Source organism: Luteimonas panaciterrae (assembly GCF_020511115.1).
Classification (GTDB): Bacteria; Pseudomonadota; Gammaproteobacteria; order Xanthomonadales; family Xanthomonadaceae; genus Luteimonas; species Luteimonas panaciterrae.
In genome coordinates, this window is the sequence record NZ_JAJAVH010000008.1 from 286,559 (window position 1) to 344,229 (window position 57,671).

The 57,671-nt window shown below is 65.5% G+C and carries 45 protein-coding genes and 1 pseudogene (2 of these 46 running past the window's edge); 24 read left to right on the forward strand and 22 right to left on the reverse strand.

What is annotated here, in order from left to right; all coding sequences use genetic code 11:
* Positions 1 to 215, forward strand: the 3' portion of a protein-coding gene (locus LG367_RS12185; protein ID WP_226469521.1) for a DUF1579 domain-containing protein. Its footprint begins 409 nt before the window's first position; the window shows 215 of its 624 coding nt (coding positions 410-624); its start codon lies beyond the left edge, outside the window; it ends in the stop codon at positions 213 to 215.
* Positions 216 to 286: 71 nt separating this feature from the next.
* Here LG367_RS12185 and LG367_RS12190 read toward each other — a convergent pair whose 3' ends face one another.
* Both LG367_RS12190 and LG367_RS12195 read right to left on the reverse strand, forming a co-directional pair.
* Entirely contained in the window at positions 287 to 1,165 is an 879-nt protein-coding gene (locus tag LG367_RS12190) for a PhzF family phenazine biosynthesis protein (RefSeq protein WP_226469522.1), read from the reverse strand.
* Between the two features lie 271 nt (positions 1,166 to 1,436).
* Complete coding sequence (locus LG367_RS12195; protein WP_226469523.1) at positions 1,437 to 1,745, reverse strand: hypothetical protein; 309 nt, start codon at positions 1,743 to 1,745, stop codon at positions 1,437 to 1,439.
* Between the two features lie 484 nt (positions 1,746 to 2,229).
* Between LG367_RS12195 and gltB the strand changes: the two genes are divergently transcribed.
* From gltB to LG367_RS12215, 4 genes are all read left to right on the forward strand, one after another.
* Positions 2,230 to 6,690 (forward strand): glutamate synthase large subunit, encoded by a 4,461-nt coding sequence (gltB, locus tag LG367_RS12200; RefSeq protein WP_226469524.1) that lies wholly within the window; start codon positions 2,230 to 2,232, stop codon positions 6,688 to 6,690.
* Positions 6,687 to 8,171 carry an FAD-dependent oxidoreductase gene (locus tag LG367_RS12205; protein ID WP_226469525.1) on the forward strand — a complete coding sequence of 495 codons (1,485 nt, stop codon included), beginning with the start codon at positions 6,687 to 6,689 and terminating at the stop codon, positions 8,169 to 8,171. The genes gltB and LG367_RS12205 overlap by 4 nt, the downstream gene beginning before the upstream one ends.
* A 65-nt stretch (positions 8,172 to 8,236) precedes the next feature.
* Positions 8,237 to 9,061 (forward strand): DUF4124 domain-containing protein, encoded by an 825-nt coding sequence (locus LG367_RS12210; RefSeq protein ID WP_226469526.1) that lies wholly within the window; start codon positions 8,237 to 8,239, stop codon positions 9,059 to 9,061.
* Entirely contained in the window at positions 9,061 to 9,732 is a 672-nt protein-coding gene (locus LG367_RS12215) for a DUF4124 domain-containing protein (RefSeq protein WP_226469601.1), read from the forward strand. The genes LG367_RS12210 and LG367_RS12215 overlap by 1 nt, the downstream gene beginning before the upstream one ends.
* Positions 9,733 to 9,778: 46 nt before the next feature.
* Here LG367_RS12215 and LG367_RS12220 read toward each other — a convergent pair whose 3' ends face one another.
* Entirely contained in the window at positions 9,779 to 10,555 is a 777-nt protein-coding gene (locus LG367_RS12220; protein ID WP_226469527.1) for an SDR family oxidoreductase, read from the reverse strand.
* Between the two features lie 63 nt (positions 10,556 to 10,618).
* On the opposite strand from LG367_RS12220, the gene LG367_RS12225 reads away from it, so the two are divergent.
* Entirely contained in the window at positions 10,619 to 10,846 is a 228-nt protein-coding gene (locus LG367_RS12225; RefSeq protein ID WP_226469528.1) for a hypothetical protein, read from the forward strand.
* A 69-nt stretch (positions 10,847 to 10,915) separates the two neighbouring features.
* On the opposite strand, the gene sppA is transcribed toward LG367_RS12225, so the two are convergent.
* Positions 10,916 to 12,832 (reverse strand): signal peptide peptidase SppA, encoded by a 1,917-nt coding sequence (sppA, locus tag LG367_RS12230; protein WP_226469529.1) that lies wholly within the window; start codon positions 12,830 to 12,832, stop codon positions 10,916 to 10,918.
* A 183-nt stretch (positions 12,833 to 13,015) separates the two neighbouring features.
* Positions 13,016 to 14,416 carry an MATE family efflux transporter gene (locus LG367_RS12235; protein WP_226469530.1) on the reverse strand — a complete coding sequence of 467 codons (1,401 nt, stop codon included), beginning with the start codon at positions 14,414 to 14,416 and terminating at the stop codon, positions 13,016 to 13,018.
* Between the two features lie 206 nt (positions 14,417 to 14,622).
* Here LG367_RS12235 and LG367_RS12240 point away from each other — a divergent pair, with 206 nt between their 5' ends.
* Complete coding sequence (locus LG367_RS12240; protein ID WP_226469531.1) at positions 14,623 to 15,786, forward strand: DUF3667 domain-containing protein; 1,164 nt, start codon at positions 14,623 to 14,625, stop codon at positions 15,784 to 15,786.
* Positions 15,787 to 15,804: 18 nt separating this feature from the next.
* Here the strand turns inward: LG367_RS12240 and LG367_RS12245 are convergent, their stop codons facing one another.
* Both LG367_RS12245 and LG367_RS12250 read right to left on the reverse strand, forming a co-directional pair.
* Positions 15,805 to 16,434, reverse strand: coding sequence for a DUF3106 domain-containing protein (locus tag LG367_RS12245; protein ID WP_226469532.1), 630 nt, complete (start codon positions 16,432 to 16,434; stop codon positions 15,805 to 15,807).
* A gap of 19 nt (positions 16,435 to 16,453) precedes the next feature.
* Complete coding sequence (locus LG367_RS12250) at positions 16,454 to 17,515, reverse strand: hypothetical protein (RefSeq protein ID WP_226469533.1); 1,062 nt, start codon at positions 17,513 to 17,515, stop codon at positions 16,454 to 16,456.
* A gap of 578 nt (positions 17,516 to 18,093) precedes the next feature.
* Between LG367_RS12250 and LG367_RS12255 the strand changes: the two genes are divergently transcribed.
* The 3 genes from LG367_RS12255 (at position 18,094) to LG367_RS12265 (ending at position 23,006) form a co-directional block, all read left to right on the forward strand.
* On the forward strand, positions 18,094 to 20,328 hold the full coding sequence (locus LG367_RS12255; protein WP_226469534.1) for a primosomal protein N': 2,235 nt from the start codon (positions 18,094 to 18,096) through the stop codon (positions 20,326 to 20,328).
* Between the two features lie 84 nt (positions 20,329 to 20,412).
* Positions 20,413 to 21,744 carry an MFS transporter gene (locus tag LG367_RS12260; RefSeq protein WP_226469535.1) on the forward strand — a complete coding sequence of 444 codons (1,332 nt, stop codon included), beginning with the start codon at positions 20,413 to 20,415 and terminating at the stop codon, positions 21,742 to 21,744.
* Positions 21,745 to 21,749: 5 nt separating this feature from the next.
* Complete coding sequence (locus LG367_RS12265; RefSeq protein ID WP_226469536.1) at positions 21,750 to 23,006, forward strand: NAD(P)/FAD-dependent oxidoreductase; 1,257 nt, start codon at positions 21,750 to 21,752, stop codon at positions 23,004 to 23,006.
* Positions 23,007 to 23,076: 70 nt separating this feature from the next.
* Here LG367_RS12265 and LG367_RS12270 read toward each other — a convergent pair whose 3' ends face one another.
* From LG367_RS12270 to LG367_RS12280, 3 genes are all read right to left on the reverse strand, one after another.
* Positions 23,077 to 23,682, reverse strand: coding sequence for a helix-turn-helix domain-containing protein (locus LG367_RS12270; protein WP_226469537.1), 606 nt, complete (start codon positions 23,680 to 23,682; stop codon positions 23,077 to 23,079).
* A 38-nt stretch (positions 23,683 to 23,720) separates the two neighbouring features.
* Positions 23,721 to 23,909, reverse strand: coding sequence for a hypothetical protein (locus LG367_RS12275; RefSeq protein ID WP_226469538.1), 189 nt, complete (start codon positions 23,907 to 23,909; stop codon positions 23,721 to 23,723).
* 166 nt (positions 23,910 to 24,075) lie between these two features.
* Positions 24,076 to 24,597, reverse strand: a complete 522-nt coding sequence (locus LG367_RS12280; RefSeq protein WP_226469539.1) for a hypothetical protein — start codon at positions 24,595 to 24,597, stop codon at positions 24,076 to 24,078.
* A 139-nt stretch (positions 24,598 to 24,736) separates the two neighbouring features.
* Here LG367_RS12280 and LG367_RS12285 point away from each other — a divergent pair, with 139 nt between their 5' ends.
* From LG367_RS12285 to LG367_RS12295, 3 genes are all read left to right on the forward strand, one after another.
* Positions 24,737 to 25,582, forward strand: a complete 846-nt coding sequence (locus LG367_RS12285) for an AAA family ATPase (protein ID WP_226469540.1) — start codon at positions 24,737 to 24,739, stop codon at positions 25,580 to 25,582.
* 12 nt (positions 25,583 to 25,594) lie between these two features.
* Positions 25,595 to 26,770, forward strand: coding sequence for a vWA domain-containing protein (locus LG367_RS12290; RefSeq protein WP_226469541.1), 1,176 nt, complete (start codon positions 25,595 to 25,597; stop codon positions 26,768 to 26,770).
* Positions 26,771 to 27,168: 398 nt separating this feature from the next.
* A complete protein-coding gene (locus LG367_RS12295; RefSeq protein WP_226469542.1) occupies positions 27,169 to 28,035 on the forward strand; it encodes a hypothetical protein in 867 nt (288 codons plus the stop codon).
* 70 nt (positions 28,036 to 28,105) lie between these two features.
* Here the strand turns inward: LG367_RS12295 and rpoH are convergent, their stop codons facing one another.
* The gene (rpoH, locus tag LG367_RS12300; RefSeq protein ID WP_226469596.1) at positions 28,106 to 28,993 is read right to left on the reverse strand and encodes an RNA polymerase sigma factor RpoH; all 888 of its coding nucleotides are present in this window, start codon (positions 28,991 to 28,993) and stop codon (positions 28,106 to 28,108) included.
* 187 nt (positions 28,994 to 29,180) lie between these two features.
* Here rpoH and LG367_RS12305 point away from each other — a divergent pair, with 187 nt between their 5' ends.
* Genes LG367_RS12305 through LG367_RS12325 form a run of 5 tightly spaced genes read left to right on the forward strand, consistent with a single transcriptional unit; the run spans position 29,181 to position 31,631 of the window.
* Positions 29,181 to 29,510, forward strand: coding sequence for an ArsR/SmtB family transcription factor (locus LG367_RS12305; protein WP_226469543.1), 330 nt, complete (start codon positions 29,181 to 29,183; stop codon positions 29,508 to 29,510).
* A 28-nt stretch (positions 29,511 to 29,538) separates the two neighbouring features.
* Positions 29,539 to 29,985 carry an ArsI/CadI family heavy metal resistance metalloenzyme gene (locus tag LG367_RS12310; RefSeq protein ID WP_226469544.1) on the forward strand — a complete coding sequence of 149 codons (447 nt, stop codon included), beginning with the start codon at positions 29,539 to 29,541 and terminating at the stop codon, positions 29,983 to 29,985.
* Complete coding sequence (gene arsN2 / locus LG367_RS12315; protein WP_226469545.1) at positions 29,982 to 30,434, forward strand: arsenic resistance N-acetyltransferase ArsN2; 453 nt, start codon at positions 29,982 to 29,984, stop codon at positions 30,432 to 30,434. The genes LG367_RS12310 and arsN2 overlap by 4 nt, the downstream gene beginning before the upstream one ends.
* Positions 30,431 to 30,925 (forward strand): arsenate reductase ArsC, encoded by a 495-nt coding sequence (locus LG367_RS12320; RefSeq protein WP_226469546.1) that lies wholly within the window; start codon positions 30,431 to 30,433, stop codon positions 30,923 to 30,925. The genes arsN2 and LG367_RS12320 overlap by 4 nt, the downstream gene beginning before the upstream one ends.
* Positions 30,918 to 31,631 carry an aquaporin gene (locus LG367_RS12325; protein WP_226469547.1) on the forward strand — a complete coding sequence of 238 codons (714 nt, stop codon included), beginning with the start codon at positions 30,918 to 30,920 and terminating at the stop codon, positions 31,629 to 31,631. The genes LG367_RS12320 and LG367_RS12325 overlap by 8 nt, the downstream gene beginning before the upstream one ends.
* A gap of 603 nt (positions 31,632 to 32,234) precedes the next feature.
* Here the strand turns inward: LG367_RS12325 and LG367_RS12330 are convergent.
* The 8 genes from LG367_RS12330 to LG367_RS12365 all read right to left on the reverse strand — a co-directional run bounded on the left by LG367_RS12330 (position 32,235) and on the right by LG367_RS12365 (position 48,800).
* Complete coding sequence (locus tag LG367_RS12330; RefSeq protein WP_226469548.1) at positions 32,235 to 34,271, reverse strand: GEVED domain-containing protein; 2,037 nt, start codon at positions 34,269 to 34,271, stop codon at positions 32,235 to 32,237.
* Positions 34,272 to 34,603: 332 nt separating this feature from the next.
* Positions 34,604 to 36,190 (reverse strand): PKD domain-containing protein, encoded by a 1,587-nt coding sequence (locus LG367_RS12335; protein WP_226469549.1) that lies wholly within the window; start codon positions 36,188 to 36,190, stop codon positions 34,604 to 34,606.
* A gap of 128 nt (positions 36,191 to 36,318) precedes the next feature.
* The gene (locus LG367_RS12340) at positions 36,319 to 37,734 is read right to left on the reverse strand and encodes a glycoside hydrolase family 47 protein (protein ID WP_226469550.1); all 1,416 of its coding nucleotides are present in this window, start codon (positions 37,732 to 37,734) and stop codon (positions 36,319 to 36,321) included.
* Positions 37,731 to 40,412, reverse strand: coding sequence for a beta-mannosidase (locus LG367_RS12345; RefSeq protein WP_226469551.1), 2,682 nt, complete (start codon positions 40,410 to 40,412; stop codon positions 37,731 to 37,733). The genes LG367_RS12340 and LG367_RS12345 overlap by 4 nt, the downstream gene beginning before the upstream one ends.
* Positions 40,413 to 40,489: 77 nt before the next feature.
* Complete coding sequence (locus tag LG367_RS12350; protein WP_226469552.1) at positions 40,490 to 43,393, reverse strand: TonB-dependent receptor plug domain-containing protein; 2,904 nt, start codon at positions 43,391 to 43,393, stop codon at positions 40,490 to 40,492.
* A gap of 184 nt (positions 43,394 to 43,577) precedes the next feature.
* On the reverse strand, positions 43,578 to 44,681 hold the full coding sequence (locus LG367_RS12355; RefSeq protein WP_226469553.1) for a LacI family DNA-binding transcriptional regulator: 1,104 nt from the start codon (positions 44,679 to 44,681) through the stop codon (positions 43,578 to 43,580).
* Complete coding sequence (locus LG367_RS12360; RefSeq protein WP_425490961.1) at positions 44,678 to 47,074, reverse strand: GH92 family glycosyl hydrolase; 2,397 nt, start codon at positions 47,072 to 47,074, stop codon at positions 44,678 to 44,680. Before LG367_RS12360 ends, LG367_RS12355 begins: the two co-directional genes overlap by 4 nt.
* A gap of 349 nt (positions 47,075 to 47,423) precedes the next feature.
* Positions 47,424 to 48,800: an OmpP1/FadL family transporter gene (locus LG367_RS12365; protein WP_226469554.1), complete on the reverse strand. Its 1,377-nt coding sequence runs from the start codon at positions 48,798 to 48,800 to the stop codon at positions 47,424 to 47,426.
* A gap of 198 nt (positions 48,801 to 48,998) precedes the next feature.
* Between LG367_RS12365 and LG367_RS12370 the strand changes: the two genes are divergently transcribed.
* From LG367_RS12370 to LG367_RS12380, 3 genes are all read left to right on the forward strand, one after another.
* Positions 48,999 to 49,691 (forward strand): rhomboid family intramembrane serine protease, encoded by a 693-nt coding sequence (locus LG367_RS12370; RefSeq protein WP_226469555.1) that lies wholly within the window; start codon positions 48,999 to 49,001, stop codon positions 49,689 to 49,691.
* 87 nt (positions 49,692 to 49,778) lie between these two features.
* Positions 49,779 to 50,108 carry a DUF1820 family protein gene (locus tag LG367_RS12375; protein WP_226469556.1) on the forward strand — a complete coding sequence of 110 codons (330 nt, stop codon included), beginning with the start codon at positions 49,779 to 49,781 and terminating at the stop codon, positions 50,106 to 50,108.
* Positions 50,109 to 50,170: 62 nt separating this feature from the next.
* Positions 50,171 to 50,653 carry a hypothetical protein gene (locus LG367_RS12380; protein ID WP_226469557.1) on the forward strand — a complete coding sequence of 161 codons (483 nt, stop codon included), beginning with the start codon at positions 50,171 to 50,173 and terminating at the stop codon, positions 50,651 to 50,653.
* Between the two features lie 54 nt (positions 50,654 to 50,707).
* On the opposite strand, the pseudogene LG367_RS12385 reads toward LG367_RS12380, so the two are convergent.
* Both LG367_RS12385 and LG367_RS12390 read right to left on the reverse strand, forming a co-directional pair.
* Positions 50,708 to 52,069, reverse strand: a pseudogene (locus LG367_RS12385) (S41 family peptidase); the annotation flags it as partial.
* A gap of 113 nt (positions 52,070 to 52,182) precedes the next feature.
* Positions 52,183 to 53,394, reverse strand: coding sequence for a murein hydrolase activator EnvC family protein (locus LG367_RS12390; protein ID WP_226469598.1), 1,212 nt, complete (start codon positions 53,392 to 53,394; stop codon positions 52,183 to 52,185).
* A gap of 208 nt (positions 53,395 to 53,602) precedes the next feature.
* On the opposite strand from LG367_RS12390, the gene LG367_RS12395 reads away from it, so the two are divergent.
* The 3 genes from LG367_RS12395 to LG367_RS12405 all read left to right on the forward strand — a co-directional run bounded on the left by LG367_RS12395 (position 53,603) and on the right by LG367_RS12405 (position 56,879).
* Positions 53,603 to 54,304, forward strand: a complete 702-nt coding sequence (locus LG367_RS12395; RefSeq protein ID WP_226469558.1) for a DUF4097 family beta strand repeat-containing protein — start codon at positions 53,603 to 53,605, stop codon at positions 54,302 to 54,304.
* Positions 54,305 to 54,374: 70 nt separating this feature from the next.
* Positions 54,375 to 56,117: a M28 family metallopeptidase gene (locus tag LG367_RS12400; protein WP_226469559.1), complete on the forward strand. Its 1,743-nt coding sequence runs from the start codon at positions 54,375 to 54,377 to the stop codon at positions 56,115 to 56,117.
* 369 nt (positions 56,118 to 56,486) lie between these two features.
* On the forward strand, positions 56,487 to 56,879 hold the full coding sequence (locus LG367_RS12405; RefSeq protein ID WP_226469560.1) for an MAPEG family protein: 393 nt from the start codon (positions 56,487 to 56,489) through the stop codon (positions 56,877 to 56,879).
* 7 nt (positions 56,880 to 56,886) lie between these two features.
* On the opposite strand, the gene tyrS is transcribed toward LG367_RS12405, so the two are convergent.
* Positions 56,887 to 57,671, reverse strand: partial view of a tyrosine--tRNA ligase gene (gene tyrS, locus LG367_RS12410; RefSeq protein WP_226469561.1) — the 3' portion only. It continues 436 nt past the right edge of the window; 785 of the gene's 1,221 nt are visible here — the last part of the coding sequence; its start codon lies beyond the right edge, outside the window; it ends in the stop codon at positions 56,887 to 56,889.

The following is a 57,671-nucleotide window of genomic DNA, read 5'->3' on the forward strand; positions in this document are numbered from 1 at the left end:
CCGGCCAATACATGTCCGAAGGCGACTTCGACCCCGCCACGAACACCTACACCTTCCAGAGCGACATGCACGACCCGATGAAGCCCGGTGAGAAGACGCACATCCGCCAGGTGATCCGCATCGTCGACAAGGATCACCACGTCATGGAGTGGCACGAGACGCATGATGGGAAGGAGCGGAAGAGTATGGAGATCGAGTACGCCCGCACCGAATAATGTGATGGCACACCCTTGCGTCAGGCCATGTAGAAATCGTTTGTTCGAGGCGCGGGAATTCCCATAAAGAATCAGCGAGGTGACGCCAAGACGCCGCGCATGACGATCAAGCCTGTTCCCGACAGTTCCGGATCAGGCGTCAGGCGAACGTTGAGGACGCTGCGCCGCCCCATTTTTACGCCTTGTTCGATGGCGAGCTTGGCATCGGGGAGCAGGTTCTCCCGCTGGAGATAGGCCGCGAGCGGGCCTGCCGCGGTGCCGGTGGCGGAATCCTCCCACAGGCCAACGGTAGGATTGAAGAAACGGGCGTAGGCCGTTTCGGGTGCTCGCGGATCGTGTGCGTAAAGATAGACGCCCTCGGCACCGGCTGTGCGCAGGATCTTCAACAACGCCTGGTGGTCGGGTGCAGCGCGATCGACCACGGCCGCATCGCGGGCGCGTACCAGCAGATGTGCGGCGCCCGTGTCTGCGGGGCGCGGGGCGGGCGTCGTCAGGATGTCTGCAATTTGCAAGCCGAGCGCTGTGGCTAGCGGCGCAACATCCGAAAGCGGCGGTAGCAGGCGTAGCGGCGCTTGCCGCATGCGGCCGTGGATGCGGCCCTCGATCCGCTCCAGCACGATCGGCAGCACATCCCCGCCAAGCTCTTGATGGAAGGTGCGCGGCGCCTCCAGCGCACCAAGCGCCCCTTGCTCGGCAAGCCAGAGCCAGGCCCCGAGCGCGTTATGCCCCGCACCGAAGACTTCCGCACCGGCCGCCGTGAACGACCGCAACCGCCAATCCGTGCGTGTGCTCTTCAGGAGAAAGGTGGTCTCGGCCTGGTTGAATTCGCCGGCGATCCGGCGCATTTGCGAATCCGAGAGCACGTCACCGCCCTCGACCACCGCCAGCGGATTCCCGCTGAACGGTGTCTGCGCGAATACGTCGACGAGGCCTGCGATCAATTCGGACATTCTCCACCCTGACGTTCAAATGACTGTTCGTCATCCTCACCAATCGCCCGCCTCGAATCCAACTCGAAATATTCAAGGCTGATGTGAGCACATCTCATCACCAGGCATTCCAATGCCCGCCGCCGCATTCAACGAACACTTGATGGGTCGGGTGATGGGTTTGCTTTTGGGCCTGGACTACATTGCCACACGCAACGCTTTGTGATGGAACGCAATCGCAAAGACAAAGCGTTTTGGAAGGCACCCATCCGGGGCGTGTGAGGTCACTTTTCTACGTAGCTTGAAGTCCACTGCAAAAGTCGAGCGGCGGCGAGGGCTCAGCGGAACGCTTGGCCAGCGAAGCGTCGTAGCTCTCCCGAATCAGCCGCCTGATGCGCTCTTGCGACGTTCGACTCATGTCGTACTGCTGTGCCGCGATGAAGAAATTCTCACCCAGCGCCTGCCGCACGAAACATGGACTGGTGCCTGTCTTCCTTGCGATGTCTTTGATGATCCACTGATCCGAAACGGAGAATGCCAAGGCATCGGCATGCATCGAGAGCATCGCCACGGCCAGCAAGAACGCAGCACCAGCTTTCATCGGACTTTCCTATCCGGCAGCACCGGCAAGTGAGGTGCGCCGAGAATAGGAATGCATGAATGCCCGGGAAGCGGGCTTGCGACGAAGCCGACCTGTTGCCGACGAAAAGACGGCTGGCGGGAGCGAATGACGAGTCGACCAGACAGAAATGGCGCCGGTTTCTGGCGATTTGCGCGAAGAACGTCGTTCCGGACGGAAACGCGGCCACCGCCTCATCCGACCACGCCGCCAATCGCGCAGTGCCATTCATCACGGGGATAGTTGCGCCTGTAACCGAAACGACCACGATGCGACGACGACGGTCTTCCTCGTCATGACTGCCCATTCGCCAATTCCTACCCGGACCCTCCCGATTGCCGCATCGCACAAAGTGTGATTTAGTCGACTGACGCGGAAGCGTTGCGCCAACCGCCGGGCCGGAGGGAACCGGAGGCTCGGAGCGCTTCGATCCCCGCGCCGCGCCCACCCCACACGGTTCTCGACGATGCGGAAATCTCCGGATCGGGGCCTTTACGACCCCGGCAACGAACACGACAGCTGCGGATTCGGCTTGATCGCGCGCGTGCGCGGGAAACCGGAACGCGCCCTCGTGGACGGAGCCCTGGAGGCGCTGGCGCGGATGACCCATCGTGGCGGCGTCGCCGCCGACGGCAAGACCGGCGACGGCTGCGGTGTGCTGCTGTGCGGGGTCGACGCCTTCGTGCGCACGCTCGCGCGCGAGGCCGGCTTCCCGATCGCGGACGAGTCGGCATGCACGGCCGGTATGGTGTTCCTGCCGCATGACGAAGCCTCGGCGGCGCGATGTCGGGACGAGCTGCAACGCCTGCTGACGGACGTCGGCATCGACGTCGCCGGCTGGCGCGTGGTGCCGACCGACACCTCCGGCTGCGGCAAGCTGGCACTGAGCACGATGCCGCACATCGAGCAGGTGTTCGTCTCGACGACCGGGCTCGACGCCGACGCTTTCGAACGCGCCCTGTTCCTCGCCCGCCGCCGCAGCGAGCAGACGCTGCGCGACATCAAGGATTTCTATCTCGTCGGCCTGTCCTCGCGCCTGCTCGGCTACAAGGGCATGGTGCTGCCGGATGTGCTGCCGCAGCTGTTCCCGGACCTGCAACGCCCGGACCTGGCGGCGCGCGCCGTGGTGTTCCACCAGCGCTTCTCCACCAACACCCTGCCGCGCTGGCCGCTGGCGCAGCCGTTCCGGCGCCTCGCGCATAACGGCGAGATCAACAGCATCGAGGGCAACCGCCGCTGGGCGCAGGCGCGGCGCCGCGTCTGGGCCTCGAAGCTGCTGGACGTGAGCGAGTTCGACCCGGTGGTGACGATGACCGGCTCGGATTCGCAATCGCTGGACAACATGCTGGAGTGGATGCTGCTCGGCGGCATGGACCTGCTGCAGGCGATGCGCATCCTGATGCCGCCGGCCACGCAGTCGCTGGAATACAAGGACACCGATCTCGCCGCGTTCTACGAGTACTACGCGATCAACTCCGAGCCGTGGGACGGACCGGCGGGCGTGGTGATGTGCGACGGCCACTACGCCGCCTGCACGCTCGACCGCAACGGCCTGCGCCCGGCGCGCTGGACGCTCTCGGACGACGGCATCTTCGTGATCGCCTCCGAAGCGGGCGTGTGGGACGTCGCGCCCGAGAAGGTCGTCGCCAAGGGCAAGCTCGGTCCCGGCGAGATGATCGCGGTCGATCTGTACAACGACACCCTGCTCGACACCGACGCCATCGACCGCATCAACCGCCGCCGCGCGCCGTACAAGCAGTGGTTGAAGCAGGGCATGCACTACCTGCATACCGAGCTGATCGATCCGGCGCTCACCGACGCGCCGTTCAACGCCGATACCCTGCTCGGCTTCCAAAAACTTTTTCAGCTCACGCGCGAGGAACAGGAAGCCGTGCTGCGCCCGCTCGCCGAGACCGAGCAGGAAGGCATCGGCTCGATGGGCGACGACATCCCGGTGGCGCCGCTGTCGCAGCGCGTGCGGCCGCTGTACGACTGCTTCCGCCAGGCGTTCGCCCAGGTCACGAATCCGCCGATCGATCCCTTGCGCGAATCCTGCGTGATGTCGCTGACCACGCAGATCGGTCGCGAAGGCAATCTGTTCGACGACACGCCGGCGAACGTCGATCACGTCGTGCTCAATTCGCCGGTGCTGTCGCAGCGCAAGCTCAACCAGATCCTGGCGCTGCCGCGCTTCAAGGAGAAGTACCGCTTCATCGATCTGTACTTCGATGCCAGCGAAACGCTGCAGGAAGCCATCGCACGCATCCGCAACGAGGCCGAGAAGGCCGCGCGCGAGCGCATCGAGCTGCTGATCCTCAGCGATCGCCGTCCGCGTCGCGGCACCGCCGCCATCCATGCGCTGCTCGCCACCGGCGCCGTGCACCAGCATCTGGTGCGCACCGGCCTGCGCTGCGACATCAACCTGATCGTCGAAACCGGCACCGCGCGCGATCCGCACCACTTCGCCTGCCTGATCGGCTACGGTGCCACCGCGGTCTATCCCTATCTCGCCTACCAGACCCTGCATTCACTGGCGCGGCGCGGCATCCTCGGCGGCAAGCGCAACAACGAGCCGCTGGAAGTGGGGCGCAGCTATCGTCGCGGCGTCAAGAAAGGTTTGCTCAAGATCCTGTCGAAGATGGGCATCGGCAGCATCGCCAGTTATCGCGGTGCGCAGCTGTTCGAGATCGTCGGCCTCGCCGATGAAGTCGTCGCCGACTGCTTCGACGGCACGCCCTCGCGCGTACAGGGCGCGGGCTACAAGCGGCTAGAAGCGGACGCGCACGCGCTGGCCGCGCACGGCTGGGACGACAACGCCCTGCCCGAGCCCGGCGGCCTGCTGCATTACGTGCACGGCGGCGAGTATCACCAGTTCAATCCCGACGTGGTGCAGTCGCTGCAGCACGCGGTGAAGAGTGGGACGCGCGAGGATTGGCGCGTCTATGCCGATCACGTCAACTCGCGTCCGTCGGCCGCGCTGCGCGATCTGCTGCGCCTGCGTCTGGCGGAGACGCCGGTGCCGCTGGATGAAGTCGAACCGGTCTCGTCGATCGTGAAGCGCTTCGATTCGGCGGCGATGAGTCTCGGCGCACTGTCGCCGGAAGCGCACGAAGCATTGGCGATCGCCATGAACCGCCTCGGCGGCCGCTCCAATTCCGGCGAAGGTGGCGAAGACCCGGCACGCTACGCCAGCGATCGCCGCAGCAAGATCAAGCAGGTCGCGTCCGGCCGTTTCGGCGTCACGCCCGAATACCTGATCAACGCGGAAGTGTTGCAGATCAAGGTCGCGCAGGGCGCCAAGCCCGGCGAAGGCGGCCAGCTGCCCGGCAGCAAGGTCAATGCGCTGATCGCGCGTCTGCGCTATGCCAAGCCCGGCATCGGCCTGATCTCGCCGCCACCGCATCACGACATCTATTCGATCGAGGATCTCGCGCAACTGATCTTCGATCTGCGCCAGGTGAACCCGCAGGCGCTGATCTCGGTGAAGCTGGTCGCGCATGCCGGCGTCGGCACGATCGCCGCCGGCGTGGTGAAAGCCGGCGCCGATCTGATCACCATCTCCGGCCACGACGGCGGCACCGGCGCCAGTCCGCTCGGCTCGATCCGCTACGCCGGCGTGCCGTGGGAACTGGGCCTGTCCGAAGCGCGCCAGGCGCTACAGGCCAACGAACTGCGCGAGCGCGTGCTGCTGCAGACCGACGGCGGCCTGAAGACCGGCCTGGACGTGATCAAGGCCGCGCTGCTCGGCGCCGACACGTTCGGTTTCGGCACCGCGCCGATGATCGCGCTCGGCTGCAAGTACCTGCGCATCTGCCACCTCAACAACTGCGCCACCGGCGTGGCCACGCAGGACGCCAATCTGCGCGCGAACCATTACACCGGCCTGCCGGAACGCGCCGAGAGCTTCTTCCGCAACGTCGCCGAGGACGTGCGCGAGTGGCTGGCGCAGCTTGGCGTGCGTTCGCTGAATGAAGTGGTCGGCCGCACCGATCTGCTCGAACAGATCGAGACGATGCCGCGCGCGCACGTCGGCATCGATCTGTCGAAACTGTTGCAGAGCGATCCGATGCTGCCATCGGCCTATTGCGGCACGCCGGCGCTGCAACTGCCGCCGAACGGCCTCGCCGCCAAGCTCGACACCGATCTCGCCGATGCCATCGCCAACGCGCGTGGCGGCAGCTTCCGCTACGACATCCGCAATACCGATCGCAGCATCGGCACGCGCTTGTCGGGTGCGATCGCGCGGCGCCACGGCAATGCCGGCATGAGCGCGGCACCGATCGCATTGCAACTGCACGGCACGGCCGGGCAGAGCTTCGGCGCCTTCAACGCCGGCGGCCTGCAGATGGAACTGATCGGCGAAGCCAACGACTACGTCGGCAAGGGCATGGCCGGCGGCCGCCTCGTGCTGCGCCCGCCCGTCAACAGCACCTTCGAATCGCAGGAAACGCCGATCCTCGGCAACACCTGCCTGTACGGCGCCACCGGCGGTGAACTCTATGCGGCCGGCCGCGCGGGCGAACGCTTCGGCGTGCGCAACTCCGGCGCGGTGGCGGTGATCGAAGGCGCGGGCGATCACTGCTGCGAATACATGACCGGCGGCGCGGTGGTCGTGCTCGGCCGCACCGGTTTGAACTTCGGTGCCGGTTTCACCGGCGGCCTCGCCTATGTGCTCGATCTCGATCGCGATTTCGTCGATCGCTACAACCACGAACTGATCGACATTCTGCGCGTCACGCCCGAAGGCTTCGACAACTATCGTCAGCACTTGTACGACCTGATCGAAACCCACGCCAAGCTCACCGGCAGCGCCTGGAGCGCGCGCCTGCTCGAGGAATATCGCGATTTCCTCGGCAAGTTCTGGCTGGTGAAACCGAAGGCGGCGAGTCTGGAAGCGCTAGCTGACGAACTACGGAGGGCTGCATGAGCAAGAAGCACGCCTTCCAATTCGTCGAGCTGCAACGCGAGATGCCGCGCAAGGTGGCGCTGGAACTGCGCACCGGTGGCGACTGGAACGAACTCTACGGCCGCTTCGAGCGCGACAACGCCGCGCAGCAGGCCGGTCGTTGTCTCGACTGCGGCAATCCCTACTGCGAAGCCAAGTGCCCGGTGCATAACTACATCCCCAACTGGCTGCGACTGGTGGAGGAAGGCCGCCTGATCGAAGCGGCGGAGTTGTGCCACGAGACCAATCCGCTGCCGGAGATGTGCGGCCGCGTCTGCCCACAGGATCGCCTGTGCGAAGGCGCGTGCACGCTGGAGGACGGCTTCGGCGCGGTCACCATCGGCGCGGTGGAGAAGTTCATCGTCGACAGCGCGTTCGCGCAAGGCTGGCGGCCGGATTTGTCGAAGGTCGTCGCCACCGGCAAGCGTGTCGCCGTGGTGGGCGCCGGCCCCGCGGGGCTCTCCTGCGCCGATCGACTGGTGCGTTCCGGCATCCAGGCCACCGTGTTCGACCGCTACGAACAGATCGGCGGTCTGCTGCAATTCGGCATTCCGAGCTTCAAGCTCGACAAGTCGGTGGTCGCCACGCGCCGCAACGTGCTCGAGGGCATGGGCGTGCAGTTCCGTCTCGGTGTCGAGATCGGTGTCGACGTCTCGCTCGAACAACTTCTGCAGGAATTCGACGCCGTCTTCCTCGGCCTCGGCGCGTATCGCTACACCGATGGTGGATTGCCCGGACAGGATCTGCGTGCCGTGCTGCCCGCGTTGCCATTCCTCGTCAACAACGGCCGTCTCGTCACCGGTCTCGACCCGCAAGGCAAGCCGATCGCCGGCTGGGAAGACCACGTCGAGATTCCCGACCTGCACGGCAAGCGCGTGGTCGTGCTCGGCGGCGGCGATACCGGCATGGACTGCGTGCGTTCCTCGATTCGCCTGGGCGCGGCCAGCGTCACCTGCGCGTACCGGCGCGACGAAGCCAACATGCCCGGCTCCGCGCGCGAGGTAGCGAACGCGCGCGAGGAAGGCGTGTCGTTCCTGTTCAACCGCCAGCCGCTGTCGGTCGAAAGCGATGCCGACGGCAACGTCACCGGTGTGCGCGTGGTCGAGACCACGCTCGGCGAACCCGACGCGCGCGGCCGCCGCAATGCCGTCGCCATTCCCGGTAGCGAATCGACGATCGCCGCGGACGTGGTGATCATCGCGTTCGGTTTCTCGCCGGAGCTGCCGGAATGGCTGTCCGAGGTGGGCGTCGAGGCCAACCCCAACGGCCGCATTCGCGTCGGCATCGACGCGGGCGAAGGCGTGCTGCCCTACCAGACCACACGGCCGAAGCTGTTCGCCGGCGGCGATGTGGTGCGCGGGGCGGACCTCGTCGTCACCGCCGTGCAGGAAGGCCGTGACGCGGCCGCCAGCATCGCCCGGCTGCTGCGCATTCCCGGACGGTCGGCGCTGGATAACGCCTGAACCAGGACGCGCACCTCCGCCCCGGCAACTTCCCCGCCGGGGCGGCCACGCGCATGATGCGCGGCATGCCCAGACGATCCCGGCACCCGCTGCTGATCGCCCCCGCATTCCTCGCGGCAATCGTCGCGGCGGGAAGCGTCGCCGCGCAAAGCCCGCCTTCGGCCGCATCGGCGGACAGCGTCACCATCTACCGCTGCACCGACGCGCGCGGCAAGCTCACCCTGCAGGATGTGCCTTGCCGCAAGGGCGATGCGCAGCAAGCGCAACAGATGCTGCGGCCGCGCGATCCGCCGCCGCGCCCGGTCATCACGGCCGCACCGGTTCCGCCGATGCCCGCGCCCGCGCCGCCGGTGCAGACCCTCATCGTCCGCAACCCGCAGCCACTGTTCGAATGCGTGCGACCGGACGGCACCGTGTACACGAGCGATACCGGCGAAGGGAATCCGCGCTGGGTCCCGATCTGGGCGGTGGACGACCCCTACGTGCCCTACTACCCAATCCCCCTGGGTGGCCCCGTCGGCGGCGTCAGCTACCACTCGGAGCAGCACATTTCGACCGGGCCGGCGATCTCGGCCACCATCGGGCGCCATACCGACAACAGTTCGGCGGAAGTGCGCATCGACAGCAGACCCGTCGAACCCGTCGATCCTTACTCCCGGCATCGCCGCGGCCATTCCCGTTATCCCGTCTACGGTTACGGCGCCGCCGGCACCTGGGTGCGCGACGAATGTCACGCTCTGCCGCAAATGGAAGTCTGCGGACGCCTGCGCGACCGCCGCGACGAGATCCGCCGCCGCTTCTTCAACGCCCAACCCACCGAGCGTGCGACACTGGACAGGGAACAGCGCGGCATCAACGCGCGCCTATCGGCTGATTGTGGAGGGAGCTGATGATTCGCAACACCATCTTCGCCTTGTCGTTCGCATTGGCGGCGATGTCGCCAGCCGCGCAGGCCCAGAGCGGCGACGTCGTGATCTACCGCTGCACCGATGCCAAGGGCAAGCTGACCATCCAGAACGGCGCGCCCTGCCCGAAGGGCACCAAGGAAGAAAAACGCACCGTGCAGGCACCGACCGTCGTGCCTTCCTACACACCGCCCGCGCCATCCGCGCCGCCTGCACAACCGAAATCGGCGCCCGTGACACCCACGCCCACCCCGACACCCGCGCTCGCACCGGCAAGCCCCGCGCAGCCGCCTGCGACGCCCGCCGCGAAAACACCCCCGGCCGAACACCTGCCGCCTCCACCGATCTTCCAGTGCAACACCTGGGACAACGACAGCTACCTCAGCGAGAACGGCGACCCCAAGCCGCGCTGCGTCACACTCAACACCACCGATTTGAGCGGCAATCCCGCGAACGTCCCCGGTGGCGCCGCCTGCGAAATGAAAACCGACCAGTGCCAGCGCGTGCCTGACGGCCAAGCCTGCGAGGCCTGGAAGAAGCGTCAGCGCGAAGTCGAATCCACGTGGCGCCATGCGCGCGCGAACGACAAGCAGTCGCTGCAGGAAGAATTCGCGCGCGTGACGCAGATTTACGAGGACAGTACCTGCGCCCAGTGATCCTGGTTGCCAGATTCGCGCAACCGGCGATCCAGTTGCACCGGCCTCAGAACCCGTAACGCAGAAACCCCCCATCGATGGCGATGCATTCGCCGGTGATGTAGCCCGCCGCGGGCAGGCACAGGAACGCGACGGCGGCGGCGACCTCCTCGGGTTCGCCGATGCGCCCCATCGGCGTGCGCAGCAGCACTTCGTCGAGATAATCCGGATCGGCGAGCTTGCCGGAAGTACGGCGGGTGCGGATGTACCAGGGTGCGACCGCATTGACACGCACGCCGTCCTCGGCCCATTCGACGGCGAGGTTCTTCGTCATCTGATGCAGCGCCGCCTTGCTCATGCCGTAGGGCGCACCGCTGCGCACGTGGGTGAGGCCGGAGACGCTGCCGACGTTGACGATGCTAGAAGCGGCATGTTTGGTCAGCAGCGGATGCGCGTAGCGCGACAGTTCGAAGGCGGAGAACAAGTTGACCTCGAAGATCTCGCGCCACTCCGCTTCCGTGTAGTCGTCGGCGGGCTTGGTGAGGTTGCCGCCAGCGTTGTTGATCAGAATATTGAGACCTTCGCCACGATCCTCGATCCAGTCGAGGATTTCGCGGCGTTGTTCGTCGTCGGCGACGTCGCCAACCAGGGCGCTGACCTCGCTATCCGGGAATTCCTCGGCAAGCTCGTCACGGGTGGCCTCCAGGGCGTCGCCGTTGCGCGCGGCGATGAGCACGCTCGCGCCGAAACCGAGCAGTTCGCGCGCGATGGCGCGGCCGATGCCGGCACTGCCGCCGGTGACCAGGGCCAGTTGCCCATCGAGGCGCCAACGATGCGGATCCATAACGTGCGTCCGGTCAGGAGGTTAGGCGTAGCATAACGTCCAGGCCACTCCGGAGATGCCGTCATGACGCGCTTGTTCTCCCCCACAGCGTTCTCCCTCGCCGTGACTCTCCTGCTCGCATGCAGCGCCTGCAAGCGACCAGAACCGCCGCCGACCGAGCAGAAACCGGAGCCGCAGGCGACGCAGCTGCAGAAAACGCTCAAGCAATCGATCGACAAGGCCAAGCAGGCCGAGAAAGCCCTGCAGGACAACGCCGAAAAACAGAAGGCCGTGATCGATACGGAGACTTGACCTGACCAAAACGAAAACGCCCGGCGATTGCCGGGCGTTTCGTGTCATGCCTGATCTTTCCGTGCGGGCTCAGAACCCGCAGAAGCAATACGCCAGCGCCTTCACCGGCATGCCGCCCTCGCGCACCGACATCGCCGATTGCTGCAGGAACTGCAGATCACGCGCGGCCTGCGGCATGGTGCGGCCGATCAGCAGCTGCGCGAGGTCCTGACCGAACACCGAACGACCAAGCCAGGCACCGCCGGCGCGGCTGTTGGCGAAGTTGGCGACCACCTGCTCGAACGGCGACGGCATCTTCTCGACGTAACGCACGCGGTAGCTATCCGGCTTGCCGAGCTTGGCGCGCGTGGCGGCGTCGTTGATCGCATCGGCGATGCCGCCGAACTGATCGACCAGTCCGCGTTCCTTGGCCTGCGCGCCGCTCCACACGCGACCGCGCGCGACTTCGTCAATCTGCTCGACGCTGCGCTTGCGCGCGGTGGCGACGCGGCCGGTGAAATCGCGGTAGCCCTTCTCGATCACCGACTGGATGATCTGCCCGACTTCCGGTGCCAGCGGCTGCGTGATGTCGAACGCACCGGCAAAGCGCGTGGTGCCGACGCCATCGGTGTGGATGCCGGCCTTCTGCAGCGTGCGCGGAATGGTCGGGATCATGCCGAAGATGCCGATCGAACCGGTGATCGTCGAGGGATCGGCGTAGATGCGATCGGCGTTCATGCTGATCCAGTAGCCGCCGGACGCGGCGAGATCGCCCATCGACACCACCACCGGCTTGCCGGCCTTCTTCAGGCCGACGATCTCGCGGCGGATCTGCTCGGAAGCGAACACTTCGCCACCGGGCGAATCCACGCGCAGCACCACCGACTTCACGTGCTCGTCGTCGCGCGCCTCGCGCAGCAGGGCCGCGGTCGATTCGCCGCCGACGCGGCCGGCCGGCTGATCGCCGCCGCTGATCTCGCCCTCGGCCACCACCACCGCGACCTGCGGGCGTTCGTCGATCGGTGAGAGTCCGAGATCCAGATGGTTCACGTATTCGCCGAGCGAAACCTGACGGAAGCCGCCTTCGGCATCCTCGTCGGGCTCGCCGCGCTTGGTGAGCAATTCTTCGATCTCTTCCTTGGTCTTCAGGCCGTCGACCAGCTTGTGCTGCAGCGCGTATTCGGCGAGGTCGCCCTTCGTGGCGGCGATGCCGGACGGCAGGTTGTCGATGTCGGCGGCCAGTTGCTGCGGCGTCAGCTTGCGCGCCTTGGCGACGTCGCCGAGATAGCGCTGCCACACGTCGGTCATCCAGAACAGATCGGCTTCCTTGGCTTCCGGCGAAGCGGCGTCGAGCACGAAGGGTTCCACCGCCGACTTGTATTCGCCGACCTTGAACACGTGCACGTCGACGTTGAGCTTGTCCTGCAGCAGCTCGCGGAAATACTGGTGATAGCGGCCGAGGCCTTCCAGCAGCAGGCCGCCCATCGGATCGAGGTAGACCTCGCTGGCCTGCGCGGCGAGCAGATACTGCTTCTGGTCGAGGTTCTCGCCGAAGGCGATCACCTGCTTGCCGGAAGCGCGCAGCTTGGCGAGGCCGGCGGCGACTTCGCGCAGCGAGGCGTAGCCGGAGAAGTGCAGTTCGTCCACGCGCAGCAGCACGCGCTCGATGCGCTTGTCGGTGCGGGCGGCGTCGAGGGCGCGCAGCACGTCGCGCAGCTGCACCTCGGCGGCGGACTTGTCGCCCATCACCTTGGCCAGCGCGCGGCTGGCCGGATCACTGCTGTACTGCTCGACCAGCGTGCCTTCCGGTGCGATCACCAGCGTGGTGCGGCCCTGCAGCTGCGCGTTGCGACCGGCGATCGCGCCGTACAGCATGCCGAGCAGGAGCAGCAGCAACAGACCGAAGAAGACGAGGTTGAAGATCAGGCGCCGCGTGAAGTTCATGACGTCCCAGACGAGGACGAAGAAGGCGGCGACGGGACCCTGGCGGGCCGGCTGGGAAGACATGCGGTGTAACTCCGGAAAGACGGATCAATCGTTGCGTGACTGTGGACAAGTGTGACGGCGTTGGCAGGGCGCTGTCATGCGCCATCGGTCACCCTGAAAGATGGCCAATACCGTCCCCATGCCACATTAGCAGTTTCGCGCTTCGCGGCCCGTCATGGCCCGCCGGTCGACGGGCGGATATTTCTAGACGCGGTCGCTGGCCTCGGCCTCGGCGAGCTGGCTGAAACGCCCGATCCGGTCGGCCCGGGTGGAGCGCAGGAAGCGCGCCGCCAGCAGCACCGCCGCGAACAGCAATCCGGCGATCAGGCCCAGCCACATCCCGCGCGGCCCCCAGCCCAGCCCCAGGCCGAGTCCGGCCCCGAGCGGCATGCCGATGCCCCAATAGGCGAAGGCGGTGAGCAGCATCGGCACGCGCGTATCCTTCAGCCCGCGCAGGGCGCCGGCCGACAGCGCCTGCACGCCGTCCGGGAACTGGAATGCGGCCGCCAGCAACAGCAACGTCACCGCCAGCGATGCCACCGCGGCATCGCGCGTGTACAGCGCGACGATGCCGTCGTGCCAGATCAACAGGATCAGACCCGACAGCGCCTGCGTCCCGAGCACCAGCGCATAGCCGGCGAAGGCGGCGCGGCGCACGCCGAGCGCGCCGCGATTGCTGCCGATCGCATGGCCCACGCGCACGGTGGTGGCCTCGGCCAGGCCGAACGGGATCATGAAACAGAGGCTGGCCACGTTGATGGCGATCTGGTGCGCCGCCGACGGCACTTCACCCAGGCGCCCGATCAGCAGCGCCGTGCAGATGAACAACCCGCCTTCCATCGTCACCATCACGCCGATCGGCAGGCCGACGGCGAGCAGGCCGCGGATCGCCGGCCAATGCGGACGATCGAAGCGCTCGAACAATCGCAACGACGCGAAGCGCCGCGTGCGTGCCAGATAGGCGAGGAACACCAGCGCCTGCGTCCACATCATCAACGACGAGGCGATGCCAAGACCGCCGGCGCCGAGTTCCGGGAATCCGAACTTGCCGAATGTCAGCACGTAGCCCATCGGCACCAGCAGCAACAGGCCGCCGAAGCCGAGCACCATCGTCGGCAGCGTCCAGTGCATGCCGTCGCTGAGGTAACGCATGCAGTAGTACAGGGTCAGCGCCGGCACGCCCCAACGGATGCCGTGCAGGAATGCCGCCGCGCCGGGACGGATTTCCGGCGCGATGCCCATCGGTTCCAGCATGTAGGCCGCCGCCGTCAGGAACGCGAACAGGAACAGGCCGAGCGCGACCGACAGCCACAATCCCTGACGGAACAACGGGCCGATCTCGTCCTGCCGTCCGGCGCCGTTGAGCTGCGACACCGACGGCGGCAACGACATCAGCGTGCCCATCGGAATCATCATCGGCAGCCAGAACAGCGCCGTGCCGACCGAGACCGCAGCCAGCGTGGCGGTGTGATGGTGACCCGCGAGCACGGCGTCCACGAAGCCGATCAATCCGGTGGAGAAATGACCGAGGACCAGCGGCGCGGCGAGAACGGCCGTCGTGCGCACTTCGTCACGGAAGCGCGGAGGGGCGGGAGACGCGAACATCGGAGAGGACAACCTCGCGACTGCGGCCGCGCGTCCGATCGGATGTCGGGCGCTGGCACCGGGTCGCGGCAGACCGTTATCTTACCCGCTCGTCGTCGCCGAGCCATCATGACCAACGGCAAGCCGACCGCGGAAGACGATCGAATCAAGGCGCGCTCACCAGAGCGCGCTCATCAGAGCACGCCCACCAAGGCACGGGAACCATCATGACGGAACACGCCGCGACCGCCGATGCATCGGCGCATGCCGCCTGCGAACACTGCGCGACGCCGTTGCAGGGGCATTTCTGTCATCGCTGCGGCCAGTCCGCGCACAATCCGTTGAAGCATCTCGGGCATGCCATCGAGGAACTGTTCGAGTCGTTCTGGCATCTGGACGGCCGCATTTTCAGCACGCTGCGCGGCCTGCTGGTTCCAGGGCGCGTCGCCGCGGAATATCTCGCCGGCCATCGCGTCTGCTTCATCCCGCCGCTGCGCCTGTTCCTGATCCTGAGCGTGCTGACGTTCTTCGTCGGCAAACTCACCGTGCACATCGACGAAGGCCTGAACGTGAACGCCTCCACGCCCGGGAACGCCGCGATCCTGCGAGCGGGCAGTGTCGCCGAGGTCGAGCGTGTCCGCACCCGCCTGCTCGCGGAAATCAGCGATGCGGAGACGCAAGCTGCGGCCGTCCCCGGCATCGGCGCCGCATTGAACGACGCGCGCCTCCAGATCCAGGATGACGCCGCGCGCCGGATCGCGGAACTGGAAGGGAAGCCGCTGCCGGCGCCGACGAATAGAAGCACGGCGAAGGCCCCCGCGACAGCGTGGTTCGATCGGCCGTGGTCGTTCAACGACAAGCCCTGGGATGCGACATCCAATCCGGTCACGGTGACGGGGTGGCCCGATTTCGCCAACCGCTGGCTCAACAACAAGATCGGCAGGGCCAAGGCCAACATCTCCCGCATGGGCAGCCAGCCGGACCTGTTCGTCCAGGCGTTCATGAGCGCGGTGCCGACCGCGCTGTTCGTGCTGATCCCGGTGTTCGCGCTGCTGCTGAGACTGCTCTATCTGTATTCGGGCCGTTCGTATCTGGAGCATCTGGTGGTGGCGCTTTACAGCCACGCCTACCTGTTGCTCGTGCTGCTGGCCGCTTTCCTGCTGTCCGCGCTCGGGAGCGCATTCGCGACATCGTGGGTGGGCAGTCTGGCCGGTTATTGCAGGGTGGCGCTGTGGCTGTGGGCGCCGATCTATCTGCTGCTGATGCAGCGCCGCGTCTACGGCGATGGCTGGCTGCTGTTGCTGCTGCGCTACGCCGTGATCGCGTTCATCTACACGGGGCTGGTGGTGTTCGCCTCGGTGTATGCCGCGCTCGCGGGGCTCACGTCCTGAGTCCGATCAGGCTCGGATTCATCGATCCATTTGCGTTTGCAGCCACGCGTCGCGACCGGCGGCGGGCGTCGACAGCAATCCCTGACGCAACACGTCGCGTTGCTGCGGCGGCGTGCGTTGTATCAACACCGCCAGATTGGCGCGTTGCGCTGGCGTCATCGCGTGCAGCGTTTCGAGCAGCGAAGCACGTTCCGCGCCCGGCACCTGCGCCAATAACGGCTGCAACCGCGGCCATTCGGCACCGAGCGCCGGACCGAGCAGCCAGCCGCGGCGTTCACTGCCATCCAGATGATCGAAACGCTGCCGCAGCGCCTGCTGCTCGGCGGCGGGCATCGCGGCGTAGCGGCGCGCGGCCTCGATCAATTGCGCGCGTTCGGACAACGACAACGCCTCCCAGGCATGGCGCGCATCGCGACGCTCGCCTTGCTGCGCCGGCAGCAGCGCATTCCACGCCGCGATGCGTTTGTGGAACTCCTCCCGCTGCGCCGGGCTCATCGCCGACACGCGCGCGTTGCGCTGATGCAATTGTTCGCGCACTGCGGGTGGCAGCTGTTCGGCCGCTTCCTGCAATTCCGACGGCAGCGATTGCGCCTGCGCGATGGCGGCAAGCGCGTACAGCAGCGCGCCGAGCACGGGCCTGGAGCACATTGTTTTAAAGCGCACCGGCTTACAGCAGCGCATCTTCGGTCTCCGTGCGCGGCTCCTGCGCATTGCTGGGCGGCGGCGCGGGCGGCGTCGATGGCTTGGCGGGCTCCGAATCCTCCGGAACGACCGGCGCGATACGCGGCTCGGGCGCGCCCGCGGCCAGCCAGGCGTAGAAGGCGGGATCGGTGCGGGCGGCATGTTCGAGCGCGGCGTCTCCGGTGGCGGCCGACGCATCGCCGTCTTCCAGGATCTGTTCGAAATCCGGATGCAGCAGCAACGCGCCTTGCGCGTCGAACTTCGCCGCTGGGGCCTCCGCAGGCGGCAACGCCGCGATCCGCACGCGCGGTGCGTTCGGATCGCCGGGCCATATGTTCTCGGGCAGGAAGAATGTCGCCGTCAGCGCCGCGACACAGGCGATCGCCACCGCCACCATCGCGGGCTTCGTCCAGCGCGGACGCGCAACGATGACCTCGGTGACGGAAGAAGACGCCGGCTTCGCATCCTCCGCTTCGGGTTCCGGCAGCGGATCGAGCCGGCGCCCCAGCAGCGCCGCCTCGCGCAAACGCGCCAGATGCGCCAATCGCTCCGGCGGCAATTCGCGCACGGCGTGTTGCGCGGCTTCGCCGAGCATGCGCCAGGCAGTGGCGTCGGGCCGTCCGTCCTCGTGGTGCGGCAGCGCGCGCTGCAGCGCCAGGCGATAGGTCGGCCGGGCCACGCCGAGCACGCCGGCGGCATCGCCCTCGCTCAGGCCAGCCACCAGCCGCAGCAGCAGCGCGGCACGCGGGCCGCTGCCGATGTGCGACAGGAAATCGAAATCGCCGTCCCAGTGCGGCGCGAGCGGCGGCTCTCGCAGCTCCGGCGTTGCCAGCAGCAGCGCCCAGAACTGGCGCGGCCAATCGGCGACCGGCAGAGCGCTGGCCGCGGACCGGAATGCGCGCATCGCCGCCGCCAGGGCGCGCTCGCCGGTATCGGCATTGCCGGACTGCAACTGCCCGAACACCGCCCCCCGGCGCTCCACGCCACGCAGGAAGGCAGTCAGGGCGGCTGGCGGGGGAGCGGGGTCTTTCGGTGTGCGGGGGATCATCTACGAGTGCAATCAACCTGGAACCCGTCGCGCCGCAGGGCGCGATGCCATGTGGCGACCGACTCGGTCCGGGCCCGCATGATAGCGACTGTCGGCCCATCCACTCGCATGTCCGTCGCGTGTGAATGTTCCACGCGGCGCGAACTGCGCTGAATTTGGTTGTACACAGCAGTCATCACTTCGTCACGAAGCGGGATACCCCGACGTACCGACCCCTTGTTTCCGCAATGTTTCACGGTTAAGTGCATGAATTTAAATGAAAAAACGGGTTTGGCACTTTTTTGACCAACTTGAACCGCAAGCCCGGATTTTCAGGGAGTTTTGCTGCTCCACCCACTTGATGCACAGGGTTATCCACAGCATGTGTGGATAAGGGAAAAACCCTTTTGGCGACCGTAACTTGCAGACGATTGATATAAGTCAAGGCAGCAATGAAACGCAAAGCATGCTCACGAAAAATTTCTGACGAACGACCACGACACGACCCGCCTTCGCCGCGACGGCACGGCCTGGAAAAACGTCCGCCAGGCCGACATCGCGACGCAATGCCTGCGCCGGCGCATCGCTAGACTTTGTCGATGTCCGTCACCGATCCCATCCTCCGTGTCGCCCTGCCGCTGCCGTTGCCGCGGCTGTTCGACTACCGCGCGCCCGGCACCGAGGCGGCGACACAGGACTGGATCGGTCGCCGCGTGCGCGTCCCGTTCGGGCCGCGCGAGCTGGTGGGGGTGGTGGCGGAGGTCGGTCCCGCGGAAGACGGCACGCATGAGCTGCGGGAGATCCTCGCCTGCCTCGACGACGCCCCGCTGCTGCACGGCGAACTGGCCGACTCCCTGCGCTGGCTGTCGCGCTACACCCACGCCCCGCTCGGCGAAGTGCTGGCGACCGCCCTGCCGGCGGCCCTGCGCCGCGGTGAGCCGCTGCCGGACACCCATGCCTGGGCCTGGCGCCTGACCGAAGCCGGCGCGACCCACCTGCCGGCCCTGCGCGCGGGCACCCGGCCACGCCGCTTCGCCGATCTGGTGCAGGCGGCCGGATTGCACGGGGAGGACGCGCTCGATGTCGCCATGGACGATTGGCGCACGGCCGCGCGCGCGCTCGCCAAGCGCGGGATCGTCGAACGCGTCGCCATCCCCGCCTCGCAGCTCGCGCCGACGCCACAGCCCGGCCCCACGCCGAACGACGAACAGGCCGCCGTCATCGAGACGATCCGCGCTGCCCAAAGCGGGGCCTGCACCGGCTTCATGCCGCTGCTGCTCGACGGCGTCACCGGCAGCGGCAAGACCGAGGTGTATCTGCAGGCGATCGCCGACTGCCTCGCCCGCGGACGGCAGGCGCTGGTGCTGGTGCCGGAGATCGGCCTCACCCCGCAGGCGCTGGCGCGCTTCCGCGCACGCCTCGGCGTGCCGGTGCATGCGCTGCACTCGGGCTTGAACGACAACGAACGCGCGCGCGTCTGGGCCGCAGCCTGGCGCGGCGAGGCGCGGGTGATCGTCGGCACGCGCTCGGCGATCTTCGTGCCGCTGCCGCAAGCCGGCCTGATCGTCGTCGACGAGGAACACGACGCCAGCTACAAGCAGCAGGACGGCATCCGCTACCACGCCCGCGACTTCGCCCTGGTGCGCGGCAAAGCGCTCGACGTGCCCGTGCTGCTCGGCAGCGCCACGCCTTCGCTCGAATCTCTGCACAACGCGAACGCCGGCCGCTACGCGCACCTGCGCCTGACACGCCGCGCCGGCAACGCGCAGGCACCGCGCGTGCGCGTGCTCGACGTGCGCAAGCGCCCGCTCGATGCCGGATTGTCGGTGGAACTGCTCGAAGCTATCCGCGACACCGTCGATCGCGGCGGACAGGCGCTGGTGTTCAAGAACCGCCGTGGTTACGCGCCCGTGCTGCTCTGCCACGACTGCGGCTGGAGCGCGCACTGCCATCGCTGCAGCACGCCTGAGCACAACAGTCCGATGACCGTGCATGCCGGCGGCCGCCGCCTGCAATGCCATCACTGCGGCGCGCGACAAGCCGTGCCGAAGGCCTGTCCCGATTGCGCCAGCCTCGCCCTGCAACCGCAGGGCAACGGCACCGAGCGCATCGAGGAAACGCTGGCGCGCGTGTTCGCCGACGTGCCGGTCGTGCGTGTGGATCGCGGCAGCACGCGCCGCAAGGATGCGCTGGAACGCCACTTCGACACGCTCGGCGATCGCCCCGGCATCCTGATCGGCACGCAGATGCTGGCCAAGGGACACGACCTGCCGAATCTCACGCTGGTCGCCGTGGTCGGCATCGACGAAGGCCTGTTCTCCGCCGATTTCCGCGCCGGCGAGAAGCTCGCGCAATTGCTGATCCAGGTGTCGGGCCGCGCCGGCCGCGCCGAGAAGCCCGGTGAAGTCTGGCTGCAAACGCATCATCCCGAACATCCGCTGCTGCAGACGTTGATCCACGGCGGCTACCACGCCTTCGCCGAACAGGAACTCGCACAGCGCGAAGCCGCGGGCTTCCCGCCATTCGCCCATCTCGCGCTGTTGCGCGCAGAGGCCAAGCATGCCGACGCGCCGATGATGTTCCTGCGCGAGGCGAAACAAGCCTTTGCCGATGCGGATCAGACCATTACGGATCAAACCATCGCGATCCACGGCCCGCTGCCGGCACCGATGCCCAAGCGCGCCGGCATGCATCGCGCGCAACTGCTGGTGTCATCCAACGAGAGGCGGCAACTGCACCGCCTGCTGGATTCGGCCCTGCCGGTGTTGTACGCATCGCCGGAAGCACGCAAGGTGCGCTGGTCGCTCGACGTCGATCCCGTGGATCTTTACTGACTTTACTGAACTTTCGTCGCGACATTGACCACAGCCTAACCTCCCTGCGCTACCCTGCCGCCTTCGCACGCACGAGGTCTGGCCATGTCGAACGCCATCGTCACGGATGCCGCCACGAACACCGCCACCATGACGCCCGCGCGGCGCCTGCGCAGCATCTTCAGCGGCTCCGCCGGCAATCTGGTCGAATGGTACGACTGGCTCGCCTACTCCATGCTCGCGATCTACTTCGCGCCGCACTTCTTCCCCAAGGGCAGCCGCAACCTCGAATTGCTCAACACCGCCGCGGTGTTCGCGGTCGGCTTCCTGATGCGGCCGATCGGCGGCTGGCTGATGGGACTGTTCGCCGATCGTTACGGACGCAAGACCGCGCTGGTGTGGTCGATCGTCCTGATGTGCAGCGGCTCGCTGCTGATCGCGGTCTGTCCCGGCTACGAACACATCGGCATCGCCGCGCCGATCATCCTGGTGATCGCGCGCCTGATCCAGGGCATCAGCCTCGGCGGCGAATACGGCACCTCGGCGACGTATCTGAGCGAGATGGCGGACAAGCGCCATCGCGGTTTCTGGTCGAGCTTCCAGTACGTCACGATGGTGCTCGGCCAGCTGCTCGCGCTGCTCGTGCTGATCGTGCTGCAACGCTGGCTGTTGACCGAGCAGCAGCTCAACGATTGGGGCTGGCGCATTCCCTTCGCGATCGGCGCGCTGCTCGCGGTCACCGTCATGTATCTGCGCCGCACGATGCAGGAAACCGAATCCTTCGAACTCGTCAGCAAGAGCAACCGGCCCAAGGCTAGCATCCGCGAGCTGATGAAATATCCGCGCGAAGTGCTCACCGTGATCGGGCTGACCCTCGGCGGCACGATTTCGTACTACACCTACACCACGTATCCGCAGAAATTCCTCGTCAACAGCGCCGGCTTCAGCAAGTCGGAGGCGACACTGATCTCGGCGCTGTCGCTGATCGTCTTCATTTTCCTGCAGCCGCTGTTCGGCGCGTTGTCCGACCGTGTGGGACGCCGCCCGCTGCTGATCGCCTTCGGCGTGCTGGGCACGCTGCTGAGCTATACGATCCTGAGCGGGATCGCCGGGTCGAGCACTGCCGGAGCCGCCTTCGCCTGGATCGTCACCGGCCTCGCCGTCACCAGCTTCTACACCTCGATCAATGCCGTGGTGAAGGCGGAACTGTTTCCAGCGCACATCCGCGCGCTCGGCGTGGGCCTGCCCTATGCGCTGACGCTGGCGATCTTCGGCGGCACCGCGGAATTGATCGCGATCTGGTTCAAGGAAATCGGCCACGAGCCGTGGTTCTACTGGTACGTGAGCGGCTGCACGGCGATCTCGCTGCTGGTGTACAGCACGATGCGCGATACTAAGCATCATTCGCACATCGACCGCGATCACGAACTGGCCTAGAAATCATGGCGTCACCCGCCCCCCACATCGTCGTCATCGGCGGCGGCTTCGCCGGCCTGTGGGCCACGCGCGCGCTCGCGGGCGACGACGTGCGCATCACGCTCGTCGATCGCGGCAATCACCACCTGTTCCAACCGCTGCTCTATCAGGTCGCCACGGCTGGCCTGTCGGCGCCCGACATCGCCGCGCCGCTGCGGCACATCCTGCGCCGGCAGCGCAACGTCACCGTGCTGATGGACGAAGTCACCGGCATCGACACGGGCGCGCGCCAGGTGCAAATGCGCGATGGCGATCCGCTGTCGTACGACTATCTCCTCGTCGGCACCGGCGCCACCCACGCCTACTTCGGCCATGACGACTGGGCCACGCACGCGCCGGGTTTGAAAACCCTCGACGACGCACTGCTGATCCGCCGCCGCGTGCTGTCCGCCTTCGAACGCGCGGAAGCCGAGCCCGATCCCGCGGCGCGACGCGCACTGCTCACTTTCGCCATCGTCGGCGGCGGCCCCACCGGCGTGGAACTGGCCGGCACGCTCGCCGAAATCGCGCGACATACCCTGAAGCGCGAATTCCGACGCATCGATCCGGGCGAGACGCGCGTGATGCTGCTCGAAGCCGGGCCACGCGTGCTCTCCTCGTTCCCGGAATCCCTGTCGGCGAAGGCGCGCAAACAGCTTGAAAAGCTCGGCGTCGAAGTCCGCACCGGCACGCCGGTCGGCGCGATCGATGGCGAAGGCGTGCAGCTCGGCGAGGAACGCATCGCCGCGCGCACCGTGCTGTGGGCGGCGGGTGTCGCCGCTTCGCCGCTCGCGCGCGCGCTCGATGTGCCGCTCGATCGCGCCGGACGCGTGCCCGTGCAGCCCGACCTCAGCGTGCCGGGCCTCCCCGACGTCTTCGTCGCCGGCGATCTCGCCAGCGTGCAACAGGACGGCAAGCCGGTGCCGGGCGTGGCGCCCGCCGCCAAGCAGATGGGCGCGCATGTCGCCAAGGTGATCCGCGCACGCATCACGCGACGAGAAACACCGGCGTTCCGTTACCGCGACTTCGGCAATCTCGCCACCATCGGCCGCAACAAGGCCATCGTCGAACTGCACGGCCTGCGCTTCTCCGGATATCCGGCGTGGCTGTTCTGGCTGACGATCCACATCTTCTTCCTGATCGGTTTCCGCAACCGGCTGATCGTCATGCTCAATTGGACGTGGGCGTACTGGAGCTATCAGCGCGCGGCGCGGATCATCCTCGGACGAGGCGCGGAAGGTTAGAGAATTTTCGATACGGACGAATGCGCGTCATTCCCGCCTTCGCCGGAATGACGAGCAAAAGCAGACTTTCTCAGCCGTAGTTGAGCTCGCCGGTGTAACTCATCACCAGATACAACAACGCCGGCTCCTGCCCGAAATTGGCATAGGCATGCGGCTGATCGGCACGAAAGTGGATGGCATCGCCGGCCGCGAGCGCATGGCGCTGCCCGGCGATTTCAATTTCGGCACTACCGACACTGACCACCAGATTCTCGATCGTCCCCGGCGCATGCGCCTCGGCCTGCTCGCGCACGCCGGGCGCGAGGCGGATCTCGTAGAACTCCACGGCATGCGTGCCGGTGAAGGGAAACAGCGCCCGCGACACATAACCGCCATCGGCCGACGTCAGCAGTTTCGCCTGATCGGCGCGCAGCACTTCGGCCGATGCACGCTCGCCGTGCAGCAATGCGGTGAGGGGCACGTCCAGGGACGCGGCGATGCGCGAGAGCACCTTCAACGTCGGCGCGCTGCGGCCCTGTTCGACCTGCCAGAGCATGGCGCGGCTCACCCCGGATTGCTTCGCCAGCAGTTCCAGCGACCATTGCCGCTGGCGGCGCAATTCGGCCACACGCCTGGCGACGACACTCGCGAGATCTGTCGGATCGGTCTCCGCTATCGGGCCGTCGGATGTCGTCACGACCGCCGTCTCCATCCGATCCGCCCGGACCGTCGCGCTCAGCCGGTGCGTCTGAAGGCGTGGGCCGGCGTCATGGCCGGCTGCGCCGGCCGGAACACCGCCACGGCCGTCATGCCGCTGCGCGGATCGATCCACAGGAATTCACGCCGCCGGCTGCGGCTGCCGCAGTCGCGCAGAGCCTTGCGGCGGCGGTATTCCTCGGCGTCGTGAAGCGTGGCGGTGGGCATGGCGGAATCGCACGTCGAAAGGGACTGCGGGCACATTGCCGGGGTGGCGACGCCAGGGGAAACAATCGCTCGCCATGCCCATATAACCGCGCGTTCGATAAAGCGGCCGAGCGTCCGTTATAGCGGAAATTTCCTTTTAAAATCATTGACTTGCTGTTCACATGACTTAAGTGCATGATGACATTGCCGCTGGGTATGAGCCACCCAGCAAGCCCTTCTCCCTCTCCGACAGGACGCCCCCGATGAACACCGCGATGAACATGATGCCCATGGCCAACATGCCGATGCCGGGCATGTCCGCCATGCCGATGGCCACGATGATGCCGATGATGTGCCACATGGATTGCTCCATGACCGCCGACGGCATGATGTGCGTGATGAAGCCCGCCCAGGGCACCACCATGGACATGATGAAAGACTGCTGCGACATGATGATGTCGATGATGGCCAGCGGCACCCCGTGCGGCATGATGTGCGGTGGCATGCCGATGATGTCCTGCTGCGGCATGCCGATGATGCCGAAGATGACCTGCAAGATGGAGTCGCAGGGCATGGTCTGCATGATGATGCCGACCGGCATGATGAGCATGGATATGCTGAAGATGTGCTGCGACAACATGAACCGCATGATGGGCTGCGGCATGCCAATGACCATGATGTGCGGCAGCATGCCGATGATGGTCTGCATGCACTGAAAACATCAGGTCCCGCGCCTTACGCGCGCCCGTGAAGAAAGCGGCCCCTCGCGGGCCGTTTTTTTGTTTCGTGACGGCGGTGTTCGGACGCGTTAGCTTAGTCTGCGTCCTCTCCCTCGCCGCACCGACGCCATGACCTTCCTGGGCACCGACACCTACGTCAGCACCGCCGATCTCAGCCTCGCGGTCAATGCCGCCATCACCCTGCAGCGCCCGCTGCTGATCAAGGGCGAACCGGGCACCGGCAAGACGCTGCTGGCCGAGGAACTGGCCCGGTCGATCGGCGCCCGCCTGATCACCTGGCACATCAAGTCCACCACCAAGGCGCATCAGGGCTTGTACGAATACGACGCGGTGAGCCGCCTGCGCGATTCCCAGCTCGGCGTCGAGGGCGTGCACGACGTGCGCAACTACCTGCGCCGCGGCAAGCTCTGGGAGGCGTTCGAGACTGATCATCGCGCCGTACTGCTGATCGACGAGATCGACAAGGCCGACATCGAGTTCCCCAACGATCTTCTGCAGGAACTCGACCGCATGGAGTTCTACGTCTACGAGACCGACGAAACCGTGCGCGCGCGGCATCGCCCGATCGTGCTGATCACCTCCAACAATGAGAAGGAGCTGCCGGATGCGTTCCTGCGCCGCTGCTTCTTCCACTACATCGCATTCCCGGACGCAGCGACGCTCACGAAGATCGTCGACGTGCACTTCCCCGGCATCGAGCGCAATCTCGTCGAGGAAGCGCTGGCCGTGTTCTTCCAATTGCGCGAAGTGCCGGGCATCAAGAAGAAGCCCTCCACGTCCGAACTGATCGACTGGCTGAAGCTGTTGCTGGCCGACCGCATTCCCGCCTCGGCGCTGCGCGAGCACGACCCGGCCAAGGCGATTCCGCCGCTGTATGGCGCGCTGCTGAAGAACGAGCAGGACGTGCAGTTGCTGGAGAAACTCGCCTTCATGCATCGCCGGCAGGCGCGCTAGAGGCGGGCGGCGATGTTGATCGGGCTCTTCAACGCAGTGCGCGCGGCCGGCGTGCCGGTAAGCCTGCGCGAACTGCTCGATCTGCACGCCGCGCTCGACGCGCGCCTCGCCTACGCCGACCACGCGGCCTTCTACGAACTCGCACGTCTGTCCTGGGTGAAGGACGAGCGCCATTACGACCGCTTCGACCAGGCCTTCGGCCACTGGTGGCGCGGCGTGGCCACGACTTCGGTCGCACCGGACAAGACCATCCCCGAGGAATGGCTGCGCCGCGACTTCATGCGCATGCTCACCGACGAGGAAAAGGCGCGTATCGAGAAGCTGGGCGGCATCGATGCCCTGATGAAGGCCTTCCGCGAACGCCTGGCCGAACAAACCGAGCGCCACACCGGCGGCAACCGCTGGATCGGCACCGGCGGCACCAGCCCATTCGGTACCGGCGGCTATCACCCCGAAGGCATGCGTGTCGGCCCCCAAGGCGGCGGACGCAGCGCGGTCAAGGTGTGGGAACGCCGCCAGTTCCGTGAACTGGCGGACGATGCCGAACTCGGCGTGCGCAACCTGCAACTGGCCCTGCGCCGGCTGCGTCGCTTCGCGCGCCAGGGCGCGGCGGAGGAATTCGATCTCGACGGCACCATCGACGCCACCGCGCGCGATGCCGGCCTGCTCAACATCAAGATGCGTCCCGAGCGCCACAACGCCGTCAAGGTGTTGCTGCTGCTCGACATCGGCGGCTCGATGGACGATCACATCAACCTCTGCGAGCAGCTGTTCACCGCCGCACGTGGAGAATTCAAGCGGCTCACCCACTACTACTTCCACAACTGCGTGTACGAGCGCCTGTGGAACCGCAGCCGCCAGTACGACAGCGACCACATCAGCACGGCGGAACTGCTGCGCACGCATCCGCCCGACACCAAGCTGATCTTCGTCGGCGACGCGGCGATGGCGCCGCATGAAATCCTGCAGCCCGGCGGCAGCATCGAGCACTACAACGAAGAAGCCGGCTCCGTCTGGCTGCGGCGGCTGGCGAACAAATTCCCGAAACTTGCCTGGCTCAACCCGATGCCGCAGCGCACCTGGCACTACACCGCATCCAATCGCCTGATCGCCGAACTGATTGATCAGCGTATGTACGAGTTGACGCCGCGGGGTATCGATCAGGCGGTGCGGGCTTTATTGCGCTGAATCAACTCAAGGTCCGGCGTAGCCATGTCGAGGAATTGCTGGCACAGCATGACCGACTAATTCGCCACGCTTAACATCGCCCCGGCGATTACCAACAGGCCCGTAATGGAAAAGGCCAATGATGCTTTCATGCAAAACGATTCTAATCGAGACATCTTGATACTGGCGGACGCGGCGTATCCCGCAATGGAATTCTCTGCCACAGGGCCGCAAAGCCGCCACGAAACACCAATGCGAAACGCGTAAATTCCGCGTAATTTCTGACATTTCTGGACAATTCCATGCCCGATATATCTTCCTATCATTGGCGCCCGGGCCTTGGACCCTCTGAAATTGCATTGCAGCGCCTGCACCAACACTTTCCTCGGCCGCGGACGCCCATGGGAGAAGCCTGGTTCATGTCCGAAACGCGGCGGATGTTCGACGCGTTGATGACCGACAATCCAGCAGGATGGCCTCGCAATGAGCTTGCGGACGCTTTGTCGGAGCTCACCTCGGGCCCGAGCTCTTTCGGCCATATGAAGGAATGGAGCGAGTGGCTTCCCTATTTGATCGCGCGCATTACACCACTAGTTGGCCCATGGGAGCCTTGTGACATTTATGGATCCCTAGTCAGCGCGATCATGGTGCATTACCCGGACGGCGAAGCTGAGTACCACTACCCGCAATTCCGCAAGGATTTGCTGGCTACCGTGGGCCGCGCCTTGTTTCAATCGCATCTATGGCATGACAACCAGATCATTCCCGGCGGCACACTGATTACTCTGGGACGCACCACCAACGGTTATCAGTTCTGCCCCGAAGGCAGCTTTTCGGCAGCGCTGTTCTTCGTCGCAAAATATCTGGACTCGCCATCGATTGCCGGCTGGCTTTCCTCTGTAGTATCCATCGAAGACATCCTTTGGCGCGCAAATTGGCTCGTCTGGCTATCTGGTTCCAGCTCCTTGCTGCTGGAAGAGGGTATGCAACCCGCCAATCTCGGTAACGACTGGAATAGTCCGTGCTGGTGGAATTCCTGGTCGATCAAGGGAACCATACCTGAGGACGGCAACCATCTCCGCCTCATCGAAACTCCGTTTCTGGGGCCCGCGAAACAAGCAGCCCTGAAAGATGCCATTTACGCCACCATCCGGGCGTTAGACTTGGTCAAGTGGAGAAACGAGCTGTCCGAAGCGGGCACAACCCATGGTGTCAACCTGGATTTTGCTTTATGGCAGTACGACGAAGCCGTTCGCCATATCGTCCTTCGTTATGGGCTGGATTGAGTGACTTTGTACAAATAAAAACGGCCCGGTGTGATCCGGGCCGTTCATCTGTCTATATTGGTACAACGGCTCAGGCCGCAAACAGCGCCTTCATCTTCTTCAGCGCATTGGCCTCGACCTGACGAATGCGCTCGGCGGAGACGCCGTACTCATCCGCCAGCTCCTGCAGCGTGACCTTGCTGTCCTGGTCCAGCCAGCGACGCCTGATGATGTCGCGAGAACGCGCATCCAGACGGCTCATGCCCTCACGCAGCAGGTCGAGCTGATGGTCTTCGCTGTCGGCACGCTCGTAGGCCTGCGACGGATCTTCGTTCTCGGCGACCAGGTACGCGGCCGGCGACGGCGGCGCATGTTCGTCGTCCTCGTCGGCGGGCGCGTCGAAGCCGATGTCGCGGCCGGACAAGCGCGATTCCATCTCCAGCACTTCGCGCTCGGACACGTTCAGGTCCTGTGCCACGGCGCGCACTTCCTCGGCGTTCATCCAACCCAGGCGCGTCTTGCTCTTGCGCAGGTTGAAGAACAGCTTGCGCTGCGCCTTGGTCGTGGCGACCTTGACGATGCGCCAGTTCTTGAGGATGAACTCGTGCATCTCGGCACGAATCCAGTGCACGGCGAAGCTCACCAGACGCACGCCGATCTCGGGATCGAAGCGCTTGACGGCCTTCATCAGGCCGATGTTGCCTTCCTGGATCAGGTCGCCGAGCGGCAAACCGTAGCCGCTGTAGCCACGGGCCACATGCACGACGAAGCGCAGGTGCGAATGCACCAGCTCGCGCGCGGCATTGAGGTCTTCCTCGTCGCGGAAGCGATGCGCGAGCGCTTGCTCCTCCTCGACAGTGAGGACGGGAATCTGGTGCACCGCACCCACGTAGGCATCCAGCGAGCCGAGCGCACTCGGCACCGGCAGGTTGTTGGTGACCAGGGGATAGCGAAGGGTAGTCTCGGTCATGGGGGCCATATTAGCAGTGAGCACCTATGACTGCTAAGGGACAGGAAAGTTCCCCAGCGTTCCGTTAATGGAACGCCCGGGCGCTTTTCGGAGGCTTGAGCAGTCTCGACGATGCAGTCGGGGAGGTCAGACAGCGGAGAGGGGCGGCAGGTTCCAGCCACTTGATTCATTTCTATATTTCCATTATGGTCGAAATATGGAAACGAATCAAGCCGCCAGCCTTCTCGCCGCCCTTGCCCAGGAGACCCGCCTCTCCGTGTTCCGCCTGCTGGTCGAGCAGGGCCCCGCCGGCCTGCCCGCGGGCCGGATCGCCGAGCGCCTGGAGATCAGTCCGGCCACGCTCTCCTTCCATTTGAAGGAGCTGACCAACGCCGGACTCACCCAGTCCCGGCAGGACGGCCGGTTCGTCATCTATTCGGCCAATTTCCCGGCGATGGACGGGCTGCTGCGCTTCCTCACCGACAACTGCTGCGCCGGCTCCTCGTGCGAGGTCTCCGACGCGGCCTGCAAGACCGCCGCCACCTGACCACCCGTCCACCCGATCTGAGGCCTCCATGAAACGCCTGCACGTGCATGTCTCCGTCAAGAATCTCTCCGACAGCATCCGCTTCTATTCGGGGCTGTTCGCCACCGCACCCACCGTGCAGAAGGACGACTACGCCAAATGGATGCTCGACGATCCGCGCGTGAACTTCGCCATCTCCACGCGCACCGACGCCACCGGCGTGAACCACCTCGGCATCCAGGCCGAGAATGCCGAGGAGCTGGCGGAAATTCAGGCGCGCGCGGCGACCGCCGATCTGGGCGGTGATGCCGAGCCGGGAGCGAATTGCTGCTACGCCCGCTCCGACAAGCACTGGCTGGAGGATCCGCAAGGCGTGGTGTGGGAAGCGTTCCACACGATGGGCGATATTCCCGTCTATGGCGAGGGACGCAACGGCGCCGAAGCCGCGAACGCCTCCACCTGCGGCACCGATTCACGCGCCAGCTGCTGCCGATGAACATCCGACCGGCCACGCCTCAGGACGAGGAGCGCATCCGCGATCTGCTCGCGGACGCGCATCTGCCGGTTCTGGATCTTGATCAGAACGCTCCCGATCAGAGCCGGGTCGAGTTCCTCGTCGCCGAGGGCGCGGACGGCATCGTCGGCGCGGTCGGCCTGCAGGCATTTGGAAACGTGGGCCTGCTACGTTCGCTCGTGCTGGCGCCTTCGATCCGCGGCGCGGGCCACGGCTCCCGACTGCTCGCCGCCCTGGAAACGACGGCACGCGATCGTGGCGTGGGCGAACTTCTGCTGCTGACCGAAACCGCCGCACCGTTCTTTTCCAAACACGGCTACGTCGTCGCCGATCGCGGCGCCGCACCGGCATCCATTCGGGAGACCGCGGAATTCCGCGCGCTGTGTCCCGCCACCGCCACCTGCATGTCCAAACGACTCGCAACGCCATGAGCAAACCCACCTACAACATCCTGTTTCTCTGTACCGGCAACAGCGCCCGCAGCATCATGGCCGAAGGCCTGGTCACCAAATTGAGCGAAGGCCGTTTCCACGGATTCAGCGCCGGCAGCCAGCCGGCCGGACAGGTCAATCCGCTCGCGCTCGAGACCCTGGAAGACCTGGGTTGCGACACTTCCGGCATGCACAGCAAGAGCTGGGACGTCTATGCCGAACCCGGCGCGCCGCAGATGGATTTCATCATCACCGTTTGCGACAACGCCGCCGGCGAAGCCTGTCCCTACTGGCCAGGACAACCGATGACCGCGCATTGGGGATTCGCCGATCCTTCGCACGTGGAAGGTGACGAGGCCACGCGTCGCGCCGCGTTCGCGAAGACGGCGCAGGCCATCGCGCATCGCATCCGGCTGTTCCTCAGCCTGCCGCTGGAGAAGCTCGACCGCCTGGCGCTGCACAACGAGATCAAGGCCATCGGGCATGTCTGATGTCGCATTGTCGCGACGCCTGCTCGCGGAAGGGTTCGGCACCGCGTTCCTGCTGGCGATCGTGGTCGGTTCGGGCGTCATGGCCGAACGGTTGTCCACGGGCAACGTCGCGCTCGCACTGCTGGCGAACGCACTCGCGACTGGCGCGGGATTGTTCGCGCTGATCCAGATGCTGGCGCCGGTGTCGGGCGCGCATTTCAACCCGGCCGTGTCGCTGGCGATGCTGTTGCGCGGCGAACTCTCTGCCCGCGATGCACTTGCCTATGGCGCGATACAGATCGCCGGTGCGCTGATCGGCGTGGCGGCCGCGCACGCGATGTTCGATCTGTCGCTGTTCTCGCTTTCGCAGCATCCGCGCGAAGGATTCTCCCAGGCGTGGAGCGAGTTCGTCGCCACGTTCGGATTGCTGCTGGTGATCTTCGGTGCGAGCCGTCAGGGCACGATGTCGGTGGCGCTGGCGGTGGCGGCGTATATCGCGTCCGCCTACTGGTTCACCGCGTCCACCTCGTTCGCCAATCCGGCCGTCACGCTGGCGCGGGCGCTGACCGACACGTTCGCTGGCATCCGGCCGTCCGATGCGCCGATCTTCGTCCTCGCGCAGTTCGTCGCGACGTTCGCGGCGGTTTTCGTCGGAAGAGTGTTGTTCCCACTTTCTGGGGAAGATAGTCATATAGGCCGGCGGCATAGGCCAGATGCACGTCATTGAACGAGATTCCTTCCTTGAGGACGTCGCGCACGCTGCAATACGTCGTCTCGACGCAATGCACTCCATAAGTGGAACGCACTCTCGATAGGCTTTCGGAATCCTGATCTGCCGCGATCACATGAACGCGCCGGGTCTTGTCGCTTCCGAATACTCGGCTTCGCGAAGATGCCCACATGCCAATGACAGGCAGCGAACTGATTGCCGATACGCGGTGAACGGACGATATTGACCCGCGCCGCTTGCGCAGTGATCAAATTCTCAAATCGGAATGGATTCAGCGAGCGTCTTGCGTTTGACGAAACGCATCACAAGGGAGTCGATGAGATTGACTCGCAGTCGCCGTAGATGACTTGGCACAATCCCTGTGCGCATATGCAGCCAGCATAGTAAGTGCGTTTTTCCCGCGCTCCCGACACTCTCTTCAATCGTTGCAGGACTGCACTTTGAATACGAATGCCTATCGCACTTCGAATTCGTGGATGCGCGCAGCCACATCGCTGCCCTACATCGGCGTGGTGATGTTGAACCTTACATAGCGCGCCGACTACGTCGTGATCGCATGCGTGCTGGCGTCACGAGTGTCGGCGTTGATGTGGCATAGCCTCAGAAGTCGCCTGGATTGGAGCTGAGCTGCACCGGCACCGTCACCGTGACGCAACCGCCGCCCGGGAGCAGCGGTGTGGTGAGCGACACCAGCTGGCTGCCGGCCGTGCCACCGCTGGCCGCCGAGCAACTCGCGCCGCCGCTGGCCACGCAAGTCCATGGCGCGAGCAGCGTCATGCCGCTCGGCAGAGTGTCGTTGATCGCGGCACCGTTAGCGGAATCCGAACCGGCAGCGTTACAAGCGGTCAATGTATAGGTAGTGGTACCACCCAACGGAACGGTCGTGGCGTTATTGGTCTTGGTGATAGATAGATCCGCAGTGGCCACACGATTGGTGAACGTACAGGTGACGGCCTGCGCACGGCCATTGGCCGCGGCGCCGGTCACAGAGACCGGCAGAGTCAGGTTGACGTTGGTGCCGGTGCCGGTGGCGACCGTGGCGCCCGCACCATTCACGCAGGCATACGTGGTGACATATTGCTTCGTGGTGGACGCGGTCGGCGCTTCGCTTGCGGTCGTGGTGATCGGCGTGGTGGTAATGTCCTGCGCAACCGTGAGGTCAGGGGCGCCGGAAGCGCTGCTGTGGTAAAGCGTACGGAAGTTGGTCGTGCCGTTGTGGCCGGCCGCCGCGGCGAACGTGGTCCCGCCGATCCTGAGATCGAACAGGCCCGTATCCGTGGTCGGGTTGAGTTGCTTGATCACCCGGATCACTGGCTTGATCTCGATCATGTAATCCTCGACCTCGCCACTGTCGACGCGGCCGGTCGGAGTGGCGGTAGTCAATTGGGTGCCCTGGGTCGCACGCAAACGCACGTAACTGCGGCCGGCGGTGGTGGCGATCGGCACAGTCCAGTTCAACGTGGTCGAGGTGGCGCCGCTGGCGACCGCGTTACACACACCTTCGGCGGTATCGAACACATTGTTGCGATTGAAGTCGATCCAGCCGCAGACCGTGCCCGCGGCGGTGCTGCCGCTGAGTGTTGGCGTCAGAGCATAGGCCTGTCCGATCAATCCGGTATGCAAGGTCGGCAATGGCGTGGTCAGACCGTTTTCATCGGCGCCATCGCCAGCCGCACCGTTGTTGTCGCCACCGGCGGCGACCGCGTTCGGGCTCGGAGTGACCGCCGGCGTCGTGTTGAACACATTGGTATTGTCGGCATCGACCGTGGCGCCCAGACGGATGCCGTCGACGATGTGGCTGGCCGCCTCGGTCGGATCATAGGTGGCCGGTGCGTCGCCGAAGTCTTCGTCGACAGTGGTCGTGACCATATAGCCATCGTCACCGAGCGCGTTGCCGATGGTCGCGCTGAAGAAGTTACGAGTGCCGGACATGCCGACATTCAACGTCACCGACGTCACCGTGCCATTGATGCGCACACTGCCACAGCCGGCGAGCTGGGTTGCCGGCGCGGCGATCGTGGAGCAGTTGGTGCCGTTATAAGTCGGGTTGATCAGGTCGAACGCGCTGCCGCCGCCCGTGGTCTGCAGGTTCACCGCGCCCGGCAGCACTGTCATGGTGGCGCCGGCCGGAACAGAACTGGCGATGGCGTGGGTGGCGCGGGCGGCGGTGATCGTGACGGTATCGCCGGTGACGCTGCGGACACTGCCGAGCCCGACGAAATGCAAGATCGGATTGGTGACCGGCCGGCTGAAACTGATCGTCAAGGTGCCGATGTTCGGACAGGCGACACTGGTCGCGGCGTTGCTGGCGAAGCTGCACGCCGCGCCACTCGTCTGCATTTGAATGCCTGTGGTCGTGGTCGGCACGTTCGGCGTGAACATCGCCGCGGTGGCACCGCCGAGCGTGGTCAGCGGCACATTGTTGGCGACGATCTGCACATTCGCGCCGGTGACCGCATAAGTGGTGGTGAGCGTCGCCGGATAGGGTTTGGTCGAACTGGAATTGAAACCAGTCGTCCCCGTGGCGGTCGCGTTGTTGAGTTGTGCTGCCCAGCCCGGCGCGACCAGGCAGAACAATGCCAGCGTGGCCGATAGCGCGCGCGCTCTTCGTCCGCGCAGAGATACCTGGATTGACATGCCCCTACCCCCTCTGCCGCCGCCACCGGGCTGTTGCCCGGTCTCCCGAGACGACGACTGTTGGGCTAATCATGCGCCTGGGCGGCGATGGTTTCGGGTGATGCGGCAATCGTTAATAGTGACTCTAATCACAACTGAATAGAGATGCACGGCATAAATCCGCAATCTGCGGTCATGACCGCATACTTTCCGTCGCGATTTTGCAGTGCATCAACAGCGGAAGTCCGCGCGACATTCGAGTCGGCAAATACCGCATGACGCTTCCTGAAGACTTTTCGCGCCGCCACTTGTCCGGAATGGCGGCGCGAGAATCTCCGAACGGCAAGAGTGCGCTATCTGACTTCGAACTCGTAGATGCGCGCGGCCGCATCGCCGTTCTGCGTCGGCGTGGTGATGTTGAGCTTCACGTAACGCGCCGATTGCGTCGTGATCGCATGCGTGCTGACGTCGCTGGTGTTGGCGCTGACGGTGGTCACCGTTGTCCAGCTGGAACCGTTCGACGACAGCTGGATGTTGAACGCCTTGGTATTCCACGATGCCGATTCGCCACCCGCGCCCGCATGCTTCACCGTGAAGCTGCTCACCGTCTGCGCGGAACCCAGATCGACCTGCAGCCATTTCGCGGAAGCCAGCGTGCAGAACTTGTCGGTGGTGCCGCCCGACACGCTGCCGTTGACGGCCTTCGCCGGCGATTCGTTGCTGTTGCAGGCGGTCGAGCCCGTCGCGGGTTTGTTGAGCGCGAGATTCGGACTGCCGCCGACGGAAAGCGTCTGGGTCCTGGTCGCGGTGGCGCCGTCATCGTCGGTGACGGTCAGCGTCACCGTGTAGTTGCCGGCCGAAGCATAGGCGTGGCTCGGATTGGTCGACGTGGAAGACGCGCCATCGCCGAAGTTCCAGCTGTGCGAGGCGATCGTGCCGTCGCTGTCTGTGGATGCATCGGTGAAGTTCGCGGTCAGGCCCGAGAGGCTGTAGGAGAAGTTCGCGGTCGGCGTCGCGTTGCCGCTGACGGCGTTGTTGATCGCGGCCGCGTACTGCGCCGTGGTGCCTTGCGACCAGCAGGCCTGGATGTCGTCGTAGAGCCACATGAAGCCGCCGACGATGCCGGCCGAGTTCTTCCAGTTGGTCATCCTGGTCTGCACGCTGGCCGGACTGTCGCCGCTGCTGCAGCCGCTGCCGTGCCTGGACCACAAGCCGGGATCGACGGTCATGCCCATCGCGGTCGACCAGGCGCCGGGATCGTTGCCCGCGCCGCCGTCGTACACCTGCAGGTAGATGCCATCGACGGTGCTGCCGAGGTTGGTTTTGAGATTCTTCCAGAAGGTCTGCTGCGTGTACGGCGCGAAGGTGATCTTGTAGCCAAGACCGGAGAGCATCTGGCCGAACTGCGTGGTGGGCGTCAGATCGTATGCGCTCTCGTCGTCGAAGTTCACTGCGTCGGCGCCGGTCGCCGTTTTCAGCGCCTGGAAGTTCTTGTACAGAATGCTGTTGCTGCCGGTGCCGCAGACGATGGTGGTGCCGCAACCGGTCGCGATGCCGTTGACGAGCTTGGCCATGCGTTCGAAGTCGGGAACGCTCCAGGCACCGATGGACACTTCGATGCGGTTGACGGAAGTGGGCGCGGTCTTGAGCGTGGCCAGCCGCGTGGGCCAGTTGGCATCGCCGATGTAGGCGCCGTTCTTGACCACGGGAATATCGTTGTAGACCAGATCGCCGTTGTCCTCGATGTGAAAGCTCCACAGGATCACGGTGGTGAAGCCCGATCCGCGCAGATCGTCCATGACGGACTGGCCACCGCTGTAGAACGGACCGCCGCCGTAGATGGCGGACTCCGCATGAGCCTTGCCGGGTGCGAGGGCACATACAGCGAGCAGTAACGTGTGTGTGGATGCGAGAAGCAGATTGCGGGAGTTGCGGATCATCGTCGACGCCTCCGGGATCAGTTTGCGGTTATTCCCATGCTTCATGGATCGTGCTTCATGGACCCGGCCACGGCACGCGATGGCGCCGCGGTGGGATTTGGTGGCCCGCGATCGCCTCTCCTGTCCGGTTACTTCTTGGATCCAGGCGCGACGGCGCGCAACGGATGCGCCTCCGTGTTGAAGGTGACGCCATCGAAATCGAGTGTGTCCTTGGGCGAGAACAACAGATAGAAGTACTTGAACGTCTCGGCGAAGACGAAGCTTTCCATCGAATCCTTCTTCTCCTTTGTCCGCACGTCCTGCAACGCGGCGTAGCCGTTGCGGGTGCGGCAGTAACGGACGAAGTCCTCGAAGAACTCGCGCCCCATCGCACGGTAGCGTGCATCGCCAGTGTAGTGATGCAGGTAATACGCCGATTCGATGATCTCCGGACGCAGCGCATAACCCGGCGAGAGCACTTTCATCTCGGCGTAGTCCAGGGATTCTGGCTCGATGCCATGCAGCCGCCACATCTTCAGACCGGAATCCTGCAACCGGCGCGCACGCTCGACATCGCCACCGAGCACGAGCAGGGCCGGCATGAAGGCATCCAGCGCGCCGTAACGCGTTTCAGTACGCCGTCCGGTGCGCATGTCGGCATGGCCGTACCACAGCTCGCCCTGCCGGACTTCGTCGGCGAGGTAGCGGTTGACCGCGACGATGCTGGTCTCCCACATGCGCTTGCAATCCTCGTCGCCGAACAGGCGCCAGCACTTGTAGAGGTACTCGTAGTAGGAGTCGATGCCGCCGCCGATGTGCGCGTCAGGATCCGTCCACTCGCCGCTCTCGACATCGATCGCGGCGCCGACCAGGCCCGTATCCTTCGCGCGACGGTTATAGGTTTCCACCAGCGCGCGCTTGGCCTTGTCGTAGAACACCGGCTTGCCGCTGAGCTTGCTCAGCATGCCGAATTCGAGCAGCAGCGTGCCGGTCTCGGCGGGATTGCTCACCTTGCCGCTCGCCTTGCCGGTGCGCAGGTTGACGTGGGTGTACGGCAGACCCGTCGGCGATTCGAACACCGGCAACAGACGCTGACCGAGATCCTCTGCGAGCTTCAGCAGACGCGCATCGCCGGTGATTTGATACCCGGACAACAGGCCGCCGAGCAGGCGGATGGTGATCTCGAAGTTCTGTACATCGAGATCACGATCGAAGGACAGCTGCGTGACGATGAGTTCGCGCGCCTGCGCCGCTTCCTTGTCGAGCCCCATCAACAACAGCGTGTCGAGCGCGTCGACCGGCGTCATCAATAGCGGTTCGGCATACCAATCGCGGGCGGCCTTGCTCAGCGGCTTGAGATCGTCGTGGCCGCGTGCGTAGCGCCAGTAGTTGCGCCAGGCGTGACGGGTTTCTTCCTTGACGCGTGCGGCGAGCTTCGCCGCTTCGGCGTCGGTGATCGTCGCGGCATCCGCCTTGCCCGCATTCACCGCCATCGCGGGCGCGACGGGTTGGACCAGCAGCAAGACGGCCGCGAGACAGAGCACGACCAAGGGTTTCGTGATCATGGACTGGCTGACTCCGCGCTTTCGGAAGGTGTCATGTCGGATACGGCGGCCTGCGTCGAGGCCTCCCAGACCGGATCGGGCGATCCGGACAGCGAGCGCAGCCGCAGCGCACGCGTCAACGCATCGGGTGTCTCCGCCGTGCGCAGGTGCAGATGGACCGGTTCGCCGGGCAGCAGGGTCAAGGTATTGTCGGACAGGCCGACGTCGCGATCGCCGAAGTCGAGCCAGACGCCGCGCATCAAGCTGCGCGCGTGCAACTCGAGCGCATAACCATCACCATCGGGACGCAGCGAAGCACGCACCGTTGGCCTCGGCCAGATCAAGGTCTTGGCGGGGCGGAAATAGACCACGCGCCGCGAAACCGCGCGTCCTTCCACCCACAGTTCGAACACTGCGGCCGTGCGCCGCGGATCGGCGCCGCGCAGCAGTTCCTTGTCGGTGAAGACAGCTTCCTGCTGCGCGCCGAGCGGTTGCAGCGTTACCTGTTTGCGCTTCTCGCGCAGCAGTCGCCCGCCGAAATCCAGCACGCGCAGGCGCCACTCCGCCTCCACCGGCGTTGTCCGATCCGAGATCAGCGACACGCGGGTCTTGCCGTCCTTGCGCAGCGGCGCGATCGCCAGCGGCGCGAAGAATCGGCGTGCGTGGAAGTGCAGCGGCTTCCAGCGTCCGTAGTAGTCCAGGCTCGACCACGACGCGCCCGGCCAGACATCGTTGAGTTGCCAATACAACGATCCCATCGTGCGCGGCCGTGAAGCGCGGTGATGCAAGGCGGCCAGCTCGATGCCTTCGGCCTGCACTTGCTGGCTCAGGTAAACGAAATCGGCGAAGTCGCGCGGCTCGCCGTACTCGCGACGGATGTAGAGCAGCAGGCGTTGATTGCCGTCGCCGGCCAGGAATTTCTGGTGCGCGCGGATCACCGGCGCATCGATGCCTTGTTCGCCGGGTTTGGCGAACGTGTCGACCGTGCGCAGTGAAGGCCAAGCCTGCAGGCCATACTCGGACATGAAACGCGGCGTGACATCGAGATACGCTTCCGGCGGCCGCGCCGGATTGCCCCAGACTTCCCAGTAGTGCTTGTCACCGCGATCGGTGTCGTTGGCCTTCTCGTCGAGATCGTTGCTGGGCGAACTCGACCAGTACGGAATGCCGCCGCCCTCCTCGGCCACCACCTGGCGCAGGTCGCGGCCGAACAGCTGCACGTAGCCCTCCCACACCGTCTTGGCGAAGGCGGGATCGGCGTCGGTCAAGGTCTTGCTGTGCCCCCAGTCCTTCCAGGCCGTTTCTTCTTCGTTGTTACCGCACCACAGCACCACGCTTGGGTGATGACGGATGCGGCGCACGTTGTCGCGCGCTTCTGCGACGACGTTGGCCCTGAACTCCGGATCGAAGGCCGGCGGCATGCCACCGCCGAACATGAAGTCCTGCCAGATCAGCAGGCCGAGTTCGTCGGCGATGTCGAAGAAGTCGTCGCTCTCGTAATAACCGCCGCCCCAGTTGCGCAACATGTTCATGTTGGCATCGCGCGCGGCGGTGAGGTCGCGACGCAGGCGTTCGCGCGTAACGCGCGCGGGGAAGGCATCGAAGGGAATGACGTTGGCGCCCTTGGCGAAGATCGGCACGCCATTGATCACGAAAGCGAAGCCCTGGCCTTTCTCGTCCTTGTCGCGGCGCAACTCGACCGTGCGCAATCCGATGCGCTTGCGCAGACTGTCCTGCGAGCCGCGACCGGCCAGCCGCGCCTCGACGGTGTACAACGCCTGTTCGCCATAACCGACCGGCCACCAGCGGCGCGGTTGCGCGATCTGCACCGACACGTCGACATCGTTCTCGCCGCTGCGCAGCGTGACGTCCTGGCGGATGGCGGGCAGCGGCTTGCCGTCGGGAGCGGTGACAACGATCTCGAGCGATGCAGTCCGCGCCTTGTCGCTTTCGATCCGGACGCGCGCGCCGACGTCGGCGCGTTCCGCGTTCAGCGTGTGCTGTACGACCTGCAGGTCCGCGATGCGGGCCGCATCCCAGCCTTCCAGCCGCACCGGGCGCCACAAGCCCGCCGTCACGTAGCGCGGCCCCCAATCCCAACCGTAGTGATAGCCCGGCTTGCGCGCGAAGTTGCCGGTCATGGCGTCCTTCGGCTCGTCGCCGTAGGGCGAGGGATAGTTGCCGGCGATCTTGTGCGGCATCGCCTGCACGCGCGGGAGCAGCCGGCGGATCGGCGAATCGAACACGACGATCAGTTCGTTGCCGCGCTTGCGCAGCTTGCCGTCGACCGGGATGCGCCAGGTGCGGAAGCTGTTGTCGGTCGTGGCCAGGCGCTCGCCGTTCAACCAGATGTCGGCGAAGGTATCCACGCCCTCGAACACCAGCACCGCGTGCGCGCGCTTGCGCACGTCCGCGCCTGCGTCGAAGCGGGTGCGGTATTCCCAGCGCGACAATCCGATCCACTGCAACTCGGCTTCCGCCGCGCCGACGTAAGGATCGCGGATCAGCCCGGCCGCGAGCAGATCGGTATGCACGTTGCCGGGCACGCGCGCGGCGTGCCAGCGCGCGGCTTCCGCTTGCTTTGTGATCGCCGGATCGTCGGTTGCGAGACGAAATTCCCAACCGTCATGCAGCGGCACCGATACCGGCGGTGCCGCCTGCGCGAACCCGATCCATGCCCCCAACAGCAGCACGGCCATGACCACCGGCCACCCGCGTCGACGCCATCCCGCATGCCGCATCCGCTTCCTCCCCGCCTGTCCCGGCGCGATTGCTATCAATCGAACTTATAGACAAATTCCGCGGAGATCTCGCGACCCACTCGCGAAAACACGCGCTCGTTGGCGTAGATGAAGAACATCTTGTACGGATCCTTGTATTCGGCCTCGTCGAACAAGTTGTCGACATACAGATTGACGCGGGCCTGTTCGGTCAGCTGGTAACCGGCCGTGAGATTGAAGTAGATCGGCGCCTTCAACTTGCTCACGTGCCTGCACACGCTGGCGTCCTGGCCCGGCAATGTCGGTGCGCATTCGCCGTATCGATCGCCGTTGGTGTGGCCGAGACGGTTGGCGAACAGGGTAGCGGTCCACGGACCACGTTCCCAGCTGACGCTGGCGCGGGCGAAGGTGCGGATTTCGTCGTCGCGCCCCTCGATCAACGGCGAGCCCTTGTCGCGGCGCGTGTTGGTCTTCAGCTGATTGGTGTAGTTGAAGGCGAAGCTGAAGTCGCCCCATGCGGTGGCCGGGAGGCGATAACGCGCGGATACGTCGACGCCCGCCACTTCACGATAAGAGAGGTTGATCGGGCCGCTGAATACCGAGCGCACCTGTCCCAACGGATAGTTGCTGTCGGGCAAGCCTGACGCGTTCGTGCCCGGCGCGCTGCGGGTCACGCGCGAGGTGATGCTGCTGCATTCGGCCGAGCCGGGCGTCACGCGAAGCGGGTCGCCCGCGTTCTTCGGCACGCCGTTGATGCATTCGCTTTCCAGTTCGAGGATGTCGGTAATGCTGAAATCCTGGACCTGGTTGTCGATGGTCATGCGCCAGTAGTCCGCGCTCAACGACAGATTGTCGGTCGCATCCCAGACGAAGCCGGCGCTCCACGACTTGCCGGTCTCGCTCTCGAGATTCAGGTTGCCAGTGCGGGCGATGTCATGGCGGTAGTACAGGTCCTGCGTACCGCAGCTGGGCTGCATGTCGCGCCGCACGCAGTTGGCGATGTCGGCGTCTTCCTGCGTGCCGGTGCCGCTGGTGGCGAACAGGTAATGCATGTCCGGCGCGCGGAACGTGGTGTTGTAGGCGGCGCGCAGCAGCAGTCTTTCGACCGGACGCCATTCCAGGCCGGTGTTCCAGGTGAAGTTGCCTTCCTTGCGGCTGTCGTCCTTGTAGTGGTCGTAGCGGCCGGCCGTGGTCAGATTCAACGAGGCCAGCAGCGGGAACTTGAACTCGACGCCGGCCGCGTAGCGCTTGCGATCGCCGCCGCCCTGGTTCACGCCGCCGGGCTGGTCGTACTGCTTGTTCGGACCGTAGGTGAGTGGATCCGGACGCAGGCGATAGCCCTGCGAGCCGGCTTCCAGCACGCCAGCGAATCCCACCGGACCCGCCGGCAGATTGAACAGTTCGCCATTGACCGCGAACTGCGCCTGATTCATCCACGACTCGGCGCTGCTGTGGCCATGCGTGGTCATGGAGCGGAACGCATCGGCCGACATCGGGCTCCAGAAACGTTCCTGGTTGAGCGTGTAGATCGGCGTGCCATCGGCGGTCACACCCTGCTGCGCACCGAGGAAATAATTGTCGATCGCGCCCTGCACGATGGCGGGGAAACTGAAATCCACCTTGTATTCGGTGCGGCCGATCGTGGCGTCCCAGTCGAACTTGTCGCCGAAGTGACCGCGCAAACCGCCCGCCACGTCCCAGGATCGTTCATTGGTATAGAACAGGAACGGTGTGCGGCTGCCGCCGGCTTCGCGCACGGTGAAGGCGCGACGCCCCTGCATGCGCTGGCCCAGTTGCGGGTCGTACCAGCTGCCGCCGCGGCCTTCCAGTAGGGTGAATCGCAGCGCTTCGTCCTGGCGCGATTCGCCTTCGCTGTCCCACAGCGAGGCGCTGACCCACGCCTCCATGCCGTTGTCGAAGTTGTATTGGAAATTGCCGAACGCCGACTTGTTGTCGGAACCGTTGCGGAGGCTCCACAGCGCATTGCCCTTGCCCTGGGTGCAGCTGTAGCCGGGGAACTCGGGCGCGTTGCCTTCGTTGCCGACGAAATTGTGCAGCGGCAGATCCTCGAAGCGATCGCAGGCGCCAGTGGGTGGCGTGATCCGCTGCTTGTTGTTGACGTCGATCAGTTCCACGCCCCAGATCCACGGCCAGGCGTCGTTGACGAGCGGCTTGACGCGGGAGGAGGGCTCGTAATCGGAATCGACGAACTCGCGATCCCCCGCGAACAGCGTCTCGCGGCCGCTCCATTGCAGACCGTACGTGGCGCTCCACTTCTCGCCGGTGCGTCCGCCGACCCAGGACAGGTCGAACGAATCGCCGCCACCGCGCGTGGTGGTGCCGCCTTTCAGCCGCACTTCGTCGCCGTTGTAGTTCTTCTTCAGGATCACGTTGATCACGCCGGCCATCGCGTCGGAGCCGTAGATGGCCGAACCGCCGCTGGCCAGCACTTCGATGCGCTCCACCATCGCCATCGGGATGTTGTTGAAGTTGGCGAAGTTGCCGCGGCCTTCATACGGCAGCGGGTAATCGGCGACGCGGCGACCGTCGATCAGCAATAGCGTGCGGCCGGGGCCGAGGTTGCGCAGGTTCAACGGGCTGGCATTGGGCGTTGGCCCCTTGTTGACGTCGGCCTGCACCGTGCCGGTGACTTCGGTCAGCGTGGACAGCGCCTCGTAGACATTGGAGAAGCCTTCGCGCTTGATCTGGTCGGCGCTGATGATCGTGACCGGCGCCGGACCTTCGACCTGTGCGCGCTTGATGCGCGAGCCGGTCACGGCCACCTTTTCCAGTTCGGTGGCGGCCGGCGCGGTGCTCGCGGCCGGCTGCGGCTCGGACGATTGCGGCTCGGACGGCTGCTGCTCAGACGGCTGCGACTGTGCATATGCCGCATGCGGCATGGACAGGACCGTCAGCAACGCGGCGGCCAGCGTGGATGTCTGGATCTTATTCCCCTTCATGCCACTCCTCCCAAAGAGCATTTCGAATATCGAACTCGTAGTGATGTGTTTTATTGGTTTTGAACGATCTAAATCCACTCGCGCGATCGCCCGTCCGCGGCCGTCGAACGGCTTTAGATGGCGATCCGTTGTGTTGCGGCGATCCGTCGCTCGGAATCGATGCGTCGGCGCGATGTGCACCGGCTCACGATGCCGCCCCCTTGGGTTTGCAACTGCTGCCTCGTACCACCAATCGCACCGGCGCGGTGGTCTGTCTTTCCTCGCCTTCTTTCGTGCCGATGCGTTGCAACAGGAGTTCGGCCGCCTGCCGGCCACGCTCGCGCGGATCCACCGCCAGCGTCGTCAGCGGCGGCGCGGCGAAGGCGGCTTCTGGAATGTCGTCGAAGCCGGTCACCGCGAAATCCTCGCCGGGCTTGCGCCCGTGCCGCACCAGACCGAGCATCAGGCCGAGCGCGACGGCGTCGTTGTAACAGACCGCCGCGGTCGGTGCGTCCTGCGCACTGACGTTGGCTGCATTGCCATCCAGAAACAGTGCATCGGCGCGCGTGGCCGCGGCCAGCCGAGTCGGCGCTGTCTCGACGAACCAGTGCGGCAGCGGTTCGATCTTCGCCGCGCGCATCGCATCGGCGTAACCCGCACGGCGTTCACGGCACGAACTGGAATCGGCATGGCCGCCGAAGAAGGCGATGCGGCGATGGCCGAGTTCCAGCAAGTGTTCCGTGGCCATGCGCGCGCCGTTGCGGTTGTCGAGCACCAGGAAATCCCAGTGCGCGCCGGTCAGTTCGCGGTTGAACACGACCACCGGCGAGCGCTGGCCGAGCACACGCTCCAGACGCTCGCCGTCGCTGTGTTCGGCCGGCGAGAGGATCACGCCCGCGGGCTGGTGCTCCATCAACGACGCCAGCACCGCTTCCTCGCGCTCCGGCGATTCGCTGGTGTTGCCCAGCAACGTGACGTAGCCCCGCGCGCCCACCGCCTCGTCGACGCCGGCGGCGAATTCGGCGAAGAACGGGTTGGTGAGATCGTTGATCACCAGCGCGATCGACGAGGACGTGCGCCGGCGCAGATTGGCGGCGCTGCGGTTGTAGATGTAGCCCTGTTTCTTCAGTTCCGCTTCCACGCGGGCGCGCGTGTCGACATGCACCAGCGGGCTTTCGCGCAGGACCAGCGACACCGTCGCGCGCGACACGCCGGCCGCCTTAGCGATGTCGTTGACGGTGATGGCCTGCGTCGAGCGTTTGCTCGTCTGGCTGGCCTTCGGTCTGGTCCCTTGCTTGCCTGTTGTCACGGCATCGTTCCTCGTGTCGAACACGGCGAAGACGGCAGTGCCTCCGCACGCGTTCCCCAGCCCTGCTCGGGAGGCGTCGTGGTCAGGTCGAACCGGAGCGTCCCGCCTTCCTCCAGACGCTTCCAATCGACCCAGACCTGCGGCTGCGACTTGTCGTCGTAGCGAACATTCTCCACGTACTGTACGCGATTCGCATCCGTGCCCGGCGCCTCGATGCGCAGGGTCTTGCCGTTGCCCAGATCGAGCTCGACCTGCTCGAAGCGCGGCGGATTCAAGAGAAACTGCCCGGTGCCCGGCACCGCCGGGTACAGGCCGATGCTGCTGAACAGATACCAGGCCGACATCGTGCCCAGATCGTCATTGCCGGTGACGCCGTTGGGCGCGTTGGTGAACAGGTGTTGCGCCGCGCGCAGCACGGTCGCCGTCTTCCACGGCGCGCCGATCAGCGTGTACATCCACGGCGCGTGCAGGTCGGGCTCGTTGTTGGGGTTGTAGCGGTACTGGTTGTAGTAGCTGTAGGGGCCGACCACCCAGTGCTTGCGCGCGCCCTGCTGCGGATCGGCGAGCAGATCGTCGTAGGCGAAGAACAGGTCGAGCCGCTGCAGCGCCTTGTCCTTGCCCTGCATCGCCTCAACCAGGCCGTCGACGTCCTGCTGCGCCAGCCACTGGTATTGCCAGGCGGTGCCTTCATGGAAACCGTGCTGCGAACGCGGGCTGTATTCGCCGCGCGGCGGGCTGTACCAGCCGCCACCTTCCATGCGTGGCCGCGGGAAGCCGGTGAAGCCGCTTTCGTCACGCGCCTGCGCGTCCCACACGCGATGCCAGTTGCCGCCGCGCCGGCGCAGCACCGCGGCATCGTCGACATGTCCCAGCGCGCCGGCCATCTGCGACAGCGCGCAGTCTGCCAGGGCGTACTCCAGCGTCGCCGAACCGCCATGGGTTGTATCGAGGTCCATTCCCTTGGCGGGAATCGCGCGGTCGTACTGGACGAAACCTTCCTTCAAATAGTTGGTATTGCCCGAACGCCCGGCGTGCCGCGACTGCAACGGCGGCATGCCGAACGCGTTCTTGCGCAAAGCGGCGTAGGCGGCCTGCTCGCGCCCCTGCAGCGCGCCGAAGCGCCACAGGTCGACCAGGAACGGCGTCACAGGATCGCCGGTCATGATGTTGGTGTCGAAGTTGGCGTAGCCCCAGCGCGGCAACCAGCCGCCTTGCTCGTCGATGGCGAGCAGCGAACGGGCGATGTCGCGCGACTGCTGCGGGCGGATCAGCGCCAGCCACTGGTTCTGCGAACGGTAGGTGTCCCAGAGCGAGAAGTATTCGTAGTAGGTCCAGCCGTCGGCGCGGTGGATCTGTTCGTCGTAGCCGCGATAGCGGCCGTCCGCGTCGTTGCCGATCAGCGGCTGCAGCAAGGTGTGGTAGAGCGCGGTGTAGAACACCTTGCGATCGTCGGCGCTGCCGCCGCGCACGCGCACGGACGAGAGTTCCTTCTGCCAGGCGGCCTGCGCCTGCTTGCGCATCGCCTCGAAGCCGAGCAGTTTGCCGCCCTGCATACCATCGCTGCGCAGGTTGTTGCGCGCGCCCTCGGCATCGACGTGCGAGATGGCGCTGATCGCGGTGACGCCGCGATCCTTGCCGAGATCGAAGCTCACCCACGCGCCATTGGGCTTGGCCTCGCCCTCCATGGCGTGGCGCGCGTCCGGATTGGCGCCATCGCCGTCCCAGGTGCCGAAGGCACGGAACGGGCGGTCGAACTCGATGCGGTACCAGGTGGTGTACTGCTGGCCGCCGCAGAAGCTCTTGCTTACCAGCTTGCCTTCCACGACGCGGTCGCCGACCACGTTGATCGTGCTGCCGATGATCGAATGCCGCTCGGCGGCCTGGCCGACGTTGATCAGGACGTGTCCGGTCTTCGCATCGCCTTCGAACGTGTAGCGCTCGGCCGCCGCATGCGTGCGCGCCGTGGCTTCGGCGGTGATGCCGCCGTAACTGGTGAGGCGCACCTTGTAGTAGCCGGCCTGGCCGACTTCACCCTCGTGCGTGTAGTCGGCGCCATAGAGTTTGTGATCGAAACTCTTGGGATTGCTGGTATCGAGCGTGCCGCCAGCACCAATCGTGCCGGTGATCGGCAGCACCGACACCAGTCCGCCCTGTTCCCAGCAGCCGGCACCGGAAATGAAGGAATGCCCGAAGCCGCGGATCTTGGGATCGTCGTAGCGCCAGCCCGAGTAGTGCGAGCCGATCGGGCTGACCTGGATCTGCCCGAACGGCGCGGACGCGCCGGGATAGGTGTTGCCGTCGTCCTTGGTGCCGATGAAGGTGTTGACCTCGGCACTGAGGGCGTCGTCGGCGGCGATCGCGGTGTTCGCGCCCAGACCGCCAAGCATCAGCATCGCCAGCGCGGCGCGATGCACGAACCGGCGGTGGACCGCGGAGGCCGCGTCCGGCATCAGGATCCGTCGCGCGCGCGCGAGGGTTTCGAGGCGTTTTTTCGTCGACATGTCGCTCTTGGAGTTAGATCGATCCAAACACTCGGGAAATTTTTTTGGAACGATTCAATGTGCAACGTTCCCGGACGTAATGCATCTTGCAGTGCATCAAACCCGGCATGACCTGGACGCTCCGTCTTCCGTGTTGAGGACACGGTCACACATCGTCGGCTCGCACGACCAATCCGATCCCGCAAAAACAAGACAGGGCGCCATTGGCGCCCTGTCTTGATTGACACGAGGGTCGAACGACTCAGAAGCGGTACTGCGCCGAGACGCCGAACAGGTTGGCGTGACCGTCGTACTTGCCGTCCAGGAACGCGCCCTGGCCCGAACCATTCGGATCGCTGCCCAGCGCGATCTTCGGCGTGTCGGCCAGCTGGATGCGCGTGTAGCTGCCGGACAGTTCGAAGTTCTCGCTCGGCGCCCAGGTCAGACCGATCGCGTACCAGTTGCGATCCTGGTCAGGCATGCGCGGGGTGCGATGCGGCAGGCTGATCGGCGATTCATCGCGGGCGATACCGGCACGCAGGGTGAAGGCGTCGTTGATCTTGTACTCGCCACCGAGCGAATACATCTTCGAATCCTTCCAGCTGTAGTCCTCGACCACGTCCTCTTGGACAGGATTTTCGAACTGGATGCGGATTTCCTTCAGCGAATGCCAGTCGGTCTGCGAGATTTCGCCCATCAGCGTGAAGCGGTCGTTGAACTGGTAGGTGGCGCTGAGCGTGTCGACGCTGGGCGTCGTCAGCGCGGCACCGCCGCCGGTGTTCTGATACTGGCCCGGACGCACCAGCGCCAGCAGCGGCGAGACGTTCGACGGCACTTCGAACCGGGCACGGCCGTCGATGTCGAGGTCGATCTCGGAGCGGTGGGTATAGCCGATCGACAGCTGATCGGTCGGACGCCAGCTCAGGCCGAAGATCCAGCCGATGCCGGTGTCGTCACCCTTCACCGAAGCATAGCCGTCGTTCTTCTGCGGGCCGTACGGCGAGGTGGGGCCGCACAGCGTCGGCGCGAGCTTGCACACGCCGGTGCCGAAGTCGATCGCGTTCGACAGCGTGACGTCTGCGCGCTCGTAGACCAGGCCCACGCCCGCGGAGAAGCGGTCGCTGAGCTTGAGCGAGGCGGCCAGGGTCAGGTCGACGATCTTCACGTCGGACTTGACGGCGTGATAGCGGCCGACCCAGTTGCGGTCGTATTCGGTCTTCAGGCCGAACGGCGCGCTGATCATGGCGCCGAGGGTCAGGTACTCGAAATTGCCACTCAGCGGCAGGATGAAGGACGCCGCCGGGACCGGGGTGACGTCACCGGCGTCGCCGCCGTTGCCACCATTGAGCGGATTGCCGAGGCCATCGGTACCACCGCCCTTGTACTTGAAGGACAGATCGATCGCGGTGAGGTCGCCCTGCACGGTCTTCTGTTCGAAGGTCGACATCAGCGCCGGGTTGTTGACGACGACGGAGGCGTCGCCGAGCGCCGAAGCGGAGCCGGCCATGGCGCGGCCCTGCGCCTTGACGCTGTTTTCCTTGAGCTGGAACGCCGAAGCGTGGACCTGGCCGAAGGCCAGTGCGCCGGCAATGCCCAGCGCGAGGGCGGAAATTTGGGTGTAGCGGTTCTGCGTTTGCATTACGGTTCTCTCCGAGGGACAGGGTCTCGTTTTCATTTGCACTGGCGCCGTGCGACCCGGGCGATGTGTCCCGCCCTGCGTCGTCCCTGCCGGAAGCCCTCCCGACATACGCCGCCGCATGCACTATACCTCGATATGTGAAAATTTCGCTCATGCCAGGGGTCATGGCGAGGCCGGAGCGGGTATCTTGGCGGCCGCATGTTTGTTCCGATTCCTACTCGCCGCCATTCATCTTTGCGCTGGGCCACGCCGATGCTGGTGGCGCTGCTGTGGCTGGCATTCCTGTGGGCCAGCACGCGACCCGATGCAGCGCAGCGCGCGCTGCTGCTGGAATGGGGCGCGCTGAGCGGCGGACAGCTGCCCGCCGACATCCTGCGCTCGTGGGCGGACGGCGGACGCTGGCTGCGTCTGATCACGGCGCTGTTCCTGCATGCGGACTGGGCGCATCTGCTCGGCAATCTGGTGTTCCTGCTGATCTTCGGATTGCCGGCGGAACGGATGATGGGGCCGTGGCGGTTCCTGCTGCTGTTCCTGCTCGGCGGCGCGGTCGCCAATCTGGTGGCGGTGCTGGTGATTGGTGTGCCGGACCGGCTGATCATCGGCGCGAGCGGCGCGGTCTCGGCGGTGATCGGTGCGTATCTGGCGCTGTTCCCAGGCGCGCGACTGGGCGTGGTGCTGCCGCTCGGCGTGTTTCTGGAATTCGTGCGCGCGCCAGCTTCGCTGCTGATCGGAATCTGGGCGCTGCTGCAGGTGGTGTTCGCCTACATCGGTCCGGCATTCGGCGCGGTGGCGTGGGCGGCGCACGTGGCCGGCTTCCTGTTCGGCGTGGGGTTCGCGCTGCTGGCGCGGGCGGGGATCGCGCGCAGGTTGCGCAAGCAGCGCGGGTACTAGGCTGCCATCACGCGCGATCATCGCGTTGATCATTGCGTTCGCCGGCGGGCAACCCCACGTTTGAATCCCCAGTCCTACAATGCCCGCATGACCAGGTCCAAGACCGCCCTCTTCAAAGTCGTCTTCCACAATCACGGCAAGATCTACGAGCTGTACGCGCGCCAGGTATCGGCGAGCGACATCTGGGGATTCACCGAGATCGGCGACCTCGTGTTCGACGTGTACGACGGCGTGGTGGTCGATCCGACCGAGGAACGCCTGCGCGACGAATTCGGCAACACGCGCGTGCTGCACGTGCCGATGCACAGCATCGTGCGCATCGAGGAAGTGGAAAAGAAGGGGCAGTCGGCGATCCGCGATGCCGAATCCGGGGAGAAGGTCGTCACTCCCTTCCCGCTGCCCGCCAAGCCGAGGTAACGCCAATGTCCGCGTCGCGCTTCCGTGCCTGCTCCCGAACGCTGACCGTTCTGGGACTCCTCGTGGCGACGACCGCATGCGATCGCGCGGCGGTGCCCGAACCACGCGTGGACGCACTGCCGCCCGCCGCGACACCGGCGCCGCGCAGCGATGCCTTCGACGTCGTGGTCTCGCTCTCGCCGGTGGCGGCGCAGCAGCTGGCGCAGACGAAGGAAGGCATCATCGTGTCGGCCGACTATTTCGGCTATCCCACCGTCGCCGCGCAGCAACAGAAGCTCGCCGATCCGCGCGAGCCGTGGATGACGCTCAAGCGCGCGCAGATCGAACTCGCCGCCAGCGGCGGCACGGCGCACTTCGTTGCCACGAGTTTCGACGAGAAGCAGCTCGGCCTGATCGAGAAGGGCGAGCCGCAGGTCAACATCAACGTCTATTCGGCGCGCAAGGCCTCGCAGGACAACGTGCTCGACTGCGGCATGTTCCAGGACACGCTGCAGGTGGCGGCGCAGGAACCGATCAAGATCGAGTGCAAGCTGATCGCGGAATAGGCGCGGCGAAACGCCGGGCCATCCCGCGATCAATCGGTGATCAGACGACTACTTGCGCGTCTCCGCTGCCGGCGTCGCCGCCTTCGCGGTGGTCGCTGAGGGCTTCTTCAACTCCGTCAGCGCGGCGGTGATCGGCCCATCGCCTTCGAGCACGTCACCCGCGTTGCTGCCGGCGATTTCCTCGTCGCCGCGCAGATGGCCGGGCAGCATCGCCTCGGTGTAGTCCATCGGCTTGGCGTCGGCCTTCTCCGGCTTCAGCACCACGTCCGGATCGATGCCGCGCGCCTGGATCGACTTGCCGCTGGGCGTGAAATAGCGCGCGGTGGTCAGCTTGACCGAATCGCCGTTGTCCAGCGGCAACAGCGTCTGCACCGAGCCCTTGCCGAAGGTGCGGCTGCCGATCACGCGGGCACGCTTGTTGTCGTGCAGCGCGCCGGCCAGCACTTCCGAGGCGCTGGCCGAACCGGCGTCGGCGATCACCACCACCGGCGCACCGTTCATCAGGTCGCCCGGCACCGCGGTGAATTCCGCATCGCTGACGGAGATGCGGCCGCGCGTGCTGACGATCTTGCCGCTGTCGAGCAGGTCGTCGGCGATCTGCACCGCCGAGGTGAGCAGGCCACCGGGATTGCTGCGCAGGTCCAGCACCAGTCCGCGCAGCTTGCCGCCGGCGCCATCCTGCAGTTTGCGCAGCTGTTTCTCGAACTCGGACGCGGTGTCGGCCTGGAACGCACTCAATCGGATGTAGCCGTAACCCGGCTCCAGCATGCGCGAGCGCACGCTGACCACGCGGATGGTTTCGCGCTTGACGGTGATGTCGAGCGGTTTCGCGGCGCCCTCGCGCACGACGGTGAGCTTCACATCGGTGCCGGGCTTGCCACGCAGCGGGCCCTGGCCATCCTCGTCGCTGGCCGGCGTGAGCGGCTTGCCGTCGACGGCGGTGATCAGGTCGCCGGCCTTGATGCCGGCGCGCGCGGCCGGTGTGTCGTCGATCGGCGCGATCACGCGCACGGTGCCGTCCGGCTGCTGCTGCACTTCCACGCCGATGCCGTCGTAGGCGCCGCTGGTGTCTTCGTCGAATTCCTGGGCGTCGCGCTTCTCGAGATAGGCGCTGTGCGGATCGAGATCGAGCAGCAAGCCCTTGATCGCCGAGGACATCAGTTTCTTGTCGTCGACCGGATCGACGTAGGCCTGCTTCACCGCGTTGTAGACGTTGACGTAACGCCGGATCTCCTCGAGCGGCACCTTGGTGGCGGCGCTCTCGGCGGCATCCGGATCATCGCTCGCGGCGGCCTTCTCGTCGGGGGGCGAGGCCGGCTGCGCTTGCGCGGGCGGCGTGCTCTGCGCAGGCACGTCCTGTGCGAACGCCGGCCCCAGCAGCAGCGCGAGGGCGAGAATCGAAAGCGGTCGACGCATGAAACACTCCAGAATGACGTGGGTTCGACCGCATGCGGGCAGCCGGGTTCAGTCGATTATGCGGTGCGGCGGACGGGTTTCGTTAAACAAGGCTGACCCGCACCGTTCCGTGCTCACTGTCGTTGCAGCCAGCCGCGGGGATCGACCGGCTGCCCATTGCGACGCAGTTCAAAATACAGCGCCGGCCGGCCCTGGCCGCCGGAACTGCCGACGCTGGCGACCGCGTCGCCGCGCTTGACCTGCGTGCCGGCATCCTTGAGCAGGGCGTCGTTGTGCGCGTACAGGCTCATGTAGCCGTTGCCGTGATCGATGATCAGGATCATGCCGTAGCCGGTCATCCATTCGGAGAACACCACGGTGCCGTCGGCGACCGCCTTCACCGTCGTGCCGGCGGGCGCGGCGATCAGCACGCCCGAACTCTTGCGCCCGTCCGGCATGGTGCCGCCGTAACCGGCCAGCAGGGAGCCGGACAGCGGCCAGCCCAGTCCGCCGACCTGGATCGGCGCGGTCTTCGCCACCTGGATCGGCGGCTTGTACGCGCGCGGCGGCTTGCCGGAGGCCACATCGCGCTCGCGTTCACGCGCGGCCGCCGCGGCGGCGGCCCGGCGTTCGGCCTCGGCACGCGCGGCGGCGGCGCGCAATTGCGCCAGCAGTTTCTGCAGCGCTTTCGCGTCCTGGCCGAGCGCCTTCTCACGCGAGGCGCGATCGCGGTAGCGCTTGTCGAGAGCGGCCACGGTCTCGGCGCGTTCGCGCCGGTCGCTCTCCAGCTCGGCGAGCTGCATGCGCTGCTGCTTGCGCGAGACGCTCAACGCCGTCTGCTTGTCGGCGATCTCGCGCTCCACGCGCTCGAGTTCGGCCAGCTCCGTGGTCAGCGTCGCGATGCGCCGTGCGCGATCGCGCTGCAGGTAGCGGTGATAGGTGAGGGTGCGATTGGCGTCGGCGGCGGTGTCCTGCGACAGCATCAGCTTGAGCGGCGCGTCATCGCCGACGGTGTAGGCAGCGCGCAGCAACTGCGTCAATTCGGTGCGCTGCGCACCGAGTTTCTTCTGCATGGCGTCACGTTTCGCGCGCAGTGCGGCCAGCGAGGTCTGCTGCTGCACCAGCTCCGCTTCGGTACTGCGCAAGGCGCGGGTCGAGGTGCCGACCTTCTCATCGACCGTGCGCAGCTGCCGGCTGGCATCGCCGCGCTGTCCTTCCAGCTTGCGGCGTTCGGCGGCGACGTCCTTCAGCTCGCGGTTGATCTTCTCGAGCTTGCGCTGGGCCTCGCGCGTGCTCTTCTGCGCCTGCGCCTGCGCGTCGCCGACGGTAACGGCCGTCAGCAGCATCGTGATCAGGACGAAACCGCGCAGCAGCGAGCCGGATGCCTTCCGCCCGGACAGGGCCGGCGGGACAACGGACTTCGGGCACTGCCAGGTTTCGGGCACGTCGTTGTAGCCAGTGACTTAGGACAGATGCGATTGTAGCGAAGCGGGTGCAGGCTCACCGCAACGGGCCGATGCCCCCACCCATCCCGCCGCACGCTGGAGTTCCGCCATGTTTGTCTTGCCCCCGACCCGCCGTCTTTCCCCCTTCGTGCTCGCCATCGCACTGGCCCTCGCCGGCCCGGCCGCCTTCGCCGCCGACGGCTCCGACGTCGACAAGGTGAACGGCAGCATCACCGCCGAAACCGGCAAGACCTATGGCGACCTGAACACCGTCAACGGCAGCGTCACTCTCCAGGACAGCGCCCGCACCGGTGATGCGGAAACGGTGAATGGCAGCATCGAAGCCGGCAACAACGTGACCACCGGCGGCCTCAGCACCGTCAACGGCAACGTCCGCGTGGGCACCGGTGCGCAGGTGAGCGGCGGCATCGAGACCGTCAACGGCAGCGTCTTCGTCGACCGGCGCAGCCACGTCGCCAAGGGCGTGGAAACCGTCAACGGCGCGATCGGCCTGGTCGCGACCGAACTCGGCGGCGGCATCGAAACGGTCAACGGCGACATCACCGTCGGCATCGACACGCGCGTGCACGGCGACATCAAGGTCAAGAAGCCGAGCGCGAGCTGGATGCCGATCAGCCTCGGCAGCAAGCGCAAGCCGCGCATCATCATCGGCCCGAACGCGGTCGTCGACGGCGAACTGGTGTTCGAGCGCGAAGTGGTGCTGTATGTACATAAGACCGCCCGCATCGGCAAGGTCACCGGCGCGACGCCGGTCGCTTACAGCACGCCGCGCGCGCCTGCCGGCGAGTAAACCGCCGGCACTCTCCTTCGCCGCGCGTCACCGCTTAGAATCCGGGGCTCCCCGTCCTTCGGAGTTCCGGATGCGTCATCGTCCTCTGCTGCTCTGCCTGGCCATCACGGCCGCTCTCACCGCCTGCCAGCGCGAACCCGCCACGCCAGCCGCGACCGCGCCGGAGTCCACGCCCGCCGCCGCGGCACCGGCACCGACGCATACCTTCGCCGACGACATCAACGCCGACGATTTCGCCGAACTGGTGAAGACGCTCGCCTCCGACGCCTTCGAAGGCCGCGGCCCCGGCACGCCCGGCGAGGAGAAATCGGTCGAGTACATCAAGTCGCAGTTCGAACGCATCGGCTTGAAGCCCGGCATCAACGGCGCCTGGTTCCAGGATGTGCCGATGACCGAAACCACGGCCGACGAAACCACCGACCTCAAGCTCGAGGTGAACGGCAAGCCGGAAATATTGAAGTTCGGCACCGACATGGTCGTCGGCACCCGCACCGGCCAGCCGGAAGTGAAGATCGACGGCAGCGACCTGATCTTCGTCGGCTACGGCGTCGACGCGCCCGAGCGCAAGTGGAACGACTACGCCGGTCTCGACGTGAAGAACAAGACGGTGGTGATGTTCGTCAACGATCCCGGCTTCCACACCGGCGACGCCTCGCTGTTCGAAGGCAAGCGCATGACCTACTACGGGCGCTGGACCTACAAGTTCGAGGAAGCCGCGCGCAAGGGCGCCGCCGCCGCGCTGATCGTGCACGACACGCCCGGCGCCTCCTACGGCTGGGATGTGGTGAAGAACTCCTGGTCCGGCGCGCAGTACGACCTGCGCGCGGCCGACGATCCGGCACCGCGCCTGCCCGTGCAGGGCTGGCTGACCGCCGATGCGGCGAGGAAGCTGTTCGCCGAATCCGGCCTCGATCTCGATGCGATGTACAAGGCCGCCAACAAGCCCGGATTCAAGGCGATTCCCCTGAAGGCGAAGCTGTCGCTGGACCTGAAGAGCAAGATCACCGAGAAGCAGTCGCGCAACGTCGTCGGCATCCTGCCCGGCACCGACAAGCCCGATGAAGCCGTGGTGTACATGGCGCACTGGGATCATCTCGGCAAGCACGAAGGTGAACATAATCCGGACGGCAGCGGCGACAACATCTACAACGGCGCCGTCGACAACGCCACCGGCGTGGCCGGCATCATCGAGATCGCCGGACAGTTCGCCAAGGCGCAGCCCGCGCCGAAACGTTCGCTGGTGTTCGCCGCGGTGACGCTGGAGGAATCCGGCCTGCTCGGCTCCAAGTACTACGTCGCACATCCGGCCATTCCGCTCGACAAGACGGTCGGTGTGATCAACATCGACGCGATGGGCGTGGCCGGACGCGCGCGCGATCTCGTGGTCGTGGGCAAGGGCAATTCCGAACTGGAAGACATCCTCAAACCGATCGCCGACAAGCAGGGCCGCACGCTGGTGGAGGAAAGCTCGCCGCAGAACGGTTCCTACTTCCGCTCCGATCATTTCAACTTCGCCAAGGCCGGCGTGCCGGCGCTGTATGCCGAGGGCGGCGACGATCTGGTCGAAGGCGGCAAGGCCGCCGGCGAAGCCGCTGCGAAAGCCTACAACGAACAGCGCTACCACAAGCCCGCTGATCAATTCGATGCGACGTGGAAGCTGGATGGTGCGATCGAGGATCTGCAGGCGCTGTACGGCGTCGGCCGCGTGCTCGTGGATGGCGCCCAATGGCCGAACTGGTATCAGGGCAATGCCTTCCGTGCCGCGCGTGACAAGATGATGTCAGGCAAGTCCGAAACCACGCCGGCGAAATAATTCACTCGCGGCTCCGAAGCCCCTTTTCCGCGAGCGGAAGAGGGGCTTTTTATTTGGCTTTATTGCGTCTTGCAACCTATACGCAGCCTTCACCGCGGAACTGTTTTCTTGTTTCCCAATGCTTCGGGGAGCTGCTTGCCTGTTGCGGAAACCGGCGTGATGCGTGCGGTGACGTGTTCCGTTTCGTCTACGCGCCAGGCAAGCAGCCAGTTTTTGTTCCGACGCATCACACCGACACCGAATTTTCGGACATGGCCTGCCGCTGCGGGATGTCCACCGCATAACCTCCCCTCTTTTCGCAAATACGGCTGTTCAAGACGAAGCCGGTGCGTCAAGCTGCGCGCCATCACCCAAGGGGAGGAACTGCTGATGGCCGCTGCCTACTGGTGCATCGTGATCGCCGCACTGCTGCCTTATCTGTGGGTCTTCGTCGCCAAAGCGGGTGGGCCGCGCTACGACAATCGCGATCCGCGCGGCTGGGTGAGCAAACAGGAAAACCCGCGCGTTCACCGCGCCAACGCCGCGCATCTAAACGGCTTCGAGGCGTTCGCGCCGTTCGCCGCCAGCGTGCTGATGGCACAGTTCGGCGGACTCGATCCGCAGCGCATCAATCTGCTCGCGATGATCTTCATCGGCGCGCGCATCCTGCACGGCATCTTCTATCTCACCAACAAAGCGCCGCTGCGTTCCCTCACCTGGCTCGTCGGTCTGGGCTGCGTGCTGGCGCTGATGGTGCAGGCGGCCATCGCGATCACCGACTGACGCGCGCCTAACCGGCGACCAGCTTCACGCGTGCGAAGTTGCGCTTGCCTACCTGCAGCACCACCTCGTCTCCAGGCTTGAAGATCAGGTGTCCGTCCTCGATCACGGCGCCGTTCACACGCACGGCGCGTTCGCGCAGTTTCTGATTCGCCTCGCTATTGCTGCTGGTATTCCCCGCCGCAGTCAGTAGCGCCGTGATGCGCAACCCCTCGACAGGAACCGTCACCTCACGCAATGGCAGCAGCGTCATGTCGCCCTCGCCGCGCACAGCCGCGTGCCAGCCTGCGATGGCGGTATCGGCGGCCGCGGCATCGTGGAAGCGCGTGGCCAGCTCACGCGCCAGGCGCAGCTTGACGTCGCGCGGATTCAACTGACCCGCCGCCACTTCGCCCTGCAAGCGCTTGGCTTCGTCGACGCCGATCTCGAAGCTCAACAGCTCGATCCAGCGCCACATCAATTCGTCGCCGATCTTCATCGTCTTGTTGACGATGTCGATCGCCGGCTCCGAGATGCCGATGTAGTTGCCGAGCGACTTGCTCATCTTGTGCACGCCGTCCAGGCCTTCCAGCAGCGGCATGGTCAGCACGATCTGCGGCGCCTGGCCGTAATGCTCCTGCAGGCCGCGGCCCATCAGCAGGTTGAACTTCTGGTCGGTGCCGCCGAGTTCCACGTCGGCCTTCAGCGCGACGGAGTCGTAACCCTGCACCAGCGGATACAGGAATTCGTGGATGGCGATCGACTGCTGCGCGGCGTACCGCTTGGCGAAATCGTCACGCTCGAGCATGCGCGCCA

Coding starts and splice junctions, on each gene's coding strand:
- LG367_RS12190 (WP_226469522.1), bottom strand. CDS start 1,165: ATGTCCGAATTGATCGCAGGCCTCGTCGACGTATTCGCGCAGACACCG.
- LG367_RS12195 (WP_226469523.1), bottom strand. CDS start 1,745: ATGAAAGCTGGTGCTGCGTTCTTGCTGGCCGTGGCGATGCTCTCGATG.
- gltB (WP_226469524.1), top strand. CDS start 2,230: ATGCGGAAATCTCCGGATCGGGGCCTTTACGACCCCGGCAACGAACAC.
- LG367_RS12205 (WP_226469525.1), top strand. CDS start 6,687: ATGAGCAAGAAGCACGCCTTCCAATTCGTCGAGCTGCAACGCGAGATG.
- LG367_RS12210 (WP_226469526.1), top strand. CDS start 8,237: ATGCCCAGACGATCCCGGCACCCGCTGCTGATCGCCCCCGCATTCCTC.
- LG367_RS12215 (WP_226469601.1), top strand. CDS start 9,061: ATGATTCGCAACACCATCTTCGCCTTGTCGTTCGCATTGGCGGCGATG.
- LG367_RS12220 (WP_226469527.1), bottom strand. CDS start 10,555: ATGGATCCGCATCGTTGGCGCCTCGATGGGCAACTGGCCCTGGTCACC.
- LG367_RS12225 (WP_226469528.1), top strand. CDS start 10,619: ATGACGCGCTTGTTCTCCCCCACAGCGTTCTCCCTCGCCGTGACTCTC.
- sppA (WP_226469529.1), bottom strand. CDS start 12,832: ATGTCTTCCCAGCCGGCCCGCCAGGGTCCCGTCGCCGCCTTCTTCGTC.
- LG367_RS12235 (WP_226469530.1), bottom strand. CDS start 14,416: ATGTTCGCGTCTCCCGCCCCTCCGCGCTTCCGTGACGAAGTGCGCACG.
- LG367_RS12240 (WP_226469531.1), top strand. CDS start 14,623: ATGACGGAACACGCCGCGACCGCCGATGCATCGGCGCATGCCGCCTGC.
- LG367_RS12245 (WP_226469532.1), bottom strand. CDS start 16,434: ATGTGCTCCAGGCCCGTGCTCGGCGCGCTGCTGTACGCGCTTGCCGCC.
- LG367_RS12250 (WP_226469533.1), bottom strand. CDS start 17,515: ATGATCCCCCGCACACCGAAAGACCCCGCTCCCCCGCCAGCCGCCCTG.
- LG367_RS12255 (WP_226469534.1), top strand. CDS start 18,094: ATGTCCGTCACCGATCCCATCCTCCGTGTCGCCCTGCCGCTGCCGTTG.
- LG367_RS12260 (WP_226469535.1), top strand. CDS start 20,413: ATGTCGAACGCCATCGTCACGGATGCCGCCACGAACACCGCCACCATG.
- LG367_RS12265 (WP_226469536.1), top strand. CDS start 21,750: ATGGCGTCACCCGCCCCCCACATCGTCGTCATCGGCGGCGGCTTCGCC.
- LG367_RS12275 (WP_226469538.1), bottom strand. CDS start 23,909: ATGCCCACCGCCACGCTTCACGACGCCGAGGAATACCGCCGCCGCAAG.
- LG367_RS12280 (WP_226469539.1), bottom strand. CDS start 24,597: ATGCAGACCATCATCGGCATGCTGCCGCACATCATGGTCATTGGCATG.
- LG367_RS12285 (WP_226469540.1), top strand. CDS start 24,737: ATGACCTTCCTGGGCACCGACACCTACGTCAGCACCGCCGATCTCAGC.
- LG367_RS12290 (WP_226469541.1), top strand. CDS start 25,595: ATGTTGATCGGGCTCTTCAACGCAGTGCGCGCGGCCGGCGTGCCGGTA.
- LG367_RS12295 (WP_226469542.1), top strand. CDS start 27,169: ATGTCCGAAACGCGGCGGATGTTCGACGCGTTGATGACCGACAATCCA.
- rpoH (WP_226469596.1), bottom strand. CDS start 28,993: ATGGCCCCCATGACCGAGACTACCCTTCGCTATCCCCTGGTCACCAAC.
- LG367_RS12305 (WP_226469543.1), top strand. CDS start 29,181: ATGGAAACGAATCAAGCCGCCAGCCTTCTCGCCGCCCTTGCCCAGGAG.
- LG367_RS12310 (WP_226469544.1), top strand. CDS start 29,539: ATGAAACGCCTGCACGTGCATGTCTCCGTCAAGAATCTCTCCGACAGC.
- arsN2 (WP_226469545.1), top strand. CDS start 29,982: ATGAACATCCGACCGGCCACGCCTCAGGACGAGGAGCGCATCCGCGAT.
- LG367_RS12320 (WP_226469546.1), top strand. CDS start 30,431: ATGAGCAAACCCACCTACAACATCCTGTTTCTCTGTACCGGCAACAGC.
- LG367_RS12325 (WP_226469547.1), top strand. CDS start 30,918: ATGTCTGATGTCGCATTGTCGCGACGCCTGCTCGCGGAAGGGTTCGGC.
- LG367_RS12330 (WP_226469548.1), bottom strand. CDS start 34,271: ATGTCAATCCAGGTATCTCTGCGCGGACGAAGAGCGCGCGCGCTATCG.
- LG367_RS12335 (WP_226469549.1), bottom strand. CDS start 36,190: ATGATCCGCAACTCCCGCAATCTGCTTCTCGCATCCACACACACGTTA.
- LG367_RS12340 (WP_226469550.1), bottom strand. CDS start 37,734: ATGATCACGAAACCCTTGGTCGTGCTCTGTCTCGCGGCCGTCTTGCTG.
- LG367_RS12345 (WP_226469551.1), bottom strand. CDS start 40,412: ATGGCCGTGCTGCTGTTGGGGGCATGGATCGGGTTCGCGCAGGCGGCA.
- LG367_RS12350 (WP_226469552.1), bottom strand. CDS start 43,393: ATGAAGGGGAATAAGATCCAGACATCCACGCTGGCCGCCGCGTTGCTG.
- LG367_RS12360 (WP_425490961.1), bottom strand. CDS start 47,074: ATGCTGATGCTTGGCGGTCTGGGCGCGAACACCGCGATCGCCGCCGAC.
- LG367_RS12365 (WP_226469554.1), bottom strand. CDS start 48,800: ATGCAAACGCAGAACCGCTACACCCAAATTTCCGCCCTCGCGCTGGGC.
- LG367_RS12370 (WP_226469555.1), top strand. CDS start 48,999: ATGTTTGTTCCGATTCCTACTCGCCGCCATTCATCTTTGCGCTGGGCC.
- LG367_RS12375 (WP_226469556.1), top strand. CDS start 49,779: ATGACCAGGTCCAAGACCGCCCTCTTCAAAGTCGTCTTCCACAATCAC.
- LG367_RS12390 (WP_226469598.1), bottom strand. CDS start 53,394: ATGCTGCTGACGGCCGTTACCGTCGGCGACGCGCAGGCGCAGGCGCAG.
- LG367_RS12395 (WP_226469558.1), top strand. CDS start 53,603: ATGTTTGTCTTGCCCCCGACCCGCCGTCTTTCCCCCTTCGTGCTCGCC.
- LG367_RS12400 (WP_226469559.1), top strand. CDS start 54,375: ATGCGTCATCGTCCTCTGCTGCTCTGCCTGGCCATCACGGCCGCTCTC.
- LG367_RS12405 (WP_226469560.1), top strand. CDS start 56,487: ATGGCCGCTGCCTACTGGTGCATCGTGATCGCCGCACTGCTGCCTTAT.